The organism is Streptomyces sp. R33 (assembly GCF_041200175.1).
Taxonomy (GTDB): Bacteria; Actinomycetota; Actinomycetes; order Streptomycetales; family Streptomycetaceae; genus Streptomyces; species Streptomyces katrae_B.
The window spans coordinates 227,571-285,241 of the sequence record NZ_CP165728.1 but is presented as its reverse complement, the minus strand read 5'-3'; the positions used below and the strand labels follow the sequence as shown (position 1 = coordinate 285,241).

The following is a 57,671-nucleotide window of genomic DNA, read 5'->3' as shown; positions in this document are numbered from 1 at the left end:
TTCCTCGGTGGCCCGCGCCAGGTCATCGACCGCCTGACAGGCGGCGTCCAGCTGCAGCAGCAGGGCCAGTGCCTGCTTGCCCATAGCGTCCTCGACGAGGGGCAGCTGCCGCGGGGCCTCCTCGCGGAAGAGCTGCTGGATTCGTTCGGCGTCCGTTTCGATGCCCCGCCGGCGGCCGGCCCGCCGGAGCATGGCGGTCAGCCTCCACATCTGGAGCTTGGCGGCCAGAGCAGGTGTGGGCGCAACGGCCAGGATGCGGCGGGCATCGGGGCGGGTCAGGGTTCCCGGCTTGTCCCTGAACGCCTCGATCATCGCCGGGAAGTACTCCCTCAGCAGGGACCGCAGCGGATTGGCGGCCTCCTGCCGGTTCCAGACCGCGTCCTGCTGTGCGCGGGCCAGGACGGCGACGGCCTGGGCCAGGTCGGTGTCGGCGGGCAGCGGGCGGTGCACCGGCGCGTCGGTGCGGATGATGTTCGTGAGCACCAGGGCGTCGCCCGGGTCCGACTTCTTGCGGCTGACTCCGTGCCGGTCGCGGTAGCGGGAGGCAGCCATCGGGTTGACCGCGTATATCTGCCGGGGCCCTGCCGCAGCGTGGCGACCAGCAGGCCGCGGCTGGTCTCGATGGCCACCGGGATCGGCGTCTCCGCAGTGTCGCCGTGCTCAGCCAGAAGAACCAGCAGCACCCGGTAGCCATCCAGGTCATCGTTGATCCGGCACTTGGCCAGCAGCCAGCCCGTGTCATCGACGAGCGCGACGTCGTGGTGTCCCTCCGCCCAGTCGATCCCGCAGAACACGTCCATGGATCCCGCCCCTTCTCCGGTGCCGTTCTCGAAGACGAGCACGCGGGGCCGCACGGCGCACTAATTCCAGGGCTCCAAGGCCCGCCACCTCGTCAGCCGTGCGCGGCACCGCAAGGCCGCACGGGCGCACGCCGTGTCCAGAGCTCGAAGCTCGTGAGGAAAAACGCGTCACCGTGCGGTAGCTCATCCAACGAGGATCCCGAACCCGACGAGCCCGCGGGGGCAGACCGTGCGAGCGCCCAGCCCCCGGTCCACCCCTGCGTCGGCAGGGCCGCCAGGCGTGGAATCGGGAGCACACGTTCAGTTCTCAAGGAGCCGTGCAGGACCGTGCTCCGCTAAGGCCGGCGCGAGAGTGACGACGACACAAGGGCATTCCCCAGCAGCAGAGGGCCGGGGCGTCAAAGTGCGATGTGGGTGTCGCGCCACGTCAACCTCGGCGGCTCCATGTGCACTGGGTGTCCGGTTCGCAGATGCGGATTACCCGTCAGAGTGGCCCCGTAGTATGACTGTTCGGTTGTTTGATCAGATTTGACCACGGGGGTGGGGTATGTCGGTTACGGTGCCCGACTGGGCGGACACACTGCTTGACTTGATCGGTGTGGCCTGGCCCAACGTCGATGAGGACGCCTACCGTGAGATGGCCGACGCGCTCCGTGAGTTCGCAGACGACCTCCTGGACGACGGCCAGCTCGCCAACAACCACGTCGAACGCCTGCTGTCCGCCAGCAAGGGCGAGTCGATCGAGGCTCTGAACCGGCACTGGAACAAGGTCAAGGGCAAGCACTTCAAGGACATTGCCGGCGCGGCCCGCACCATCGCCGGGGCGATGGAACTGGCGGCCGACGCCGTTGTCGCCATGAAGGGCGCGGCCCTGGTCCAACTGGGATATCTGGCTTCCGAGGCTGGCATCGCCCTCTCCCTCATACCGGTCACCGGTGGTCTGTCGATGCTGATCGGCGCAGGCGCCATGCGCGCTACGCAGGAAGTCGTCAAGCGCCTCATCAAAGAATGCGCCGAGGAAGCCGTTGGTTACATCGTCTCCGCCATGACCGAACCGGCTGTCGCCGCCCTGGAGGGTATGGCTGCGGACCTCGTCGTCCAGCTTGGCTCCATGGCCCTGGGCATCCAGGACGGCGTCGACCTCGATCAGACGAAGAAGGCAGGCAAGGACGGCTTCAGCGACGGCGTCCAGTCGGGCAAGGAGTCGCTCCACCTGGCATCCGCCGATGGCGCAACCACGGGCAGCACCGGCACCGGTCTGATCGACCTGCACATCGAACACGACGAACACCACCGCGCGGGCAACAACCTCACCCACGTCAGCACCGGCATCCACGGCAAGACCACCTCGAAGCTGACCAAAGCCAAGCACCACCATGGCCGCACTCGCGGCCGCGACTCCATCGCGCAGGCCATCGATCCCGTCGCCGACAAGGCCATGGCAGCCCTCAGCAAAGCCACCAAGGCGATGGGCGACCACGTCGGAAAGACCCTCCCGAAGGCCGTCAAGCAGATATCCACCGATCACAAGAAGAACGACCAAGCCCTCCACGACGACTTCAACCGCATCAAGAAGAAAGGTTCCGGCGGAGGTGGCGAGGGCAAGAGCGGCGCAGGTGGAGGTGTAAACCACCGCAAGAACGGTGCGGACGTCCGTACGAAGCCGGACTCGCTGCATGGCGCAAAGGACGATCCCCGGCGCAACAGCATCCCGCTGAATGGCAAGACCTGCAAGAACGACCCGGTCGACGTAGCCACGGGCGAGATGACGCTGCCCCAGACCGACCTCGCCCTCCCCGGCACCCTGCCGCTCACCCTTGGCCGGACCCACCTCTCCGGGTACCGCTACGGGCAGTGGTTCGGCCGCAGCTGGGCATCCACGCTGGACGAACGCCTGGAAGCCGACCCGCTCGGTGGCGGTGTGATCTGGGCGCGCGAGGACGGCTCACTCCTCGTCTACCCCCGTTTCCCGGAGGAAGGCGGCGATCCCGTCCTGCCGCTCGAAGGGCCCAGGCTGCCTCTCTCGTACAGCGAGGAGGCCGACGCGCAGACGACCTATCGAATATCGGACCCGCACAGCGGTACAACGCGCTCTTTCACGGGCAGCCCGTACAACACTTCGCCGGCGTACTGGCTCACCGGGATCGAGGACCGCCACGGCAACGGCATCACGTTCACCCGCCGAAGCGATGGAGCGCCCACGACGGTCAGTCACCACGGCGGCTACCGGGTTCAGATCGTGGTCAGCCACGGACGTATCGACTCGCTTCTGCTGCGTACCCAGGCGGGCCCGGTCACCGTCATGACGTACGGCTACGACGAACGCGGCAGTCTCAACGCGGTGACCAATTCGTCCGGCCTGCCGCTCCGCTTCTCCTACGACGACAGCGATCACATCACCTCATGGACCGACCGCAACGGTTCGACCTTCCGGTATGTGTACGACAGCGCCGGCCGCGTCGTACAGACCGTAGGGCCCGACGGCTACCTGTCGTCCTCCTTCGCTTACGACACCGAGAACCGCGTTACTCGCTACACCGATTCCACCGGCGCCACCAGCATCTTCCTGCTCAACCACCTCCTCCAGGTCGTCGCCGAGACCGACCCCCTGGGCAACACGGTCAGCCAGGTCTGGGACCGCTACGACCGGCTCCTGAGCCGCACTGACAGCCAGGGCCGTACCGTCAGCTACACCTGGGACGAGCACGGCAACCTCACTTCCGTACGCGAACCGGATGGCTCCTTCGCCACCACGCAGTACGACGATCGGGGTCTGCCCACCGTTGTGACCGCTGCCGACGGAAGCGTGTGGCGCCGCACCTATGACGACCGCGGCAACAACACCACCCTCACTACCCCGGACGGGGCCACCACCCGGTACGCGTACGACGCGAACGGCGCCCTGGCCGCCGTCACCGACCCGCTGGGCATCTGCCAGACCTACCGTTCGGACGACGCCGGTATGGTCCTGTCCCACACCGACGCCCAAGGCAGAACGACCACCCTGGCCCGCGACGCCTTCGGCCGGCCCGTCTCGGTCACGGACGCCGACGGCGACGTCACCACATGCACGTGGAGCGTTGAGGGACACCTCACCTCACACACCCGTCCCGACGGCGCCACCCAGCGATGGACCTACGACGGGGAGGGCAACTGCCTCACCGAGACCGATGCCAACGGCGGTGTCACCCGCTATGAGTACACCCACTTCGACCAGCCGTCCTCCCGCACCACGCCTGACGGAGCGCGCTACGAGTTCCGCTACGACACCGAACTGCGCCTCACTGAGGTGCACAACGCTGCCGGGCTCACCTGGAGCTACGCGTACGACGCCGTCGGGCGCCTGGTCTCCGAAACCGACTTCGACGGCCGCACCCTGCGCTACGCCTACGACCCCTCAGGCCGTGCGCGCTCCCGCACCAACCCGCTGGGTCAGAAGGTCACCACCTACCTGGACGACGCCGGCCGGGTCACCGCCCGTGACGTCGACGGCGCCGTCACCACGTACGTCTACGACCGGTCCGGGCGCCTCACCGAGGCACACTCCGCCGGCTCCAGGCTCGCCCTGGAGTGGGACGCCATGGGCCGCACCGTCGCCGAGACCGTCGACGGGCGCACCAGCCGGTACAGCTATGACGCCCTCTCCCGCCGGACCCGCCGCGTCACCCCCAGCGGGGCCACCACCCACCTCACCCACGACGAAGCGGGCAACCGCACGCACCTCGCCCTCCACGGATACGGCATCACGTTCGCCCACGACGCCGCAGGCCGCGAAGTGGCCCGGTCCTTCGGCAGCCCCGAGCGGCCCGTGGTCCTGGGCACCTCCTACGACACCGCGGGCCGGGTCCGGGAGCACCGTCTCACCGCTCAGGGCCGGACCCTCAGCTCCCGCCTCTACGCGTACCGTGCCGACGACCGGCTCGAAACCGTCACCGACGGGCTGACAGGCAGCAGCAGGCACTACGAACTCGACCCGGCGGGACGCCCACTGCGCATCTCGGCCCACCACTGGACGGAGACCTACGCCTACGACAGCGAGGGCAACCAGACGTCCGCGCACTGGCCCGACCAGGCCCCGCACCCCGAGTCCCGCGGGCCGCGCGCGTACAGCGGAAACCGGCTGACATCCGCCGGAGGACTCCACTACACCTACGATGCGGCCGGCCGCATCGTCGAGCGGCGCAAGAAGCGAATATCCCGCAAGCCGGACGTCTGGCGCTACGAGTGGGACGCCGCAGACCGGCTGACCGCGTGCACCACACCCGACGGCACCCGGTGGACGTACCGTTACGACCCGCTCGGCCGCCGCACCGCCAAGCGGCAGCACGCCCCCGACGGGACCGTCGTCGCCGAGACCCTGTTCAGCTGGGACGGCAGTCGCCTGGCGGAACAGACCGACTCGGCCACCGGCACCACCCTGACCTGGGAGTACGACGATCACCGCCCGATCGCCCAGGCCGAGCACCGTACAACGCACAACGCCGCCGAAGGCCAGGAGTCCGTCGACTCCCGCTTCTTCGCAATCGTCACCGACCTCGTCGGCACACCGACCGAACTCGTCGACCACACAGGCGCCACCGCCTGGCACAGCCGGGCCACGCAGTGGGGCGCCACCGCCTGGAACCGGGACGCCACCGCCCACACCCCTCTGCGTTTCCCGGGCCAGTACGCCGACCCCGAAACCGGTCTGCACTACAACTTCTTCCGCCACTACGACCCGGAGACCGGCCGCTACGTCAGCCCCGACCCCCTCGGCCTGGACCCCGCCCCCAACCCCGCCGGCTACGTCACCAACCCCGCCACAGAGGCCGACCCCCTCGGCCTGGCGCCCTGTATGCAGGGCCTGGAAGACATGGCCCACAAGATCTCCCAGGTCCTGCCCAACAAGCGGCAACGGGAGGGGCAGACCGTCGCGATCATCGCCACACGCCACAAGGGCAAGGACGTCCTCATCGTCGCCGGAACCAGCAAGAGTAAACTGACTCCCGCCCAGCGGAAGCTGGCCCAGGAGATGGGCCTGTACCCACTCCCGAACGACCAGTACCTCCCCCCGACACCGCCCAAAGTCCCAGGCGGGCATGCGGAGCAGAACATCCTCCACTACCTCAGCCGCCTGCACAGCAAGGGCTCGGATGACTGGCTGCCCACCCACGGCGCGGCCATGCGCAGCGTCTGTCCCGATTTCTGTGCTCCCATCATCCGCATCGAGGGCATGCTCGCGGGGCCGACGTATGGTGACGACAAACCCACCCACCGGCGGCAGTTCTACTGGCCGAGCCGCTATACCCCGGACCCGAACTAGGACGAGCACATGAACCATCCCCGCGTACCCGTACGGCTGCTCGCCCATGAATCCCTGCCCGGTATCGCCGAGGCGCTCGGGAACATGGACGGCTGGCTCCTGCGCGACGGCGCGCACCGGCTCGTGACCCGGCACGAGGGCACGATCACCGTCGGCAGGGTCGGCACCGACCCGTCCCGGGTGCTCGCCGACCGCGCCGTGTGGGCCGACCCGGCTCCCGACGACCCCAGCCCGTACTGCTCGCCGCTGCCCGACGGAGGCCTGGCCATCAGCACCCGCCAGGCCGTCACCGTCCACGAGCCCGACGGCACCGTCCGCTGGGAGCACCGTCACCGGGACTGGCAGCAATCGCCCGAGGCCGCTGGCGCGTGCACCCCCGACCCCGCCGGCCGAGTCCTCCTGGCGACCATGGCCGGTCCCGTCGGACCCGATGGGCTCTCCGCGGGCGACATCTGCCGCGCCCTCGACCTGGCCACCGGCGAAGTGCTCAGCGAGCACGTCCTGCCGACCTTCTCGGCGACCTACGCCTTCCAGCAGTTCCCGGACGCACGCTCCGAGGTCCTGCTGACCGCCTCCATGGGCCAGGACGGCGCCCGTTGCCTCCTGGTCACCTACGCGGCCGGCGGGCTCGGCGTCCGGGCGGCGGGCACTGCTGAAGAACCCTACGTCGGACTCGGTGCGGACGGGGTGCTGGTCAGCCAGGACGTCGGCGGGGGATACCTCTGCCGCACGCAGGACGGCGCTGACGACGTCATCGTCGAAGCCCGCAACGTACTGCCCGATGAGTGGGTCTTCGTCGGCTACACCCCGGGCTTCGTCGACGACAACCGGATCCTGGTCGTGGCGGCCGAGGAGCAGTGGGCGGAGGAGGGCATCCACCTCCTCCTCGACGCACGCACACTCGAGCCCGTCGCCGAACTGGACTACCCCCAGGCTCCGGGAGTTGCAGCCGTGCCCCTCGGCGACGGCACCTGGCTCACCCACGACCAAGAGACGGTGCAACGCTGGACGACCACCTGACGGGCCCACCCGAAGCTACGGCGGCTCCCCGAACAGGCCGCGAGCGGCTCCGCCCTCGCCGGATCGGAGCGGGGACGGCACCACTGAGTCGCCGTGTCGAGAGTCTGCCGACTCCCGCAACGCTGACACGGACCACGCCCCTGCCCGAGATGGCACGGCAGCCCGGTCGGCGGCTGCGGTCGGTGCCCCGACGGAGGACACGGTCTTCGTGTCGGAGCAGTGCCCGGCCACCGAAGTGGCGGTGGCCGGTGACCTCGCCGAGCGGCGCCAGCCTGTCGGCGACAGGCTCGGCGAGACTGCGGGATCCGCTTACGCGGGGAGGAAGAACCCGGTGATGTCAGCGAGCCGGCCGTCGCGGTGGAGTGCGGTGCTCACGCCCGCCATGGCGGGTTCGTCCTGCTCGCCGAGCTGGGTCCACCGTGCGAGCGACCGGTCGTGGTGCTCGACTACCTCGTCGATACGGAATCGGTGACCGGGGAAGGCTCCGGCGAATCCGGCCATGTAGGCGGCCAGCTCGGTCAGCCCGCCGACCTCCGTGCCCGGGTCCCGATAGGCGACGTCTTCGACCGCGACCGCGCCGAGTGCGGCAAGCCGCTCGCCGGGGTCGGCCGACCAGCACGCGGCGTAGTTCGTCCAGAGCTGCTGCGAGTCGCTCATCGCTGTCCTTCTTTGTCGGAGCCGATCGACGCCATTGCGCCCTCGGTGATGGTGTGCAGTTTCGTGACGGGGGCGCCGGCCCGGACCAGCACCAGCAGGCCCTGATAGAGCGCCAGCAGCCGGGCTGCCGACACCTCGACGTCCAGATCCGCCGACAGCAGGCCCAGAGCGCGGGCGCGCGTCAGCGCGTCGGCGAAGCCGGACTCGATCGTCTCCAGCCCTCGGTGCACTCCCGCGGCGGCCTGCGGAACGGTGAAGGACTCCACCGCGGTGTTGGTGAGCAGACATCCCGGATCGGGATCGAGGCCGGTCTCGAACGTCGAGGTGAAGAACGACCGGATGCCCGCCACAGGGTCCGACGGTTCCAGGAGATGGGCGTGGACGCGGCCCTGCACCACCTGGTCGTTGTAGGCGTCCAGTGCGGCGCAGAACAGGCCCTCCTTGCTCTGAAAGACCCGGTAGAGGCTGCCCGGATGCAGTCCGGTCGCCTCCTCGATGTCCCGCAGCGAGGCCCCGAGGTAGCCGCGGCGGCGGAACAGTCGCATGGCGCGGGACAGTACGTCCGCCTGATCCCAGAGCTGCTTGCGGCCCACCGGTACCCCCATAGTTGAACGATCGCTCACAAAAATAGCACGCCGGCACGGCTGGTCCGTCCCGCCGCTCCCCCAGATCGGTCAGGGTTCGAGGAGACTCTCGTGACCGCCGTGCCGGCCGGTCGGCGCAAGCACCCAGAGCGGTGAAGCGTCCGGCAGCCGTCATCGAAGTCGGGGACCGGATCCGGTTCGAAGCCCGTCGAGCGGGCCGCCGACGAGCTCGGCGTACGTGCGCCCGGGCCGTGGGCCCGGGTTCGGGTCGTCGTGGACCGCCGGTTCCGTCGCGCAGCCGGGCTCAGCGTCGCTTGAGCCACCTGTTGGCGAGAACAATCAGGCCGATCACCACCGCGACAGAGATAACCGCCGTGATCTTCATTCCGGTGTCCATCATTCCAATCATCTACTTCTCCTCTATTTTCTGCGAGTGGGATGGTTAGCTGCGCCGCCCTTTGCCGAACGAGCGATATTGTGCGGCTCGACGGTGGTTATCCAGCCTGGACATCACTGCGCACCGGGCCGTAGCTGAGCAGGTCGCCCGGCTGGCAGCCGAGCACTCGGCAGATGCTCGTGAGGGTTGTGAAGCGGATCGCTTTTGCGCGATTGTTCTTGAGGATGGACAGATTGACATTGGTCACGCCTACGCGAGCGGCGAGTTCCGCCAGCGTCATGTCCCGTTCGGCGAGGAGACGGTCGAGATGCACGTGGATTTCGTGGGTCTCGGTTTCCTCGTCGGACATCAGACAGTCCCTTCGAGGTCCTCGCGCATGCCGGCCCCCACACGCATGATCCGTGCGAACGTGAGCACCCCTAGGGCGGTCAGGACTGTGAGGTAGGGGAATGCCGATGTGTGAAGTACCGCTTCGGCCGAGAATGTGACGTTGTCGGTCAGCGTCGCAAGCAGGGCTGCGCGGGCGCCGGCTTCGACGACTTCCGCAAACACGCTGCCGAGCAGCAGCCACCAGCCCAGCAGGTGCAGCCTGGAGACGGTTTGTGTGGTGTAGACGCCGTCTCGGGCGGCCGACTGCAGCAGGCGGTTGAGCAGGATGAGGCCGCCGATCAACAGAGCGAGCGCCGGTACGCCACCGAGCACTCTCAGCAGATGCTGGTAGTTACTGGGGTGTTCGGCGCAGTACTGCGGGACTGCTGAGACGTGCGCCCCGTTTCGAGCGCTGAACATGGCGTCGGCAGCGCTCGAGCTGCCTGAGATCCAGTCAGCGGTGACACAGTTGCCCGGTCCGCTCCAGAATGCGGTGTCGCTGTTGAAGAGGCTCAGGACAACACTGATCGCGAGGACGCCGACCAGCAGGCGAAGTACGCCCGAGACCACTGTGGACAGGGGCTCAAGGAGCTTCCGGTCCTCACTCACCGCCGTCACCTCCGTTATCGTTTATCGATGTTATCGATAAACGATACCTGCGGGGTGGGGGAAGGGAAACCCCGTCCTCAACCCGGGTCGCCGCAGCGGAGCAGTGCAGCCCGGGGGGAAGCAGGCGAAAGCACGGCAGGCACGGCCAGGGCCCGCCCCCGTGGGCGTCATCACTCCACGGGGGCAAACATCTGGTTCCGCGCCTGCCGAACTGCGAGCTTGGTCAGCTCAGGGCCTACCAGCCGGCGGCTTGGTCAGGACCACCGATCCAAGTGCATCAGACCCTCTTGAGGTAACCGTCCTTGAAGCCGTCCTGGTCAGCCCACATGCGGTGACGGCAGGACCAGGTGCCGTACATGGCGAACTTGCCCGTCCACACGGTCTCCGAGTGGGCATTGTTCCCCGGATCGGCAGAGATCCAGTTCTTGATCGGCTCGTGGTCGAACGCCAGGGCCGGCACCCAGTTGGTGTGGCTGGCCCAGCCGCTGAGGACGGCCGTGACCCTGCTGCCCGAGACCCGGTAGTTGACGCCGAGCTTCACCGTCGTGACCTTGACGCCGACGATCGTGTCGGAAACGCTGTGCCAGGCGCTCATGTCACCGGCCACCGCGCTCGGAGAGTTCGACGAGTTCGACTCCTCCTTGTTGATGACGATGTCGCCGCCGGCCAGCACGCGCTGCTTGGCGGTGGGGCTCTGCGCGACGTCCATGAACGCCTTGAAGTGGTCCGGCTTGTTCAGGTAGCCGAGGAACTTCTCCTGCTTCTCCTGGGGCAGGGCCTTGAACTGAGCGATCGTCTCAGCCGCGGCCGGGTCCTGCTTGGCCTCCAGCCATGCGACGTACGCCTGCGGAGTGGAGGGCAGCGGCGCTTCTACAGCACTGGCCTGCGCGGGCAGAGCCGCCGCCAGCGTTAATGCTCCGACGGTCGCGGCCATCGCGCCGACGAATCCTCGGCGAGTGGTGTTACCCATTTCAACTTCCCCCAAAAATTGATCCTGCGTGACGGAATGCAGGAGGCACCGAAGTGAAGACGGGAAGACGCAGGAAATGATTTCCCCCCAGGTGCCAACCCCCTGCGCGTGAAGCGCTGTTGGTCATCAAGCGCTTCACGCAAGACACTCACACACGCCTTGCCGCTCCTGCAACCCACATTTTGATCTCCTGAGCTTCACTTGAGGGTTCCCGCCCGCGCTGCATTTTGAAGGGAAATCGTTCAGGACATATCCCGGGTTTTTTCGGCCATAGTCGAAGAGCGAAATGCCGCACTCCGCTACAGGGGTGACTGGAGCGCTCAGACACTCCTGCGCTGGAGCTGATTGAGTCGAACCGTCACCGGCGACACGGGACCGTCGGCATCAGTGAGACGGCTTCCGGCGGCGCCGGAAAAAGGCGTAGCCAGCCACTCCCACCGCGGCCAGAGCGGCGGCGCCAAGCAGCCAGGGAGCGTTCTGCCTGTTCGCGCCGGCCTGGTGCGTGACTGCCGGGTCCTGGCAGCCTGGGGCGGCTGCGGTCACCCGGTAGCGGGCCCAGATCTTTGCCGGCTTGCCCTCCTCATTCCAGTGCACGGTGTAGAGGCCGGGCTGCGCATCACACCGGATCCGGACCGTGGCGGTCACCTTCTTGTCTCCGTGCATCACCACCGGCTGCGTAAAGCCTGGGGACGACAGTTTGACCATCCCGTCGCTTCCCACTTCCAGCCCATCCTCGGCCTTCAGCTGCCCCCCGGCTGGAACGGTTCGCACGTCCCAAGGCGATGCCGGCCACGCCGTTCCCAGGGGATATCGCTCTTCCTGGGATTCCGGTTGCCGCTGAGCCACCTGCCGCTCGCACTCCGCCCGCTCCGCTGCAGCGGCCGGCTCCACTCGGACGCTGCCCCACAGCCGGTCGATCTTGGAAGCATTCTCATTGCCGAATGGCGAGCCGAACCGCACCTCGTAGGAACCCGGTTCCGCCTTGCAGGAGACCGTTGCCACCGCCACGAGGGCGTTGTCGTCCATCCGCAAAGTGCCGTCGGCAGCGAAGGCCGGAGAGGTCACCCGCACGCCGCTGAACGCGTCCCCCGAAACCAGAGCCTCGGTCGTGACGCTGACCCGTTCGCCGGGGCGGACAGCCGACTCCGCGCCGCTGGGCAGAGGCCGGGGCGGATCCGTGTCAGGAGCCGCTAACGCGCTGCCCGTCCCTCCCGACAGGAGCAACATCAGCGCTGCGGCAGTACGTATCCTCATCGATTTTGTAGCCATTTGAACCCATTTCTTTTCCATTGACGATCTCTAGGTCGCTGCATAGCCTGCCTGCTCGTCGAACTGACGCACCATTACGGCTCTTGACGTTGCGTCATCATCCCGCTTAGGAAGCAGTCCTTTGACCAGATGGTTAGTCCCCCTCGCACTCGGCGCCAGCGCCGTCTTACTCGCCAGCCCCACCGCCATGGCCGCAGGCACTCCAAGCCCAGCCGCTTCTGTGCCCGCCTCCGTATCCCCCCCTCCCACCCCTTCCGCACCCGGACCAGCAACCACGCTCCCACCGCGCACGACGCCCTTGCCTTCGGCGCCTGCGGCGACACCGCCGCTGCCCGTCCCCTCGCGGCCAGCCCCATCCGCTACCGCCTCGTCTTCCGTAGCACTCTCTGCGGAGACTGAGTACTGGACCGCCGAGCGGATGGCGGAGGCAATACCTATCGACGCCGAACGCGGCGCGGGGCTCCCTCCTGCCGCTTCCGCTGCCGGAGCGCAAGCCATGGCCGCCGCCCCTCCGGGCATCCCCACAGGGGTCCACTTCGACGGACTTCCGATGGTCGGTACGTTCTTCTTCGACGGCAAACCGGTCGGAGGCAATTCGACGTACTGCACCGGCAGTGTGGTGCGCAGCCAGGGCAAGAATCTGGTCCTCACCGCTGGCCACTGTGCGAACGGTCTGCTCGACGCGAGTCACCGAATCTTCGTACCGCAGTACCACCAGGGCCGGTCTGCTGCCAACCAACCGGCTGGGATCTTCCCCGTCGCAGCCATCTACAGAGACCCCCGGTACCCTCGCAACGAGACCACGAAGAGCTACCTGTCTGACCTGGACTTTTCCTTCGTCACCCTTACCCCGAATGACAGGGGATCTGCCGAGAATCTCACGGGAGCCCTCACCTTCACCCCCACGCCGACGTACGAGAACAACGTGAGGGTGGTCGGCTACCCGTCCAGCAACTCGGTCAACCCCAAGCACCAGGCCATCACGTGTGACGTGCCCACGAGCCGTCTATACCCGTTCCGTCAGATGAAGATGGAGTGTGGCGGATACTACGGCGGCGTTTCCGGCAGTCCTTGGATCAAGGATTACGACGCAAAAACTCGCACCGGTCAGGTGATCGGGAACGTCGGCGGCTACAACGGCGGCGGCAACGACGCCGAAGCCCACTGGGTCTCGTACTCGCCGATCTACGGCAAGGACGCCCAAGACCTCTACAACGACGCCAACAACGGCGTCGACCCGTCTGCGGTCAAGCGACCGAACCCTTACCAGGCCCCGACGGACGGCCCCGTCCTGCCGGGCAGCGGCGAAACCTGGAAACATGCCAAGCAGATTTCCGCCGGAAACTTCTCCGGTACAGGTCACAGCGATCTGCTCGTCATCTGGACCGACGGAGAAGTCACGCTCTACCCCGGTGACGGCAACGGCGGCTTCCGCCCCGAACGGCAGCTGCTGGCGCCCAACGCAGGCTGGAAGCCGGTCGCCACCATCACCGCCGGCGACTTCACCGGCTCCAACCAGTTCGACCTCATGGTCCGCTGGGACGACGGCAGAATGACCCTGCACGGCGACGTCGGCTCCAACGGCCTTGGCGCCGGCGTCGAAATGGCTCCCCCAGGGTCCATCTGGAGCCACGCCACCCAGATAGCCGCCGGACGCTTCAACGCCGCCACCTACGTCACCGATCTGATGGTGCGCTGGTCCGACGGCGAGCTCAGCCTGTTCACCAACGTGGGCGCCGGCACCCTGGGCCAGGAATACAAGCTCAAGGACCCCAACAGCACGTGGAAGGAAGCCACACTGCTGACCTCCGGGCAGTTCTCCGGCAATCAGAAGTGGGACCTCATGGTCCGCTGGGACAGCGGCGCGCTCAACAACTACGTCGGCACCACAACCGGCGGCCTGGGCAGCGAGCAGCCCATCCACGGCCCCAACAAGACCTGGACCCACAGCGTCATCATGACCACCGGACAGTTCACCAGTGACGGTCTCACCAACGATCTCATGATCCGCTGGACTGACGGCGAAACCACCCTGTACCAGGACACCCGGATGAACAGCCTCGGCACCGAGCGGATGATCTCCCCGCCAGCCTGAACCTGCAGAGGCCGGCGCGTGCACACGGGCCCGCGTCAGATCACTCGCGCACAACTGCCTTCACCCATCTCGCGGAGTCCCATCCCACCCACCCGCGTCGCATTCCACCTCGCCAGAACATGGGCGCCGGACCCAGACATCAAGTGACCGGCGACGCCCTGGCTTCGCTGCGCTTCTTAGACATCGTTTCATTTGGTGAGGCGGCGGTGGCAGATCAGGGCAGCGGCTATGCCAACAAAGGCGAGGAAGTGTTCGGCCTTGCGCTCGTATCGGCGGTGGAGCCGACGGCAGCCGGCGAGCCAGGACACGGTTCTCTCAACGACCCAGCGGTGTCGGCCGAGCCGCTTTGAGGACTCGATCCCCTTGCGCGCGATGCGATGGCGGATGCCGCGTTTGCGTAGCCATCGACGCAGATGGGGATAGTCGTACCCCTTGTCGGCGTGCAACTTCGCCGGCCTTCGTCGCCGTGGGCCGCGGCGGGACCGGATGGGCGGGATCCCGCGCACGAGCGGTTCAAGGCCGAGACTGTCGTGCATGTTGGCGCTCGAGATCCCCAGCGAGATCGGCAGTCCATTCCGGTCGGTGATCAGGTGGATTTTCGATCCCGGCTTGCCGCGGTCGGTCGGATTCGGTCCTGTCAGTGGCCCCCTTTTGCGGCCCTGAGACTGACGGAGTCGATCGCGCACCGAGACCAGTCCAGATCGCCTCGAGCTCCGAGTTCGTCGAGGATCACTCGGTGGAGCCGAGCCCAGACACGGGCCCTGCTCCACTGGGCGAAGCGTCGGTAGACCGTCTGCCAGCTCGGGCCGAACACCGGCGGGAGCTGCCGCCACGTGCAGCCCGACGTCGCCACGAAGATGATTGCCGCCAGCGCCTCGCGGTCACCCGCCCGCCGTCGGCCCCCGCCCTGCGGGCGTATCACCTCAGTCGGCGGCACCACCCGCCGAAACAGGACCCACAACTCATCCGGCACCAGCCGCTCAACCAAGTCCGTCATGCACGGTTCAACGAACGATCACGCCATAAGAAACGACGTCTTACTCGATGCCACTTGGGCGCGAGGTCAACCGGACGCTGGAGCGAGACCTCGCGCTGATGTCCCAGGTCATCACTGCGAAGCGGTTCGGACGGGCTGCGCTCGACGGTGACTTGGCTGTCCGCCAGGCACCTGTCTGATCTCTACCGCCGCTTACCGTGCTTCGGCCGATGTCGGGACCACAGTCTCCCCCGGGGTCCCCCAAAGAGGTATCAGGGCCTGCCACGACAGCTTCGCTCCGGTTGCCCTGGCAGGACGTTGCCCCCACAGTTGCGCGGTTCGATGAACTGCGATCCGGTTCGAGGAGTGACGGAGCCTCGCGGGTGGCCACCCGCCGCTGAAGGTGCGGAGGCATTCCGGCCAGGCCAGCGCTACTAGCCGGCAAGACACTTCAGGGTCTGACGACCATGCAGCTGTACAGACGACGCGCTGGTTGGCCAGCCGCCGTCTCGTATCGGGCCCCTGCGGGCCCTTCAATTGGAGAGGAATCCATTCATGAACCGCATCGCCAAAGTGGCTGTTCTCGTGACAGCCGCCGTCGCTTTAAGCGCCCCCGTCGCAAACGCCGACAGGTCCTACATCTACAACAGCTACAGCGATGACGTCACGGACTGGCATACCGGTGTCAGCTGGGGTGGTGCCCTAGCGTGCGACATGGACCAGGACGGGAACTCTGTGAAGGCCCACTTCACGCGGGACGACAACTCCGCACACGAGGCATGGGCGCAGGCGGGAAACGGCACCTGCAACGGCGGATTCGACCTCAGCAGCACCAACCGGGTCAAGAAGCACCGCTCACAGCAGATTCGTGACTGGGCAACCGACCCCTACGGCCCCTGGAAGTACCGGCCCTGATCCAACACATGTTCATCGCGCGGAGCCGGAATGTTCAGTACACCCGGCTCCGCGCTGCCCGGCTGACAACGAGGAAGCATGAGAACCGACCTGCACGATCAAAAGACGGCCGCAGTAGAAGTGAAAGATCTGCACTACAGCATCGGTGATCGCCGTCTTCTGAACGGGCTGTCCCTCAGTGTTGCTGCCGGGTCATCCGTGGCGGTGACCGGCCCCAGCGGCTCGGGGAAGACGACTCTCCTCTGCAGCCTCAGCGGTCTGATCCCCGCCTCGTCCGGTGTCATCCGCATCGCCGGCGTCGACATCTCCCAGGCATCTGCAGGCGAGCGAGCCGCAATGCGACTGCGCACCGTGGGCACCGTCTATCAGTTCGGTGAGCTGATACCCGAACTGTCGCCCCTGGAGAATGCCGCACTACCGGTCCTGCTCGCCGGCGGCAACGCGAAGAAGGCATACGCGGACGCACAGAGCCTGCTGGACGAACTCGGCGTACTGGAATCCTCATCCAAGAACACCGCATCACTGTCGGGCGGAGAGCGTCAGCGTGTCGCCGTCGCCCGCGCACTCATCGGCAGGCCTTCTGTGGTTTTGGCGGACGAACCCACTGGCTCCCTCGACCAGCGGACGGGCGACGTCGTCGCTGATCTGCTGTTCGACCTGCCCACCCGCTTTCAGTGTGCGCTGATCGTGGTCACCCACAATCCCCAGATTGCAGCCCGTGCCGACCGGACGCTTGAACTCACCGAAGGACGCCTCCTTACGGACTCGGAGGGCCGCAGGTGAGAAGGCACGTGGCCATGGTCCGGCTCGGTCACCGGGTAGGAACGTCGAGCGGCGTATCCGCCCTGGTTCACCGCTTCGGACTGTTCGCGGCATCCTTCCTCGTACTGTGGGTGGCCTGGAGCCTCCTGGCCGTGGATGCCAGTCTGGCCGCTCGTCAGGAACGGCAGGACGCCCGTTCCCCGGTCATGGCTGAGCAGAGCCAAGAAGCAGTGGCCCTGTGGCTGGAGCGCCCGGACTACGTCGATGGTCAGGCCATATCGGTCATCTTCCTGGAGCCACTCCAGCCGGATGCCAGTCCGCCGCCAGGCCTTGAGAGGTGGCCTGAGAAGGGTGAGGCCTTTCTTTCACCTCAGGCTGCGAAGCATGCGGCAGGAACTCTCGTCTCCCGCTACGGCACGATGGGTGGGACCATCGGGCGAACGGGCCTCACCGAACCCAATGAGCTGCTCGTGTACACCCGGTCCCCCATCGAAGGAATCTTCGGCGAGACGAGTCACAGAACACGCATAACAGGCTTCGGGCATCCGAACTCTCAGTTCATCGACTACTTCACCGTGAGCCACCAGTTCGAACGCCCCTCCGGCGACCTCTGGATACTCCTCCTGCTGTTCACCGTGCTGCCGGCCGCTGCCTCCCTCATGGTCGTGGTGCGCGGCGGCGCGGAGCTGAGAGACCGCCGAATCTCGATGCTCGAGGCCCTGGGAGCTTCACCTGCAGCGCGCCTGCTGGTGGTCACCGGTGAAGCTGCGGCCCCTGTGCTAGCGGGCTCGCTCCTGGCAGCAGCCGCTGCGTGGGCCACGACCCTGTGGGACACCGCCCTTCCCTTCACCAGATACACCGTCTCAGCCGGTGATGTGGCTTCACTGCGCATATGGATGCCCCTGCTGATCCTTGCCGCGGCCACCCTCGTCCTGGGGATCAGCGCGCTGCGCTACGCGATTCCCCCCAAGCGAACCACCACCCGCCCACAGCAGACCAGAGCCACGCCCGGACGGACGGTATCGGTGCTGTCCGCGATCGGGTCCTCCCTGTGCCTGTACGGAACGTGGCGGGCAGACGGCCCGGGACGGGTCGTCTTCTTCTTCGGAGTCATCCTCGTACTCGCAGTCCTCCCCGTCCTTGCCGGACGTCTGTCAGGCTCTCTCGGGGCGGCGATCGCCTCGCATTCCCTCCGCAGAGGCGACGCGGCAGGACTCATCGCCGGCCGGTGGCTCGCCGCCAGACCCGTCGTCCTCGCCGTACTCAGTGCGGCAATGATTGTGGGGCTCGGCCTCACGACCCTGGGCCAAGTCGTCACCAGCCAGCTCGAAGGCCCGGAAATCGTCGCCAAGCGCCTGGCCGGCGTAAACAACCGCAACGCCGTCCTGATCAAGGCATCAGGCGATCCATCCCGCTTCGACCAGCTCCGCCAGCAGCTCCCAGGCCATCCCACAGCCCTCATCTATCGCGAGGGCGGCCGCACAACCCTGTCTGCCGACTGCAACTCACTGGCATTCTTTGGAACACTCACCACCTGCCCCACGGCTGTCACAGAGCTGACTGGCGCAATACCGACCGTTGAGACCACGCCCCGCACAGCACTGGCAGTACTCGGCCTCTCACCGGACATGGTGAGCATCACCACCCAACGCCCAAACATCACCGACCCCGCAAACGTCTCCCTCGTGGTCTTCAACACCTCAGGCGCAATCGGAGCCGATCAAATCTGGGATGCCGCCTACCGGACGCTGGGCTTCCCCATGCTTGACGTGCCGGTGGAGTCCGGGATGCTAGGCGCGCAAGCCCGAAGCGACTACGTCAAGTGGGTCCTGGACGCCGCACTGATCGGCTTGCTTGCCTTAGTCCTCGCGGGAATCGTGGGTGCAGCCTCCGTATTCGACGACCAGGCGCGAAGCCTCGGCCCCGTGGCCTCGTTCCGAAGCGACAGAAACTTCTACCTCAGGGTGGCCCTCTGGAACCTCTCCGTTCCCCTCGCTGTCGTGGGAGCAGGCGCAGGAGTGGCTACGTACCTACTCGGCCAGATGCTGCTCTCCATCGGCGACGGAGGCGAACTCTCCGCCGGACTCGTGGCCGCCGGCTCCCTCAGTATCGCCATCGGCGGTGTCATCATCGCCGTCATATGCGCTGAGATCGCGACACGCCGAAGCCGAATCTGGCGCCCGACAAACGACTGACGCAACAACTCTTCACCACCTGTCCGTGCATCCCGACATTCCTCCGACAGCGGGAGCATGCCCTGAGTCGCTTTGGGCTTGCCCACACTGTCAGCGGGAGGCTTGCCCAGCTCTCAGGGAGCTTGCCCGGGGCGGAAGCGGGAGCGCCAGCCGCGTGCCTTCTCGGCGGTCGCGGCGGCCTCCGCCTCCAGGCGGTCGCGTTCGGCCTGGTCCGCGGCCGCGACGGTCTTGGCCTCGCACGGCTCGCACAGCGTCGGGTCCCACCGGTAGCCCGGCGCCGGAGAGAGGCGGGTGGTCTGCCATCGGTCGTTGTCGAACTTCGTCCCGCAGCCGGCGCAGGCAGGGCGGGCGGCCTCGCGCTCGGCCCTCTTCTGCTCGGCCGCGCGGCGCAGCTGCTCCTTGTACTCCGCCTGCTGTGCTCGCGCCCGCTCCGCTCTGCGGGCGAGGGCGGCGTCGCGGCGGGGGTTGCCGATCGCGTCGCGCAGGGGCTGCATGTGGGTGCGGCCGAAGCGGAGGAAGACAGGTCCGTTGGGGCCGTGCTCGCGCAGGTTGCGCAGGCCTGTCGCGATGATCGGGATCTTCCGGTCGTAGCTGCTGAACCCGTCGGCCGGCTCGCCCGCCCACAGCGGCCGGGTCAGCTCCTGCAGCCGCGGGACGGTGCGGTTGGGGTCGCGGGCGCCGATGTGGTTGAAGACGATCAGCACGGGCGGGTGCGGGGCCTCCCCTCGCTCCGCGACGCGGGCCATCCAGCGGGTGCGCCACATCGGCTTGTCCTTGCCGTCGGTGTCCTTAATCTGCCGCTTGAAGAACCTGGAGTACTTCAACAGCTTTGCCGCGATCTCCTCGGCGGTCTCGTGGCAGTTGTCGACCTCGATGAACAACAGCGGGATCCCGTCCTGCGGGGCGGTGAGCACGATGTCGGCCTGGACGCCGCCCTTGCCCGGCGCACCCCACGTGCCGGTGGCGGGCAGCGGGACCTCCGTCGCGTACGAGGCGATCGTGCCAATACCGGCCGGGGCGTTGACGGCGGCCTGCGCGGCCGCCTTGGCCTCCGCCGGCTCCCGGGTCAGCAGCCGGAGGTCGGGCTTCGGGCGGAGCATCGCGATGACCGTCTCGTTGACGGCCATGGGGTGGGTGGCCCCGCTGGAGCCCGCACCACGGGCGGTGGAGCCCATCTCCGTGAGCGGGCGCCCGAGCTCGTAGGAGGCGGCCTCCAGGCCCTTGGTGGTCAGGTTGCGCAGCGACTCCCCGCCCGGGTGGTGCCGCCGTTCTCGGCGAGGCCGTGCTTGCGCAGATCGGAAAGCGCACCCGCGTGCGAGGCGGTACGGGCAGTCTTCCGCTCGGAGGCGGTCGCCTTCGTCGTGTGCCGGTAGGTCAGATGAGGTGAAGCGATTCGCTGGATCTGGTCGGCCGTCGCCACCTTCAACACCCCGAGCACGCGCAGCACATCACCCCGCAGATCGTTCGAAGACCCCGCCGGATTCGTCAGCCGCCTGCCTGCCATCAGCTCCACCCCTTCGTCACACGCGTCCATCTGCCAGCCGCAAGCCGGGCCAGTCCAGTCGTGGAGGGCGCCGTGCCCCCCTGGAACCCGATGATCTCCTCCCATACGGACAACAAGAGGGGTGAAGAGGGGCGTGACGGCGCGGTTTTCACGCCGTCACGCATGCTGACCAGCACGTTTACCTCCACCCTCGGCGTCGGGCACCCAAGTGGGTTCCGAAGGAGGGTCCGAAGTGCTCCCTCAAGGAGCCCACTTCGGCTTGCCCAGCCGGCGCAGGGCTTGCCCACGCCCAGCTCGACGCGTGGCCCTGCCAGCGCGGGGCTTGAAGCGGCTGTTTCCGTGATCCGGGTCTACCTCCCACTGGCTGAGACGCTCCTGGCAAACCGCTGTGGCCAGCTCCGTCAGAGCAGGCAGTGGGTACCTCGAATTGGTAAAAGGCAATCCCTGGCGGTCGCTCAACGCGGAAGTCAGAGCGTCGATGGTGGCCGCGAAGCCGCCGACGGGCACCGTCCCGCCGGAGTGGACGTGAGGTCGAGGCAAGGATGATCACATCCGGCGGAGTCTCCCTGTACGCGGACCTGTGTCGCGGAGCGCTGTATTGGTCGGGAACGAATCGGGGATCAATACTGGGAACCGCCGTCGGCTCGTCCGCTGACTGGAACAGCAACTGCAGGAGCCGACGGTCGGCGGTGTCATTCCTGCCATCCACACGGACCTTGACAGTGCCCCTGTACAGCAGGGGCCGCGGGGCCTGGTCGGGGTCGATGCAGACGACCAAGCGCGTCGCCCCCGTCGATCTCAACTGGGATGACGTCCGGGCACCATCCAAACGGGTCGAACACTGTGACCGTCTTGGTGACGAGCTTGTCCTTGTCGGACGGCCGCACGCCGCTCAGTGGGCCTGGAAGGTTCTGGTTCTTCGGACCGTTGTCGACACCGACCAGCACGATCCCGCCGTAGCTGTTGGCCATCGCGGCGACCGTTTCGGTGACCGCATCGACGTTCCGCTTGTAGTCGATCGTGAAGCTCTCCCCAATCCGCAGGTCGAGGAAACTACGAACCATGTCTGCGTCGATGGCCGAAACGGGCGCTGTGAACAGTTGATGCGGGTACGAAGGCATGACGCACAGAATGACGGCCTGTCGCGACGACCGCACCCGGGTTCGCGATCCGCCCACTCACCGGCCGCCTGTCAATCCGCGGTACTGGCCCGGCTGCTGGGGGCGGTGCGCCTGCCGGCTGAGCGTGAACGCTAGTGGCCGGCCCCGCCCGTCGCAGGCGAGGTGGATCTTCGTGCTCAGTCCGCCGCGGGAGCGTCCGAGCGCCTCGCCGGTCCAGGGCCCCCTTTTCGGGCTCCGGCCGCGTGCTGGCGGGCCCGCACGGTGGTGGAGTCGACGCACACGATCGTCCAGTCCACCTCGCCGACCGCGTCTGAGTGCTGCTGGACGTGGGCCAGGAGCCGGTCCCACGTGTCGTCTGCCGACCAGCGGCGGAACCCTTCGTAGACGGTCTTCCACGGCCCATACCGCTCGGACAGGTCCCTCCAGGCCGCCCCCGTGGACAGCTTCCACACAATCCCGTTGAGAACCTGCCGCCGGTCCCGCACCGGACGACCCATCCGGGGCGGAGCCAGTAAAGGTCCGATGACTTCCCAGGCCTGATCAGTCACTTCATGACGACGCACCACGAACAGAGCAACGACCAACCGACATTGCGGACATGGCCTAGGGGTTCTGTCCCGGGAGGTTGTGGACGGGTGATGCAGGTCTCGGCCGAGGGATCTTGAACGGGTGAGGGCCTTCCGGGTTCGGTGTGGATTGCGACGTCTACACCAACCAGCAGAAGGCCCTCATGCCCCACCGTAATGCACCCCTGACCGAGACCGGCCGTCTGCGGCTGGCCCGCTGCGTGGTCGAGGACGGCTGGCCCAGGGCCGGGCAGCGGAACGTTTCCAGGTCTCACCCACCACGGCACAACGGTGGGCGGCCCGCTACCGGGCCCTGGGCCAGGCCGGCATGGCCGACCACTCCTCCCGCCCGCACCACAGCCCCCGGCGGACAGCGAGCCGCACCGAGCGACGGATCATCAAGGTCCGGATCCTGCGGCGGTGGGGTCCGGCCCGCATCGCAGGACTGCTGAACGTGGCCGCCTCCACCGTGCACCGCGTGCTGACCCGCTTCGGCCTGGCCCGCCTCGCACACCTGGACCGCGCCACCGGGACCGCCATACGCCGCTACGAGCGCGACCGTCCCGGCGAACTCGTCCACGTCGACATCAAGAAACTCGGCAACATCCCCGACCGCGGCGGCCACAAGACCCTCGGCCGCCAGGCCGGCCGCAAGAACCGCTCCAGCGCCGGCTACAGCTATATCCACACCGCCGTCGACGACCACTCCCGCCTCGCCTGCAGCGAGATCCTGGCCGATGAGAAGAAGGACACCGTCACCGCGTTCTGGACCCGGGCGCACGCCTACTTCACCAGCGCCGGGATCACCGTCGAACGCGTCCTGACCGACAACGGCGCCTGCTACAAGTCCCACACCTGGCGCGACGCGCTCGCGGCGGCCGGGATCACCCACAAGCGAACCCGGCCCTACCGGCCTCAGACCAACGGCAAGGTCGAACGGCTCAACCGCACCCTGCTGGACGAGTGGGCCTACGCCCGCCCCTACCGCTCAGAGCACGAACGACGTGACGCGTTCCCCGGCTGGCTGCACTCCTACAATCAGCACCGCGGACACACCGCGCTCGCAGGCAAACCACCCGCCAGCCGCGTCCCCAACCTCACTGGGCAATACACATAGGGCTGTCGCTGTCAGAGGGACAGGGTGACCACCCAGTAGTCGTATTCCTCCGCGGTGACGCCGCAGATGTGGCCGCCGGATGAGGAGCGGGCGATGAATTCGATTCGGCCCTGGTCGTCGAGGAGGCGGGATACATCGGCTGTTTCCGTCAGGCGCACGCGGACCCAGCCGACCGCAGCACTGCCGGTCACTACCGCCGTGAGGAGGAACGTCCCGTCTTCGCCGATGACACCGGCCCGACGGGCGTGGTCGAGCCACAGCTGGTGGACCTCTCCGAGCTCGCCCTTCAGGGGAAGGGTTGCACTGGGCTCCACGCCGAAGCCCGCCATCGCGCGCCAGGCGGCGTCGACCGACGGACCGAGGTCATTGCCCTCGACGGCGTCCACCTCGAGGCCACTGCTCCGAATGAGCTCGATGAGGTTGTGCTCGCTTGTGGGCACTCATTTCTCCTCGTAAAAGAAGTGGTGGTCTCCACCGGGCTTGTCGATGGCTCGGTAGCGCTCCATTGTCCCGTAGCCGTCGACCGTGTTGTCCCAGCCGAAATTCACTCCGGAGCGCGACTGGTCCTCGATCGTGCTGCCCTTCGGGCCGCCCGCGTGGAAGTGCGGTCCGGCGGGATCATCGGTGTGCTCGACGACGACGCGGGAGCCGTTCGGCGTTTCGAACTGCCGGAAGTTGCCCCAGTGAGTGGGATCGCTTGAGTAGACGTGTCCGGGCATGTTCTTCAGAGTCTTGTCACCCATGACGATCCATTCGGCATCAGGAGTGGTCCCGAAAGGGACTCCTGCGGCGTCGAACGCCGCACGCTCGGCGTCGGACCGCAGCTTGAACGGGTTGCTCTTCTCGCCCTTGGGCGGGCACGGGCTGAGGCCCAGCGGATCGGACCAGGTGTGCGGGTTGGAGACGTAGGCGACCGGATTGGGCGCGGGGCCGAGGCCGAGGGGGTCGACCGACAGGTAGCGGGCGGTCTCGGGGTCGTAGTACCGCAAGCAGTTGTAATGCAGACCCGATTCAGGGTCGAAGTACTGCCCGGGGAAGCGGAGCGGCGTGTAGGCGTTCGCGTCCGCGTTCCAGGTCGTTGTTCCCCACAGGGCGCTACGCGTGCGCCACGCGATCCCACCCGCTTCGTCGACGAGTTCCGTCGGCGTGCCAACCAGGTCGGTGACGATCCCGAAGAAGCGGCTGTCGATCTCCCGTCCGTCCGCATCGGCCAGTCTCTCGGTCTGGGCGAGCGGCTGGAGGCCGTCGTGGTCCCAGGTCAAGGTGACCGTGTGCGGCAGGTCCGCCGAGGTCGTCGTCTGCTCGCACAGAGTCATCCCGTCCCAGACGAAGGTGACCTCCTCGGCCACGGTGACACCGTCCGCGGCCATGCGGCGCTTGGCACTGCGCCGGCCGAGGGCGTCGTAGGCGTAGCGCCACAGCGTGCCGTCGGGGGTGGTGACCGCCTTGAGCCGGTCTTCTGCGTCCCAGTCGTAGCGCCAGGTGTCGGGCTTGCGCGAGAGCCGGGTGCGCTGGCGGAGCGTGATCCTGCCCATGGCGTCGTACTCGTACCGGACGCGGCCCGCGCCGGTGAGCCGGGTGCCCTCGTACGTGCGCGGCCCGGTGGCGTCGGGGCCGCCCGGGTGAGCGGCCGGCCAGACGGCTTCCGTCTGGTTGCCTGCGGCGTCGTAGGCGTATCGCTCGCTCCAGTCGTGGGCGCTCACCGCGGTGACCCTGCCGACCGGGTCCAGCGCGTACGTCCGGGCGCCCGACAGTTCGTCCTCCACGCCCACCAGGTACCCGTCGGCCCGGTACGCGTAGCCGCGCCGCTGGAGCAGGATGCCGTCGGCGCCGGTCAGCTGCTGTTCCGTCAAGCGGCCGAGCTCGTCACGCTGAAGGCCCAGGGCCGCCGCGTCGCCGATGCGGCGGCCCGTTTCGCGGCCCAGCGCATCCCGTTCGAAGGTGATCCGGCGTCCGGAGGAGGTCAGCCCGCTTCGCCGGCCGGCTGCGTCATACGTCCATTCAGCCCTTGCTCCGGAAGGCGTGGTCCGGGAGGTCACGCGGCTCAGCTCGTCGTAGGTGCGCAGGAGCGTCCGGCCGTCGGCGGTCTCCTCGCGGGTACGTCCGAAGCGGTCGCGGAGGTACGTCAGGGTCCCCTCGGCGCCGGTGATCGCCGCAACGCGATCGGAGTAGTCGTACTCGTACCGGGTGACGGCGCCGTCGACGTCCTTCAGGATGCGGTTGTCGAGGAGGTCGTATTCCACGCGGACTGCTTGGCCCGCCGCATTGACCCGGGTGACCAATCGCCCGGCCGCATCGTGGACGTACCGCACGGTGCGGCCGTCGAAGTCGGTCTCCGACTCCGGCATTCCGGCGGCGTCGTACGTGTATCGCCAGCTGAGTCCGTGCGGGTTGATCACCTCGGACAGACGCAGTCGTGCGTCGTGGACGAAGGTGTGGCGGGCGCCGTCCGGACCGGTACGGGCTTTCACGACGTCGAACTCGCCGTACTCGACGACTGTTGTCCCGCCGAGCGCGTCGGTGTGGCGGATGCAGTTGCCCTCGCCGTCGTACGTCCAGGACTGGGAGGAACCATCGGGGTCGGTGCGCCGCGCGATCCGGCCCTCCGTCGTCCACTCCAGCACGGTGGTCTTGCCGAGCGCGTCCGTGATCCGCACCGGCCGCCCCAGCTCGTCCCGTTCGTAGCGGGTGACCGCCCCGACCGGGTCGGTGATCTGGACGGGCAGGCCGGCGCGGTCGCAGCGAACGCGGGTCGTGGCTCCGAGCGCATCGGTCACGGACGAAATGCCGCCCGAGGCGTCGTACGTGTAGCGAATCGTGGCCCCGACCGGGCTGGTGCGGGAGGTGCGGTTGCCGCGCTCGTCGTAGGTGAACCGCCACGAGGTGCGGTCGGCCTCGGTCTGGAGCACGGGGCGCCCCGCCTCGTCGTACTCGGTGATGAGCTCCCGGCCGTCCGGGCGCACGACGGTGACCAGCCTGCCTTCGTCGTCACGGCCGAAGACGGTGGTCCGCTGCAGCGGATCGGTGAGGGCGACCAGCCGACCTCGGGCGTCGTAGGTGGAACGGGTCACCGAGCCCAGTGGATCGCGGCTCTCTACGATGCGGTACGCCTTGTCCACCACGTAGCGGCGCACATTCCCGTCGGGTGTGGTCGTGGTGGTGGTGCGCATGCCGGTCCGCGGGTCGGGCTCACCGTAAGCGAACGCCAGCGTATAAGTGCTGGGCACATATCTGAGGAGCAGACCCCCAGGCCGAACTCGACGACACTGGCGAGGCGGCCAAGTCCCCAGCCCCAAACCCTCCCTGCCACCGGCTCTGGCCAACTCCCCGATACGGCACACTGGCCGGAACTCGCCTGCCCCGTCACCCTCCGTCGCCCGGGCGGGCAACATCGAGCGGCCCCGCCGTCGCCTGCCGCCGGAGCCGCCACCGGTTCAGAGTTCGCCCCTCAGGCGGCGCTCTTTGTCCATGAGCTTGAGGTACACGGGTTGGTGCCACACGTCTCGAAGCGGCTCTTCACCCAGCCCTTGCGGGTGTTCGCCTCCGGATGGGTGGCGCACTCGGTACGCAGGTCCTTCTCTTCCCGACTGACTGCGACCGTGGCGTTCGGACCGGCTTGCGGAATCGTTTCCGCGTTTGCCGGACCGGCTGTTCCGAGGCCGGCTGCGAGCATGAGCACGGTAGACAGGACCATCGTCGCGGTTCGGCGCCGGCGGGTTCGGCCTGGCAGGGGCCGGCGGCTGTCAGGCACGGAAGGCTCCTCGGCTATGGGCGGGGCGGTCACGGCTGCGTTCAGGAGCGGCAGAGCTGCCCCCAGCAGGCATCCAGGAGCTGGCCGGTGGTCGCCGAGTACGCACCCTTGGTCGCCGCCCAAGTGTCGCGACCCGTTGCGTCCTCGTAGCCGCCGTTTCTGCTCCCCCAGCCAAGGCTGGCGACGGCGCTTGCAGCCAGCCTGGTTCGCCCTCCCAGAAGGCCTTTGGAGCGACGGCTTGCCGGTGCCGCAGCTTCACGACCTTCATGCAGGTCACTGCATAGTGCTTTGGCGGGCCGGCCCGTGACCTGACGTAGGGTGATCAGCGCAGCAGTACCGCACGACGAACAGCGCCAAGGGACGGGACGGACCACCACGATGAAGCTCGGCGAAGCCCTGGCGAAGCGCGCCGAAGCGGCCCGCCGTGTCGAACAGCTGCGGGCCCGCATCGTGGCCAACGCCCGCCACCAAGAGGGCGAGACCCCCGCTGAAGACCCGGCCGTGCTGCTCGCCGAGGTCACCGAGACCCTCGACACGCTCGAGTCCCTGATCCGGAGCATCAACCGGACCAACGCCGCCGTCGACATGGGCGCCGACGGCACCCTCACCGACGCCCTCGCCCGCCGCGACACCCTGCGCCTGCGTCACTCCGTGCTCACCTCGGCTGCCGACGCCGCCGCCGGCAGCGGGGAACGAGGCTACGGCCGCCAGCTGCGCTCCGAGCTGATCGTGCTCCCCGCGCTGCCCGTCGCCGAACTGCGCGCTCGCGCCGACGACGCCGCCCGCGAGATCCGTGAAATCGACGTACGCATCCAGCGCACCAACTGGGAGGCCGACCTCCTGGACTGAGACCCGCGATGTGGAGCAGGTAGTCACTCCGGAGGCGTGCACAACCGAGGGCCGGCGGTTACCGGCCCGGCTGGCGCGCGGAGAGCAGCGCATCGGGTTCGACTCCCGAGACGACAGTGCAGCTCAGCAGCGTGACGAGTCACAGCGCATCGCGCACACTTCATCACCACGTGCAGATCCGATCGTGACGAGGGCGGGTTCGGGGCAACCGCATCGCAGGACGGCGCCCGGACCGGGAGGTCACCCTCCCGGTCCGGGCGCCGTGTCGTGCGCGGCCAGCGTGTCGAGCGAGCCTGGCTCAGGGCGGTCTGCGCGCCATGGGGTCGCTGTTGCGGCACGTCGCGCCGTTGTCGGCGTGCCACAATGATGCTGGTCTCTTGGGCGTTGCGGACGCCCAAGAGACAGCCGCAGTGTGGCTAGTGCTCGCATTAGTCCCTGATGGGGCTCCCATCAGGCGATGGCTGCGGACGGCTTCCGATCTGGCTAGGCCAGGGGAGCCGTATGCCCAAATGCGGCACTGCCGATCGGTGGCGGTGCTAGCGTGCGGTGGGTGTCCAACGGCAGGAGGTTCTCGCGGATCTACCGTGAGTTCGGTGTCGTCCAGTTCCCGATCGCTGACCTCCGCGTGCTCGCCGAGGGACCTACCGGGCGGTTGCGCAGGCCGAGTTGGCCGGACCCCATCGCGGGTGCCGAGTTCGTGCGGGGGACCGGCATGGTGCGGGATCGGCCGGGGGGCGCGATCCGCGACTGGTCAGGGGAGCGTGCCTTTTGTGATGCGGCCGGACTGCTGCGCTTCCCTGCGCCGCATTTCCGGCAAGCTACCCGCCCAGGTTTCCATCCTCAGCGGGAAGAGCACGCGATCACGATGATCCCGTGTTACCGGCGGCTGTACAGCGATCGGATGTCGACGCGGGTCGATGTCGCGTTCACCTCGCGCTGGCCCGATCAGACCTGGACGTCCGCGTGGCGCACGGACCTCGATTACCTGTCTGTCCCGGTCGGTCTGCCCTGGCGGGACGACGGCCCGGTGCCGCTCGGGTCTGTTGGCCGCCAGTTGGCGCGGCGATTTGCCGAGACCACCACTCGACACGGCAGCGAGGTGCGGTACGACCTGGTCGAGGCGGGCACGCCGATGGTTCTCACCGAATGGCACACCGACAAAGGGCTCCCGCCGAGCGCCATGCGGCGGGACGGCGTCCATTTCCGCTGCCGACCAGTGCAATTCGGGGGTCAGCGGATGCCGTCTTGGAGGGTCACGTTCTTCCCGCATTGTGACGGCAACCGCGCGCGGCAGGTCCGGGGAAACCTGTGGCGGCTGCACACCGAGCGCGAGTCGCTGCGCGCCGCGATCCGGGCGTGGCGACGGGGCGACGCGGCGCTGGACCGTCAGCGCCTGCGGGATTATCTTGCGGAGCGGCTGAAGATCCTCAACCGCGAGCACAGGGCGGGTGTCGAGCAGATCCCGCTGCTGGACATGGCGCAGCGCATCGAGTCGCTCGCCCCGCCGGACGTGATCGACGACCTACGCAGGGAATTGCGCCGCGAGAGCCTGGGCCTCCTCCGATCGCTCGACCGCGTCATCGAGAAGACGATCGGCCACGACTATGCAGTGCCGGCCGAGCCGAGCCTGCACATCCACGTCGAGCACGGAGGGCACATCACTATGAGCACAGGCGACACCTACAATGTCCACGGTGGGGCTTACGGAAGCGCATTTGGCCCTCACGCCCAGGCGCACAACCGAGACTTCGCTATCAAGCCCATCAGCCGCGAAGAGCTTCGTGACCTGTCCGGCCACGTCTCCGAACTGTCCGGCCTGCTCTCGGAAGAGCAGCGGCAAGAGCTGGCCCAGGCCCATGAGGACGTCGAACAGGCCGCTCGCACCGACGACCAAAACCCCGGCAGGGTCCGCGCGGCCGCTGAACGACTCAGGCGCATCGCGGAGGCTGTGGGCGCTGTCGGCGCCCCACTGCTGGAGGCGGTCACCAAGCTGCTCCAGGCTTCCGGCCTGACCTGAGGGACTCGAGAGCGCGTGCCCGCTGGCCAGATGCTGCGAGCGTGCAGTCGCCGGCCCGAGCGTTGGCGCTGGCGTCGTTGGTGCTGGCCCGCGTCGTGCGGTCAGGTATCGAAGAGTCGCCGGGACAGTTCGGCGGTGTAACCGGAGCGGGTGTTGCCCGCGATTTCGTTCCAGGCTGTTGCGGTCCCGGTGCAGGTTGAGCAGGTCGGGGCGAGCTTCAGGAACGCCTCGTGGATGTCGTCGCGGATCTCCCAGCGGATCCGCAGCCGTCGGAAGCCGTGGACCCACGCGTTCGTCCGCTCGACTACCCAGCAAGACCGAGCCCAGGCCGGAGCCGTGCGGAACTCCGCGTCGGGCGATGACCGGCTTGATGCCGCGCTTCACCGGCCAAGACCGAGCCCAGGCCGGAGCCGTGCGGAACTCCGCGTCGGGCGATGACCGGCTTGATGCCGCGCTTCCACATAAGCCGACGGTACTTGTCGAAGTCGTAGCCCCGGTCGGCGAACAACTGCCGCGGCCGGTGACGGGGGCGACCGGTCACTCCGCGGATCCGCGGGATCGCGTCGAGCAGGGGCAGCAGCTGGGTGATGTCGTGGCGGTTGCAACCGGTCAGGGTGATGGCGAGCGGGGTGCCGCCTGCGTCGGTGATGACGTGGCGCTTCGAGCCGGGCCGGGCACGGTCGACCGGGCTCGGCCCGGTTTTGGGCCACCCCGACGGGCCTGGTGGTGGGAGCCGTCGATCACCGCCCGGGACCAGTCCAGCTTCCTGGCACGGTGCAGCTCGGTCAGCAGCACCTGGTGCAGCCGGTCCCACACCCCGGCCTCGTGCCAGTCCCGCAGCCGGCGCCAGCATGTCATCCCGGACCCGAAGCCGAGCTCCTGCGGCAGCCACTCCCATCGCAGCTGACGGCCTGGAAAATAGGGTGCAGTCGGCTGAGCTGGGGTGATAGGTAAGCGATGTGACAGAGAGTCTTGAGTTTTCCACCCTGCTGCAACTGATCGACGAGCGGTCGGCCGCGTTCCGGAGTGCGGTTGCCGCCGCGCCCAGCCTTGAGGCGCCGGTGCCGTCCTGCCCCGAATGGACGTTGTTCGATCTGGTGCAGCACCTGGGTACGGGCCAGCGCTGGTGGGCCGCAATCGTCGCCGCGGGCCCGGCAGAGGCTCCACCGGCCAAGGATGCCGCGGAGGCGCCGCGCGAGCTCGAGGCGCTGCTGGCCTGGTACGCCGAGTCGAACGAGCTGCTGCTGAGTGCGCTGCGCGAGGCCGGCCCGGAGCGCGAGTGCTGGACGTGGTGGGCCGCCGGCGTATCGCCGGCGAATGCCCGGGGCGTTGCCCGGCGCCGGGTGCACGAGGTGTTGGTGCACACCTACGACGCCCAGCTCGCCGCAGGCGCCGTGCAGCCGATGCCGGCGGACGTCGCGATCGACGGCGTGGCCGAGTTCCTCGACACCTGCAACTCCACCCCGGCGGCCTGGCCGCACGAGACCGCCACCATCCACTACCACGCCACCGAGGGCCGCTCCTGGCTCCTCGCGTTGGACGGCACCGGCGCCTGGCCCGCACCCCTCACGGACGACGCCGCGCCCGCCTCCGCTTCGGCCACGGGCACGGCCGAGCAGCTGCTCCTCTTCGTCTGGGGCCGCCTCACCCTGAGCGACCTGAAGATCGAGGGCGACCAGCAGGTGTTCGAGCAGCTGATCGCCTGGGAGCCCGAGGAGTAGCCAGTCCATACCGCCAGCGGACGGCCTTGATGACGTCCGCCCCGGTGAACACCGCGAACAGCTCCGCGTCCGCGCGAGGGATGTACCCGCTGGCACAGGACGTCGTAGTCTCAGCCGCCGATCTTTCCACGTACGCCCATCAGGGCGTCGTCGAGGGTTTCCGCAATGTCCTCGTGCCCGGTGAATCCGTCATCGGTTCCCGGGTCAACGGTCCAGCCCCATCCGCTGCTGTCGTCGCCGTCGATGGTGGCCGTGTGGTCTCCGCTGTGCACGCTGATGGAAAGGTTTCCGCCGGGGAAGGCGGTCACGTCGGCGTGGACACTGTCCCCCAGGACGCGGCGTACGGCGTCACGGGCAATCTGCTCGGTGGTGGTCACGATGGTGCTCTCTCCTTGGACGGCCAGGACGACGGTTCCCATCAGACAGGGCCGACGGCAAGCTGCGAAGCGGCGCGCCGAAGACACACATGGGACCCGGCTGCCAGCTGAAGCACCGGCGGGATCGTTTCCCCGGTGAAATGAGTCACCTGCCCGGGTGAGAACCATCAGATGGCGAGACCCCCGGCAGCACCTGTCGGGGGTCTCGCCATGCCCGAGAGGGCCGCGCAGTTCATCACGGACTGCGTCACCGAACTCATCACCGAGGACTGCATCCCCGCGCCGGCCGCGTACGACGCGGTACGCCGCGCCGTCCTCGAGAGCGACCCGTTCGTCCTGGCCGAGACAGGCCAGGCCTGGGCCCTGCGCCCCGGCACCCATGACGACAACGGCTCGGACGGTCCACGAGAGCACGAGGATGCGGACGTTCACGGAACCGCTGCACATGGCCCGGCGTGACCTGCTTCGTGGTCGGCGCCGGACGGGTGGCGGTCGACGACGTGGCGGCGGCCCCTCACTGTTCTTTACTCCGCAGCACTCTGCAGGAGTAGATCGTCACTGCGGAGCGGTAGCTCGGCAGTGAGTCAGAGGACCTCGCCATCGACTTCGTCCAGGAACTCGTTGAGAGCCCGCTGCAAGTCTTTCAGGTCTTCGGTGATCTCGATGATGAACTTCTTCAGGTCTGGCACCGGTTTCCCGTAGGCATCGCTGACCTTGTAGGTCACGCCGCGCCACCCTTGTTCAACGTCGGTGAAGAGAGTCCGGCTTCTGTCACTGCCCACCAGGCGGACGGTCATGCCCGCCCGGTTCATTCTGTCGACGACGGGGATGAACCCTTCCCGAAACTCGCGCCGTCTTTCGTTCTGGTCGGAGTCGGCACCGACCATCGGCGCGAGCCTGATGATCGCGGTCTCAAAGGCGTGACAGCTGGCTGCGTACTCGACGTATGCGGTTCGTCTGATGTCAACTCGTCGCGCGCTTGCGGTGGCGTTCTGCGTCTTCTCTCCCTGAACGTAGCCGAGCCCGCTTCCCAGCAGCCCGGACAGGGCTCCGATCAGAGCTCCCCCAAGGGCAGCAAGGGCAGTAGACCGATGCACGGACCGTTCAGCGTCGCCACGGCCAGCCGACTCCGTCTCTTGTTCCATTCCCTAGGCGTACCTCGAAATGACGGCGTCGTACCGCGGCTGGCTTCGCCTGCTGGGGCGGGGACATAGGTGCGTGGCTCAGGGCTTGCGGTGCCGTCCGCTTCCCTTGCCGAGGCGTGGCGTATGGCCGGGCAGCTGGGCTGCTTCTGCTTGGGCTGAGGGGTTGAGGACCTGGCAGGCCGCCGCGTAGTTCTCCACCGTCGTCAGCGGCTGCCAGGCGAAGCCGTCCCATTCAAGGATCAGGCGCAGGGCGTCGGGGTCGAGGTGGGCGGCGCGCTGCGGGCCGCTGCTGAGAGTGACGGCTTTCAGTTCGCCCGGCTTGCGCAGGCGGCCTTCGCGGCGGGCGGCCCACCGGTCGAGGGGTTCGTCTTCCACGGTCGTGCCCTTCCCGGAGCAGGGGCAGCACCCTACCGAAAAGGAACAGCCCCCCGCCCCCTACTCGTGATTGCGGAGGAGGGGGCGATGGTATTTGCGGGTCAAGTGCCGTCGGGAGGCTTCCAACCTGCGCGGGGAGCAGGCTTCTTGACCTGGGACTGTATGCCGTCGACGAGCCGTTCTCGAGCACTTTCACCGAAACCGACATGCAACCCATATCGCGGGCACTGTCGACGCGGGCAGGCGAGAATCCTCAGGCCGACCTCAGGCGGAATCGGCCCGGCCGTGGATTCCCGTTCCGCAGGGGGTTGCCGAACAAGGTGTTCCCGCCGTGGGGCGACACCACCCGTCCTGCCGAATCGCCGTAATTGCCGCTGATACCAGCTGTCCGCAGAACTGCTCGGCGGGCCGGCAGCGGTGGGGCCGGCTTGTCGCGTGCGGCTTCGAACGGGGCTGCTGGCAACAGCTACTACCGTCGTCCGTATGACAGCCGTGAATCCGACCGTCGAGGCGCTGCTCGCCGGCATACCCGCCCTTGCCGCGCACGCCCGCAAGGCCGTGCTGCTGCGTCCCAGGGCGGGTGAGCCGTCACCGGACGCCAGTCATATCGGTGGTCCGATGCTGTGGCCCGGCGACGAGGAGTGGCCCCGGTGTCAGGGCCCTCACATGGTCGAGGTGCGGGAAAAGCTCTCCGATGCGGATCGGGAGACTTTGCAGCGGATCGACCGGGACTGGCGAGCCCGGCGGGCTGGGAAGGTCCACGATGCGTACGAGGTCATTCGGGAGGAAGCCGAAATCCGTTCGCGGATCATGGACGGTGCCGGGGTGCTCGACAAGGTCACGTGGGAGCGGGTCCGGCGAGTGCCGGTGTCCAGCGTCCCCGGCGTACCGCTGATCGGGGTCCTGCAGCTCCTCAAGCAGGACGTACCCGTGGCCGATTGGCCGGAGGGCATGGACGTGCTGCAGGTTCTGTGGTGCCCGAAGGAGCATTCCGAACTGCCGGGGCAGGCGCACTACTGGGGACCCGCCGTCGAGGTGCACTACCGTTCGGCCGCTTCGCTTGCCGCCGTACGGGATGTCCCCGTGCCGGTCGACGCCGTGGCCTCGTACGTGCCCCGGCCCTGCCTGCTCGATCCGGTCGAGGTGACGGACCTCCCGGCCCAGGACGAACTGCCCGGGGAGCTCTTCGGCGAAGCAGAGGCCTGGGCCGAGGAGCACGGTATCGAGTACCACCGCACTCTGGCCTGCCTGGAGGGATGGAAGGCCGGAGGCTGGCCGAGCTGGCACCTCACGGACCTGGTCCCGATCGACTGTGCCTGCGGTGCGAAGGCCCGTCTGTTCCTCACGGTCGACAGCGGCCGTGATCCGGATCTCAATGTCGGCCGGTTCGGTGAACTGCGCATCTTCACGTGTCCCGTGGACGCCTCCCACCCGCTCCGCCTGAACATCCAGTAGGACGCCCCTCGCATGTCGTGGGCGCCTTCTACTGAAGGGCCGCCGACCGGGCCTGAACGCGCGACAGCCCGATGCGGCGGTTCTCCGGGTCGACGTCGATGATCTTGACGGTGAGGATGTCGCCGACCTGGATTCCCTCCTCGGGCCCGTCCACCGACGTCCCGGCCGACTCGGTGTGGTGCAGCAGTCCCTCCAAGCCGTGCTCCCGGTCCTCGATGCGGACGAAGGCGCCGAACGGTGTGAGCCGGGTGACCGGTCCCCTGACGATCCGGCCGATCTGCTGAGCAAGCACCGGCAACGGGTCTTCCTCCAGCGCCTTGAGCGACATCGGCACCCGCTGCCGGACGAGGTCGATGTCAAGGATCTCGGCGGTGACCCCTTGGCCCACCGTCAGCACGTCGGAGGGGTGGTCGATGGGGCGCCAGGACACCTCGGGCAGATTGATCATCGCGGTGAAGCCGCCGATGTCGACGAAGATGACGCCGAAATCGGGCATGGCGACGACGGTGCCGGTGCAGATCTGTCCTCGGTGGAGGGTGGTGAGGAACGCCCAGTGGCGGTCGTCGGAGGTCGCCTCGGTCCTCCAGCGCGCCCGCAGGACGCCGTCCTCGTCGGGCAGGACCGCCGTCATGAGCGGTTGCCTTCCGTCGATGCAGAGGGACAGGGCCGATGCGGCACGGGCGCCGCAGACTTGTATCGCCAGTTCCGCGAACTGGCTCTCATCGGCGACGATGCTCGCGATCCGGCCGTCCTCGTCCTCCCAGACGAATTCGATCAGGCCTTCCTCCGGCAGATCTGCGAGGACGGCGCCCACGTCGGGGGAAAGGTCGGGCCAGACGGCCAAACGGGAGCGAGGAACCAGCCGGGCGCGAACCGCGTCCAGGGAGTCGGCGTCGAGTCGATGCCAGCGAGCGGCGTTGCCAACGTGGTTCTCCTCGAGAAGCGCCGCCTGGCGCGTCGCGACGCACCAGCGCACGCGGGCCCAGAAGACGTCATCGGCGGGCCGCTGTGCCCCCGGCCCGTCGACCTCGACATCGTAGGGAGAGGCGTCCAGACGCTCAGGGAACAGTCCCAGTGCGCGGGTACGTGCCACCGCCGCCGGGCAGGGATCACTACTGCCGACGTAGACGTACTGGTCCCATCCGACGTGGATCGTGAACCTGCCCTCCACTTCCAGCCGGCACCAGGCGCCACTGCCGCGCAGCATCGCCCGGCCCAGTTCCAGGGCGACGCTGAGCGAGACCTGCGCGCCATCGTGGTAGCCCCCATGGCCGGGCGGGAAGAGGCCGCCCAGGCCGTGGCCCTCGACAGCCGATTCCGCGCCGAAGCCGGCGAAGCCCGCCGCTACCTGCGGTTCGCGTACGACAAGGCTGTCGATTCCGGTCTCCGCCGCGAAGGCGGCGACTGCCTCCAGATAGGCAGCTTCGACCGGCCCCTGGTCGCTGTGCACCTCTTCGGTACCTGTGTAGTGACCGTGCTGATCGCGATCGGCAGGATCGTACTTGGTGATGCGATAAACGTGGGGCAGCACGTCACTGCCTGCCGACGGACGCGTAAGGATGGTGCATGTCCGCATCATGTCGCTCGCGGACGGCCGCCCGCCACCAGCTGGGGCCTCCCCCTGAGTGGTGGACACGCTGATACTGGATCTGCTTGATCCGGAGGAAGCGAGAAGACCGCCGATGGCGATGAAGGACTACTCGGACGAGTTCAGGGCCGATGCCGTGGCCCTGTACGAGTCCACTCCCGGGGCGACCTACAAGAGCATCGCCGCCGACCTGGGCATCAACCGGGCCACCCTGCGGGAGTGGGTGCTGAGGAACCGGGAATGCCGAGGCGCCGGCCCGGTCGCCGCCCGGGCTGGGCAGACGTCGGCCCGGGCCGGGCAGGCGACGCCGTCCGCGGATCCGGACGAGCGGATCCGGCAGCTGGAGGCAAGGGTGGCCGAGCTCGAGGCGAATGAACGCAAACTCGCGACCGAGCGCGACATACTCCGCAAGGCAGCCAAGTATTTCGCCGGAGAGACGAACTGGTGAGGAGCCGCTTCCAGTTCGTCGACGATCACCGGGACGCCTTCGAGGTGAAGCAGCTCTGCCAGGTCCTGGACGTGAACAGATCCAGCTACTACAAGTGGCTGGCCGGCGCCGAGGCCCGGCAGGTCCGGCAGCGGGCCGACCAGCGCCTGGCTACGAGGATCCGCGAGGTCCACGCGGAGTCCGGCGGCGCCTACGGCTCCCCTCGGGTGACCGCCGAGCTGAAGGAGACCGGCCTGCACGTCAATGAGAAGCGCGTCGCCCGGGTGATGCGAAGGTTCTCCATCACCGGCATCCGCCTGCGCAGACGCGTCCGCACCACTGTCGCGGACCCTGCAGCCGCGCTGGTCCCTGACCTGTTCCAGAGGGACTTCACCGCCACCGAGCCGGGCCTGAAATACATGGGCGACATCACTTACCTGCCCCTCGGGAACGGCGAGTTCCTCTACCTGGCCACGGTGCTGGACTGTTTCAGCCGCCGGGTGGTCGGCTGGTCAATCGCCGACCACATGCGCACGGACCTGGTCGCCGACGCCCTGCTGATGGCCGCCCGCACCCGCGGCAGCCTGGAGGGTTCCGCCTTTCACTCCGATCACGGGGCGCAATACGGCTCTCGGGCCTTCGCAGGTCTCTGCGACCAGTTGAAGGTCACCCGGTCGATGGGCGCGGTCGGGTCCAGCGCCGACAACGCGGCCTGCGAAAGCTTCCACGCTTCCCTCAAACGCGAGACCCTCCAGGGCAGCCGAGACTACGGCGACGCCAGCATCTGCCGCAGAACCGTTTTCGCCTGGCTGACCCGCTACAACACCCGCCGCCGGCACTCCGCCAACGGCCACCTCAGCCCCAACGAATACGAACGCCGACACCACGCAGCTAAGCTCACGCTCGCCGCGTGATCAACGAAGCGTGTCTACCACCACGGGGGAAGGCCCGCTTTCGAAAGCCGTGCCCCACGGCAGTCAGCTGGACCACCGCGCAGAGGACCGGCGCGCCGCGGACGGCAGGCAGACACCACCCGGTACGCCTTCTACGTCGCCAACTGCAGTTCAGGTCTGCAAGGCGTACGTGCCAGGTCTGCGAGCGCAGACCAGCGCGCCGCCGCGGCTCTCAGGTTTGCCGACGTACCGGCTCACGCACCAACCCTTGACGAATCCGGAGCGCCCGCACCGCATCCGCGGGCCGGAAGTGGATGTCGCGCAGATGCCTCAGGGCGGGGTTCTGCCTGGGGATGGTGTCGAGCCGGGCCGGGCATCTCGAGCACGCGCGGCAGGTGGACGTGCAGGTGCTCGACTTTGACCTCGCGGCCGGGGGCCTTTCCCATCACGGAGCTCAGGAGCCCGAACGGAGCGGGTACCTGAGCGCTGCGCGCTCAGGAGAGAACCGCCTCGCTGCGCTCAGCGAGGCTCGGCTTCACCCGGCCAAGGCCGGCCCTTCGGGCCGGACAGGTTCGGATTCCGCTTCGCTGCATCCGGACGACCGTAGCCGCCCGGCAATATCGGTACCAAATAGAGGTCACAAAGCTGGCATGCGGACACCGAGCAGCAGTCCGACACGACACCCGCTGAACTGGGTAGCAGAAGCTGTACCGCCCCGAACTCCTCGGGATCCATGTCGCTGCTGAAGCGGAAGCGTCGCTCAGGAAGGCCGTGGGGCGACTGAGCGGGATCGGGCGGGCGGCGGCAGCAAGGCCCGCCCAGGAGGTCAACCAGGCGCTGCACGAGGGTGCTGGAAAGGCGTGGGCCATAAGAGGTCCTCGGCGAGCTGCAGGCCGTTGCGACCGACCGGGACTGACGGCGTCCGGGCTTGTCGCCTGGCCGCCCGGGCGAGGGCACGAGGCGAGAGCAGATCCCGGTGATGCGGCAATTCGGCGTGGGAACAGGGCTGTCGGTGGAGTATGAAGGGATGGCCAACTCCTTGTTCGCCGCTTCCGCAGCGGATCTGACGATCGAGCGCATCCGTGCCCTCGCCGCGCGGCCGGACCAGGTGGAGAGCCTGACGCTGGAGTTCAAGCCCGAGTACTCGTCCAGCCTTGTGAAGACCATCGCGGCGATGGCCAACACCTACGGCGGCCTGATCATGGTGGGTGTTGCCGACAAGGTCGAGTCGGGCTCCGAGCGCGTTGTCGCTTGCCAGCCGGGGGATGCAGCAGAGGCAGCGCGGACTGGGGGTCCGAGTAGGAACGGGCCGCGCCGGCATGGCGACGAACTAATCCGAGGCGCGCGACCAAGCTGTGGGAACTGGCGGCGGGGCGACACCGGTCCGAGGCCAGGAGGATGAGGCTCCTTGGTTCGGGATGCCAAGCACATTGAGGGCGTGCCCGAGTTGGGCCCCGGCCAGGAGGGCAGGGAGAGGGCCCCTCGCCCGGGGGGTGCTTCGCGGAACTCCTGACGAGGCGCCCCGCGGCCGACTGGTAGCCCCTGCCCCGCGCGTTGCCTGCCGTTTCCACCTATCGCGGCAGACACATTGATATTCCGTTAGAGAATCCTTTCTTCTTCCATGATGCGAATTCGTATCACGGAAGGGGATTGCCTCTGTTCGGAACCATGCGGCAGGCTCGAAGGATGACGGCGCCATATTGCCGTATGAGCGGCCGTGTGGGCGCCTCCCGGAAGGCTGGGGCCGCTGGTCATCAAGTTCGTTCCTCCTCAAGGTCTTCGCCAAGACCTTCATCGCCGCAGCAGAGGATCAACGGTGGGAAATTTCGAGGAAGACAAGGAAGAATACCTGCGCAATCTGCGCAAGGCCCGTACGGACAAGCAGTACCTCGACTATGTCGAAACCCTCGTGGCAGCGGCACCGGACGTGGCCGTGGGCTGCGTCGTCGGCCCCGCCGTGGCAGGGGCGGTAACTGCCGGCGGGGGCATCGCGGGGTTCCTGATCGCCGGCCCGACGGGCATGGTCGTCGGTCTCACCGCGGGCGCTGTAGGCGGCGTCTGTGCGGGAGTGAAAGCCGAGGAGGCGTACCAGTCGGCATCCACGGAAGACCGGGCGCGCATGCGCGCACTCGGCCAGAAGGCAGTGGAGGGCGGCATGGCAGCCCGCAGAGCGTGGAAAGCCGGCCGCACCGTCTTGAAGTTGTTGAAGTAAGGGCGCGCGAAAAACAGCGGAGTGGCGGGCATACCGGGTTCAACGTGCCCGGGCCTCTACTTTGGTCGTGCACATGACCGCGATCGTGCGCGGGGAACTGACAGGAGGAAGATCAGCGCGCGGCTGCTCACGGCGCTCGACGTAGTCGTCGACGCCCCGCCGCAGCCGACCGTATGCTGGCCGCCCGGCAGCACGCCGCCGACCAGTCCGGCCTGCGAGCCACCGGGTGCGAGGGTACCGGGGCCGGACACTGTCGTCGGCCGCCGGCGCGCTGGCCCCGGCAAGCACGGCAATCCGCTCGCGGGTATGCGTGAGGAGCACGGACAAGAGGTGGGCCCCGACGATCCCGGGCCGCACCTCATTCTCCACGACCTGCTACGCGAGCCCCAGCACTGGTGAGGTCAGAACAGGGTGTCCTGGTCGGGCTCCTGACGAGGTAACTCGGCCACGTCTTCGCCGTTCCACTTCGCTTCGAGGTACTTGCGCCAGCCGGACGGCGGAGGCCACGGCACTCCCCATTCGGCCAGCTGCCTCTTGGTCCAGCCGCCGTTGGATGTCTGCGCGGCGGATACCTCATCGGGCGAAGGCACGTAGCTCGTCATGAACGGATGATTCCCAGCAGGCCCCGTCCTCAACAGCCGCGTCGCCACCCGACGGGAGCCGACCTTCTTCCCACGTCGCGCCCACAGCTGGCCACCTGCTACCCGACGCTGGGACCTCGCTCCAGGGCGAGGGCCGCCGCTTTCCAGTGGAAACGACTGCGGCCTTGTGTCTCAGGCTTGCCGCTTGGGCTGGGTGAGCCCGGCCGGGTCGATCTCGAAGAGGAACGGCATCTCGATACGGGTCGTGACGCCCGGGAGGGCGATCGTCTTCTCGACGTACCGGCCGCCGGCAAGCTCACTGGCGATCAGGCGCGGGGCCGGGTCGAACTCGAGGCGCCAGTAGTGCTCGATGCCCGCCTCGGCGTACAGCATCGGCTTGAATGTGCGGTCCATGGTTTTGTTGCCGGGCGAGACCAGCTCGACGATCAGCTGCACCGCTTCGGCGTCGATGCTGACGCCGAACCGGGAGCTGCGCCGCCGCCAGGACAAGATGATCGCCGACTTGCATGAGGGCCGAACTGTCCCACCCGCAAGCACCTGATGGGAGATTCGGCGAGCCCATCACCACCCGATACAAATCGACCGCCGCTACCTACCTCGCCTCTCGGCTCGCCGGTGGTGTGCTGGGCGATCAGCGAACTCCTCGAGAGCGGCCACCCCTTCCGCACCGCCTGACGGCGCGCCGCCAGGCGAGCGGGGATGGCTGGTGCTGTCTGCTGCGGTTGCGTGGGGCAAACGGGTTCACAGCCGACCGGACAGGGCGCCGCACTGGGAACAGGCCGGGATACCGGCCGGGGCACCAGTCGTCTCCGGTGCTGCCCCCGCCGGCCCTCCGTGCCGGTCCTGCAATGCGTCCACGTGCCGGGACAGGACGTCCTTGAAGTGTTGTGCGCGTTGTAGTTCTCGGCTGTCCGTGTGGTGCATACGGCCAACCCCTGATGACGTCCAAGCGGTGATTCCCGTACCCAGTGCAGCGCAGATCAGCACGATCCACGGGAGGGCGTCTGTCACAGCGGTTCCTTTCCGTGAGTGAGGCGACAGTGGCGCCTGTGGCCGGGGTCCGGCAACACCTCGACATAACGCAGAGGCATATTACGAGTTGCGTTTTGTCAGCCGATTGCAGTCATGCGCAGCATTGTGCCGGTCTTCGGCAGTTCACATGCTTTACCTACAAGCAGTCGGGTCGGGACGGGGGCGCGTGGCGGAACGTGAGCGCCGTGTCAGCGGCCGAGTGCGCTTCGCCGGCCGGCCCGGCGGCCGTGCGCCCACAGGAGGTCACGCATGCCGAGGCACCCCCGCCCTACGGCAAGACTTGGTGCCGACGGGAAGAACTGCAGCTCGCACGGGGTGTGGATGCGGACTTCGCATGTGCATAACCGATAAGAGACCTCTGTCAACCCGCGCCTGCCTCGCCACCCTCACCTGCTTGGAGCACACCTTCCCCGGGTTCCGAAGCGTTGGGTGGACTATGACAACAGCAAACCACTCGGCAATCTTTCCGCAGAGCTCAGAGGGCGATGGACGCAGTGTTCGCGCCAAGGCCACAAGGGTGGGGAAATGGACCTACACGCCGGTCTCAACAGACTGGGCGCCGAACGAGAGCGCGACGTTGCACCGCGAGGGAAGGGAAGTCGATCTCCACTACTCGTCGTCGGTCTTCGAGGACTTCCTCGAGGCGATGAGCGCGATCGAGAACGACTTCGGCCGACGCCTTCAAGAGGCTGCTTCGGTCGAGCCGTCCGTCGGCGAGCACTCCGGGCGGAACTCCCTTGTATGAATACGGTCTTCACGACGCGAGTAGTTTCTACGGCCAGCCGGAAGGCCCGGTGTCCTGGCCGGGGACGGAACCCGTGCAGCACACAGCGCCCGCGCAGCCGCCCCTCGGGCTGAGCGAGGTGCAATCCGGGTGGGATCCGGCGGAGGAGCTGGCCTACCTTCTGCAGGAATCGAGGGGAGTGAGACACGCAGAGCCGCTCGACTGGATCGGATTCGATGAAACCGCTGACACGGTCAGCACCGCCGACCTTGCCGCCGGGCTGCCTCAGGGCACCCACGACGGGCCGCGCGCAGAGGCCTCCCACGGGCACCGCCGGGTTCCGCCGAAGGCGCCGATGCTGACCCTTTTCCGAACGGGCAGCCTCTTCTCGGCGTTGCTGGTCGCGGTCATCGCCGCCGTGGTGAGCATCTTCAGCGGTCTGGCCATCTCCGAGGCCCTGCGCCGAAGCGCCGGACCGAGCACCGCGCACGACATCGTCAGCTGGTGGCCCCTGCTGCTCTACGGACCCTGGATGGTCGCTTCCCTGTCCATCCTCCGGGCAGCCCTACATCAACGTCGCGCCATCCATTCGTGGTCCATCGTCCTGTTGTTCTCCACCCTCGCCACCCTTCTGTGCGTGGCCCAGGCGCCCAGAACGTTCGCCGCGCAGGCTGCGGCCACGCTTCCTCCCATCGCGGCACTGGCCTGCTTCCAGCAACTCGTCCGCCAGATCACACTCACACGACCACCCCGTCACCCCGTCCCGCGCCACCGCAACCGGACGGCCTCCCAGCTTCGGCCGCCGGCCGCGCCGAGCAGCCCAGGTACGCCGGTTTCCGAATACCCGGTGGTGGATCACCGGCCTGCGGGGCATTCCGCCCCCGGCTACAGATTCCGCTACGGGTCATGAGGGGGTCGCCCGTCCAGCGCGCGCGACAGCCTGGTACCCCAGCCGCGCGGGGAGAGCGGTCGGCGCGACCACGGCGGATCAGCCCGTCGTCGCAGGGGGTCCCGCTGCAGGTCGATGTGCGTCCTTTACCGGGGTCGGTGTCGAAGGAGGCCGGAGCGAGGGTTCCACGGAGCGTGGCGCCGTGGGGACGCGGCGCACAACGGCCGAGTGTCGCTGACGTGTCGGACAACTCGATCCTTCCCGGCTTCGTGCGCTCGTGATCACTTCCATCTTAGGAACGAAGATCGAAACCGATAGGTCACGGGCTGGACACGGTCTCAGTCCTACGGGTCTACCGCACCGAACAGCCACGACCTGGGCATCCACTCCGCACGAGGAATCTGCATGCCGTGAAGTGCGCATGCGGGCCTCCTTGTGCTCCCGGGCGCCAGGCCGCCTGAACCGTCCGCATGGGCAACGCGCTTGAGCGCCCCGTTTCCCGTCCATCGAGAGAAGACAGCATCATGATCCACGACCTCGCCCGCACGGAGCGAATCCGTTACGAGCGGCGCCAGGACGCCGCGTACCGGGCCGGCCAGCTAGCCGTCACCAACCTCCAGGCCGCACTGGCCCTCGCCGGCCTGGTCCTTCCCTCGCTCAGCAACGACGGCCCTGTGGGCTGCCGTGGTCTGGTCCGGCTCGGGGGGTGCAGCACGGACCTTGCCAACCGGCTCGCCGAGGTCATCGCGGCCGGGGCCCACGCCCTGCAAGACCGGTGACTCCGGGCCGTGACCGATCGGGAGACACCCGGCCGGCGGCCTGAACCACCTCGTGCCTGCAGGCACACCGCAGCTTCCTCGCCACCCGTGACACACTTGCGGAGGTTCTTGCATGAATGCGTCGCAGCCTTCATCCCACCTTCCGAAGGCGCCCCGAACGACACTCGACCCCTACCGGTTCCCGGGCATACGGGGCTTGGCGGACGCCGAGGAATTAAGCGCCCCGTGCCCCCGGGGGCCCCTCCCCGCTTCCGGTCATCCTCCGGGCGGCCTGAGTCCCGCAGACCGCCGACGCCTTGATCTGCACGCCTGCCTGACCGCCGCGGGTGTTCCGCCGCTCGACGGCGACCTCCACGCCATCGAAGTACTCACCACGGTCGACGACGCCACCAACGCAGCCGTCCGACGGTGGATCTCCAGCGCATTCTGACGCCGTCCCCCGGCACCTGCCCCGCAACACGGCGGCGGTCCAGTGCAGAGCGTCAGCAGGTACCCGCCGCCACCGACTGCCGCATTATAGGAACAGCGCGACCGTCATCCTGCCGTCTTAGTCCGAACAGGTGGTGCTCGTCGTGCAGATGCATGGAGCGCCGGGCCGGGTATGCAGAATGCGGTTTGCCGGTGTCGGCCGTGGGGCGAGGGAGCCTGCGCGAGGTTCTTGAGCTGGAGGTGCACCGCCTGTGACGGCGAGCGGAAGTCCCACGGTCAGAAGGCGCCGCCTCGGCGCGGAGCTTCGCCAGCTTCGCCGCGCGGCGGGAATGACGTCCGTGCAGGTCGCGAAGCACCTGCTCGTGTCACAGCCCAAGATCAGCCTCATCGAGACGGGGCGCCGCCCCATCAATCCGCGTGATGTGCGCGATCTGTGCCGCCTCTACGGAGTCACCGAACAGGGCGTCGTCGACTCGCTGATGCGCATGGCGAAGGAATCGGCTCGGCAGGGCTGGTGGGTCGCCTGCGGCGATGTCCCTTACGGCGTGTACATCGGGCTGGAGACGGAGGCCGCCGCCATCCACTCCTACGAGCCGCTGGTGGTCCCCGGCCTGCTGCAGACCCGCGCCTACGCAGCTGCGATCATCGCGGAAACGATCCCTTGCCCCCCGGTCGAACAGGCCGCAGTCCGTCTCGACGTGCGGTTACGGCGCCAGCACCGCGCACATCACCCCGCTCGGCCACTCCGCTTATGGACGATCCTGGACGAATCCGTACTGCATCGCACCATCGGCAACCGAGAGGTCATGCGGGAACAGCTCGAGCACCTGAACGCTCTCGGTGAACAGCCGCACATCACCGTGCAGGTCCTCCCCCATAGCGCCGGAGCCCACCCCGGGGTCACAGGGCAGTTCTCCACCCTCACGTTTCCCGACGCCGACGCGGGAGTCGTCTATCTGGAGCGCTTCACCGGCGATCTCTACGTGGAGAAGCACTCCGACCGGCGCATGTACCACATCATGTACGACCACCTTCAGGCGCAAGCCCTCAACCCTTGCGACACACGGCACTTCATCAACGACATGATCAAGGCGTACAGCGGAGCGCCAGTGACCCGGGAGAGTGCAACGAACGCGCGTACGCCTGCTCGGGAGGCCGCGCGCGGCAACCTCGTGAACCGTTTCTGCTGACGCCTTCGATACGAAATCGCCGCCGCCTCTGACAAGGCGCCGGCTGATGCTGTCCACCAGCGGCCGCTGCGCATGGCCCGGCGCCCGCTATCGGCCGTCGCTCCTCTCCCGCACCACAGCCGCAAGGTCCGTAGCCGCCGTTTCGGAATCCCAAATTCCGGGGACGGTGTCCCGGCATCGCCGTGTATGTCCCACGCGCCACGACGGCGCCTGACGCGACAGCTGAGGAAGACCATGGGTTGGAAAGGCACACGTCGGACGGCCACGTCCGCCGCTCTTGCCGGAGTGGTCGCCCTCGTCCTGGCGGCTCCGCCCCCGGTCGCCGCCGAGGCCCGGACCGGGACCGCGCTGTCGTTCGGGACCGTGGCCGCACGGCAGGACGTGCAGGACGTCTCCCCGACGCCGCCCCCGCCCCGCCTCCCCCGCAACTTCCGCGGCAAGGGCAAGTGGATCGTCCAGGACCTGGGCATCACGGTGCCGTTCACCTGGGAGGGCAGGGACGGCGACAGCCAGATGACCGCGGGGGCCCGCAGTACCCGATCTGGTTCACCAACCTGATCTACCGCGACACCCTCTACACACTGACGTACAAATGGCCGGGTCTGATGTGACCGCGGCCCCGCCACGGACCGACGGCACTGGTCGGACTCGGCAGCCGCGGCGCATCGTCGCAGCAGCAGCTGCTCATCGCCGGTCATTCCGATCAGGTCTCCGCCCCTGGACGGCCCCCAGCGGCACGACGTCGGGAGACAGCGCCTACGCCGCGAGCACGGGGTAGTCGGTGTAGCCTTCCGGCCCCTGTACGTGCATCAGGAACTCCGGACGGATCTCGTTGAGGGGCGCACCCGTGCGCAGCCGCTCGACGAAGTCGGGGTTGGCGAGGAAGCCCCGGCCCAGTGCCACGAGATCGGCGCCCTCGGACAGCAGGCGTTCTCCCCGGCGCTTACCGCCATCGGCCGCGACCTCCTCGCGGGAGAGCGCCGGGTTGGCGATCAGGGTGCCGGGCCAGTCCCGGCGGATCTGCGCAAAGGCGGGCCGGTCGGGGTCGGCGTGGACCTGGTGCAGGTAGATCGGCGCCAGGTCGGCCAAGGCCTTGACCAGCGCCGGGTAGATCTCCTCGGTGTCGCCCTCCTCGATCCCGTTGACGGCCAGTCCGGGCGAGATGCGTACTCCGACCCGCTCCGGGCCGATGGCCCCGGCGACGGCCCGGACCACCTCGACGGTGAACCGGATGCGGTTCTCGACGGAGCCGCCCCACGCGTCGGTACGGCGATTGGTGTTGCCGGAAAGGAACTGGTGCAGGAGGTGGCCGTTGGCGGAGTGCACCTCCACCCCGGCGAAGCCCGCCTCGACGGCGCCCCGGGCCGCGCTCGCGAAGTCGGCCACCGTGGACCTTATGTCCTCGGTCGTCATCGCGCGCGGTACGACAGCGTCCCGGAGGCCGCCGGGGGTGTGCAGCTGCTCGGGGAACGGCACCGCGGACGGGGCGAGCGGCACGTACCCGCTGGTCTCCGGGTGGCCGACCCGGCCGCCGTGCTGGAGCTGGAGAAACATCTCCCCTCCACCGGCGGCCCGCACGGCCTCGGTGACCCGGCGCCAGCCGGCGACCTGCGCCGGGGTGTGGATGCCGGGGATGTGCGGGTAGGTCTGCCCGACGGCGTTCGGGGTGCTGGCCTCGGCGATGATCAGGCCGGCCGAGGCGCGCTGTGCGTAGTACGTGGCCATGAGCTCGCCGGGGACTCCGTCGGCCCCGGCGCGGTTGCGGGTCAGCGGGGCCATCACCAGCCGGTTGGGCAGTTCCAGGCTGCCCAGGCGGGCAGATTCGAAGAGACGGGAAGCGGCGGGTCCGTGCTGTGTCTGCGTCATGCCGGTACCGTAAAAGCTCACATTGATGTCAGATTCAAGAGCTGGGGTGGGGCATGCGGATCGGTGAACTGGCTGCGCGTACCGGGGTCGGCGAACGTTCGCTGCGCTACTACGAGGAGCAGGGCCTGCTGGCTTCGAACCGAACACCCGGCGGCCACCGGGACTTCCCCGAGCGGGCAGTCGACCGGGTCATCCGGATCCAGGAGCTCTACGCGGCCGGCCTGCACAGCGCGAAGATCGCGCAGATCCTGCCTTGCATGCGGGACGAGGACGGCGGCCCGTCGGTGCGCGCCACCCCTGCACTGGTGGCCGAACTGGCCACGGAGCGGGACCGGATCGACCGGATGATCGGCGACCTGATCCGCTCCCGCGAGGTGCTGGACGAGGTGATCGAGGCGGCGGCGGGCCGCACGACGGCTGCCTAGTGCTGCGACTAACGGCCGACGCCGCGGCGCCACGCGTCCTGTCAGATCCACCTACAAGATCCAGTTAGGCTGTTCTCCGGTATTTACGGGGGATTTCATGGACATAGACATAAAGACGCACTATGTACGGCAAGGCGCGGGAGGGGCCCGCTCGGCCGCCGAAGGGGCGCTGGAGAACCTTCGCCGGTCGCTCGACTCGAGCGACACGGCAGCCGACGGCCACCACGGCTGGGCCTCGGCCGCGGCGTTGAAGCGGTGCGCGACCGCCTGGGAGGACCACATGGTCGACCTGGGGAAGCAGATGAACACCATGGCCGACAATCTCCACACCACGGCCAACGCCTACGACACCACGGACGCCCAGGCGAGGGACGCCTTCAACCGGCTCCAGCACGGCCTCGCCGACTTCGGGAGGAACTGACCCGTGGTCTCGTATCACGACCTGTACGACTGCCGCGTGGACCAGTGGCAGAAGGCCGCGGACGACTGGGTCGACCTCGCCCGGCGCTCCTCCTCCGCCTGCGAGGACATCCGCGCGCAGGGCAAGAAGCCGCTCGACGACCACTGGGCCGACGCCACCGGCAAAACGGCCGGCAAGCGCCTGGAGGACCTCGCCGACCGCCTGGAGTCCGGCGGCGACATCATGAAGGGCGTCGCCATGGTCCTCGACGCCCTGTCCCATTCCATGGGCTACGCCCAGCGCACCCTCTCCCACGCCATCGAGCTGGCGAACGAGCACGGGCTGAGCATCCAGGACGGCCGCGCCGTCGGCGTCTACACGGGTGCCGTGCCCACCGGCCCGAACGTCCCGCAGAACGTGCGCGACGCCTACACCAAGGAGCAGGGGCACATATCCACGGTCAACGGGCTGATAGACGAAGCCCTGCGCGAGGCCTCGCAGGCAGACGCGAAGGCCTCGGCCGAACTGGACAAGCTCGCGACGACCATCAACGTCTCCGACACCTCGCAGGCGCACAATGTGCTCCTCGTCGAGGCGTCCCACGTCGAATTCGAGATGCTCAGGGCGGACATCCCGGTCGGGAAGGACCCGCAGCTCGTCCACGCCTGGTGGGACGGCCTGACGCCGCAGCAGCAGAAGGACCTCATGCGGGCCGATCCCGTGACCCTCGCCGACCTCAGGGGCCTGCCGCCCGAAGTCGGGCGCGAGCTCCGCGGTCCCGACGGGAAGATCGACCGGGTCGAGATGGTGCGGTACGCACTCGACCACTGGGACAAGAAGGACGACCTCGACTACGGGGCCGGCGGCAACTGCACCAACTTCGTGTCGTCCAGCCTGGAAGCGGGCGGCATGAAGAAGAAGCTCTCCCCGTGGACGGGGCTGATGGGCGACGACACCTGGGGCCGCCAGAGCGGGACCGGGTGGGACTGGCTCGACCAGAACGCGTACCACTCCGAGTCCTGGGCGCGGGCCGAGGGGCTGCAGAACTTCCTGCTGCGCCACGGCAGCAAGGAGGTCCCGAGGGCGGACGCGCGGCCCGGTGACATCATCTTCTACGAGCAGGTGGCGCCCGGCACGGAAACGGCCCCGGGCGAGACCCACCATGCCGCCGTCGTCACCTCGGTCACCCCTGACGGGGACATCAAGCTGACCCAGCACACGAGCTCCTTCCAGAACGTGAGCCTGGACAGCCGGGAACACATCGCGAACAGGAACGGGGGCGAGCAGCGCATCCGCATCGTCCGCCCGGAACCGGATTGGTACTGATGGCCGCCACCACACCCTCCCCCGCCATGAGCGACGGCACCGCGCGCCCGCGTGCCGTCACGTTCGGCACCGTGACGGCGGCACTGATGGTGCCGCTGCTGATCGTGGCGGGTGTGGCGACCTCCCTGCACACGCAGGAGATCCAGCACGAGTGGGCCGACCGGCAGCGGGAAGCCTGCCGGCACTTGCCCTTCCCGATGGCGGAGTACGCCGCCGGGTGGGCCGGTGTGGTCCTCGGTGTGGCGGCGGTGGCGTTGTGCGTGCTGCTCGCGCGGCGGCTGCGCGGCCGGTACGGCCTCCGGCTCGGGGAGTCCTGGCCGGGTCTGCTCGCCGGCACGACCGTGTGGTTCAGCGTCCTGGCGATTCCGATGGAGCTGATCCAGCTGTACGTCGTGTACTCGGCCGCCGCGTCGGGGATCAACCTCGGCGACGGGTGTTAGCCGCCCGCGCCGGGCGCCCGCCGCTCCGCCGGGGGTCTGCTGTACCGAGCCGTGGCCGAATGGGGCGCCCGGCGCAGTGGTCGGCGGCGGCTTCGCCGCCAGAGGAGGCTGGCCGCAGAGCCCGGCACCGGGCGTAGCCCGGATGGGCCGGGCGCAGGATGCCTGGGGTATCCGCCGGGGCGGTGTGTCGCGTCTGCGGTACCGGAGCCGGGCGGGACACGGGATAATCAGGTCCATGGTCAGGCCCTCCTCCAGCAGCACGGCGCCCTCCGCGGCCGAGGTGCTCCACGCCCGGTACGCAAGCCGGCTGCCCGCCTCCCTGGAAAAACTCGCAGGTCCGCGGCACGGCGTGGTCGAGCTGCCGCTGCACGTGGCCTGGTCCGGACTGCGCTGCTACGACCTGGACCGCCCGCGCCTGCGCATGGGCCTGTACCGCACCGTCCTGGCCGAGGGCCGGCACGAGGACCTCGTGACCCTGCTGGACCGCGACCTCCTCCTAGAGCAGTGGCCCGTCCTGCGCACCCTGGTCAGCCGGCACATCTGCCAGGTCTGGGAGGAAGCGTTCCCCCAGCTCGCGACCGCGAGGTCCGCTGCCGCGTGAAGCTGAGCGACCTGCACCGCCGGCTCCTCGCCGCGGTGATCGACATCGGCGCCCCGTACCCCCTCGTGCTCACCGGCGGGTACGCTGTCCAGGCCCATGGCCTCGTCGAGCGCCTGAGCCAGGACCTCGACGTCGCCACCGAGAACCCCGCCCCCATGGCAGAGATCGTCACCAGCCTCGAGCAGGGCCTGGCCGAGCGGGGCTGGCAGGTCCGCGTGATCGACGTCGACGCACTCTCGGCCCGGCTGATGGCCGTCGACCCGGACACCGGCGAGGAGTGCGAGGTCGACGTCCTCAAGGAGCACTTCTGGACGCCGCCCGCCCAAACCGAGTACGGGCCGGTCCTCGCCTTCGACTCCGTAATCGGCACCAAGGTCCGCGCCCTGGCCGACCGCGGCGCCGTACGCGACCTCATCGACGTCCATGCCGCCTCCCACTACCGCACCACCAACGAACTCGAACGCCTCGGCGAGCGCCACGGCCGCGACGAGTTCCGCCTGCACGACCTCCGCGACCGCCTCGCCGGAGCCGACTGGGCCGACGACGCCGAGTTCGCCGCGTACGGTCTCACCGAGCACGAAACGGCCGAACTGCGAGCCTGGGCCCTGGACTGGGTCGGCGACCTGGACGAGCGTCTGCACGAGCATCCCGAGGACTCGAACTACGACGAGGACGCAGACGAGGCCTGAGCCCCCGTTCGACATCTCGATCGAGGGTCGGAGGAGCTGGAATTCGGCTTCGCCGAGCATCTGCCCTTCGAACGAGCCGGGGTCAGTCCTCCGCCTCCGCCAGGGACTCGTCCGGGTCGGCGGCCATGGCCAGCTGGGTGATGTCGCAGCCGTCCGGGGTGCGGACGTCGATGCGGTACAGGCCCGGGGTCGGGGCGGTCGCCGTTGCGGTGGCCACGCCGTCTTCCCAGGTCAGGGTGAGCGGGATCGGGCGGGTGGGGTTCTCGAGGTCCGTGAGGCGGCAGGTCAGGCCCGAGAGGGTGTCGACGTCGCTGAGGCGGAGCTTCCAGGGCCGGCCCGCCGGGACCAGGTCGGGGGCGCTCAGGCCGCAGCCGGCCTCGCCCTGGGGCGGGCCGGGGTTGATGTCGTCGCGGATGATCTCGGTGACGGCTTCGAGGGCGGTCCGCGCCTTGGCGACGTCGCCGTGCTGGAGCGGCAGGTGGGTGATGATGTCGGTGAGGACCGCCGACTCCTTGTAGACGGTGCCGTCGCCGTACACCTGGAAGTACCTGACGCGGTCGTGCCGGTCGAGGATGAACGTCCCGTCGGAGTTCTGCCGGGCGCCGTCGAAGTGTGCCTCGACCGTGCCGCCGGTGATCGTCAGGTTCTGCCAGGTGGGCTGGTTGACGCCGACGACCGAGCGGTGGCCGGGCAGGGTGATGCTCTTCTGGCCGTGGTGGAACCGGGCCGCGTTGCGCGTCAGTTCCGCGTTGCCGCCGATCGCCGCGACATCGCTCGGGGTGAGGTGGCGTACGTCGTCCCCCGCGCGCAGGCTCCGGTACTGCGGCAGCAGGTCGTGCAGGCCCGGCATGGTGGCGCACATGGCCCGGAGCTTGCGGTGCGGCAGCCGTACGGGGGTGCCGCGGCCGGTGGCGAGGATGACGGCCGCCTTGACCGAGCCCTGGAAGGGCGTGCCGAGTGTGATGACGCCCCGGGTGTCGGCCTGGAGATCGCCGTCGTAGCGGGGGTCGAGGGCCGCGCGGGTGACGAGCCCGCCCATGGAGTGGGCGACGAAGACGAGCCGCCCCTCCCGCTGGTCGGCGCGGTGCCGGCGGGCCTCGGCGTGGGCGGGGTGGCGGCGCCAGCCGGTCAGGTGGAGGCGCGCGGCGTCGGCCAGGAGACGGCCGTTGGCGGCGACGGGCAGACGCCAGTCGTAGGCGAACTCCAGGATCGCGGCGTCGTCGGCGACGCTGGTGCGGATCGTGTCGACCAAGTCGGTGTACGGCTCGCTGCCGGCGAGGTACGGGGTCCAGGCGGAGTGCTTCAGCAGGCCGGTCGCCTTGATGCGGCCGGTCTTGCCCGCCAGCTCGTCCTCGGTCATGGTCAGGGACTTCAGGCCGGAGGGCGTGGTCCATGCCTTCAGCAGCCAGGAGATCCCGCCGATGCCCCATACGTCCTTGCCGGTGGTCGTGTCGTGCAGGGTGCTGCCCATGATCCCCGGTACGACGACCACCGCGTCCTGGGTGACGTGGTCGGGTAACCCGTCGGTGCGGTCCTGCTGCCGGCGCTGGTGCGGGTGCTCGTTCATGGCAGTGAAGAATAGGGACCGTGGACGGGGAGCGGGGCGAGATCGGCTTAGCCGATGCCGTGGAGGGGGCCGAGTTGCCGCAGACGGCGGCATCGCCGGCCGCCGGCACGCTGTACGTCCTGCCCATGGAGGACGGGACCGAGCCACTGCGGCAGGCCCTCGGCGCACAGCTCGAGGCGGTGTCCCTCTGGTGGGAGCGGCCGCTGCCCGCCGGGCCGGGCTTCGTGAAGGTGGCGCCCGGCGGGCCGGTGACCAGCCGTCACGACGTGGAGCGCTTCCTGGAGACGTCCGGGATCCGGGAGGCGGAGGCGGACGTCCCCGTGGTGCTGTACGTGTCGGGCCACGGCCTCACCTCGGGCGCGGCCAAGCACTTCGCGGTCCTGCGGGACACCGATGCGCAGCGGCTCCTGGCGACGGGGCTGCGTACGACGGAGATCGTGATCGCCGCGCTCGACTCGCACGCCCGGGACGTCCTGGTGATCGTGAACATGTGCGAGTCCGCCGACGTGGGAGGGGAGTTGCTGGAACTCGCACGGAGCCTGGACACCGCGCGCACCACGCGTGCCACGCTCAACGTCCTGACCACCGCGGCGCCCAAGATGCAGGTGAGGGGCGGGGAGTTCGCGCTCGTCCTGCGCCGGGCCCACGAGTGGCTGCGCACGGCCGGCGGGATCGCCCGCCCGTACCTGACGATGGACGAGTTCAGCCGGGCCCTGTATCAGGCGGCACAGGCGGTCGGCGCGGAGCTCGGCCGGAGCCTGTCCCTCGACTGCCGTCCGCTGATGGGCGGCAAGCTGCACGTGGCGACCGCCGCGCTGCCGAACCCGGGCTACCGGCCGGAGCAGGCCGCGGTGGAGGAGAGCCGGCAGGAGGTGGCGGCGAGCCTGGAGGACCTGGACTACTGGCTGGAGAAGGCCAGCGGCCGCACCGGCGCCGACGACACCGGCTGGTACTTCTCGGGCCGCAAGCGCCTGAACGCCTCGGTGGTCTCCTTCCTGAAGGGCGCGCCGGGGGTGCTCGTCGTCACGGGCATCACCGCGAGCGGGAAGTCGGCGATCCTGGGCCGCGCGGTGACCTTGAGCGACGCGACGTTCAGGACGTCGGATCTGTTCGCGGCCGCCGTCGGCCACTGCCCGCAGGACACCGTCCCGGACGAGGGCGCGGTCACCATCGCGGTCACCGCGCACAACCGGGAGCCACTGGGGCTGTTGACGGTCATCGCGAAGAAACTGGGGGCCGAAGCGGACCCCTCGGGCAGGGACCAGCTGAGCCGCTGGCAGTTGGGGCTGCGCAGGTTCCTCGGCTCGCCCGGCCCCATGGTGACGGTCGTCGTCGACGCGCTGGACGAGGCGACCGACCCCGCGGCGGTGGTGCACCAGGTCCTGGTACCGCTGGCCGGACACCTGTCCGGCGCCGCGCCGTCGACGCCCGTACGGCGCGGGGTACGGCTGGTCGTCGCCGTCCGCAGCAGCGACGGCGCCGACCGCCTTGTCCCGGACGGTGATGGTGGCGGTGGCGGTAGTGGTAGTGGCGGCGGGCAGGAACTGCTGGGCCGACTGCGGGAGGCGTTCTCCGGGGCGGCCGTGGTGCGTACCGACGACGAGGACATGGGCAAGGACGTCGAGGGGTACGTACGCGCTCTCCTGGACGGGGAGGCCAACTGGGCGGGTCACGACCTGACCGGGGTCGCGCGGACGGTGGCCGAGGCGGTGGGGCGGTCCTTCCTCGACGCCCGCGTGGCGGCGCACCAGCTGCGCACCGAGGGACCGCGGCTGCAGGCCGACGCCGACTGGCTCGCGCGGCTGGGCGAGGGCACGACGGGACTGCTGAAGGACGACCTGGCGAGGTCCGCGGAGGACGGCCTGGGGGCGGACGAGGCGCTGGCGCTGCTGCGCGCGGCGGCGTTCGCGCAGGGGCGCGGCATCGCCTGGGGCGAGGTGTGGCCCGCTGTCGCGTCCGCCGTCCACGGGAAGCCCCTCCGGGATGCCGATGCCAAGATCCGGGTGCTGCTGGAAGGCCGCCTGGCTGGGTATCTCACCCGTGACGTGGAAGAGGACCAGCGGGTGTACCGGCCGGCACACGAACGGCTGGCCGCTGTCCTGCGCGCCTGGCCCGTGGGCGGCGCGGCATCTCGTGGGGGGATGGGAATGACGGATGGTCAGGATGAGCCTGCCGATAAACCTGATGAGCGCGATACGCCTGATGCGCCTGATGCGGCCGGCGGGGCTGATGGGGTGACGGGGACCGGCGCGACGGGGGACGCGTACGAGGACGGGGGCGGGGGCGGATGCGGGGACGATGCCGCCGTGCACGCCTCCATCGTGCGGGCGCTCGCCGATCTGGCCGCGCCGCACATCGCCGGCCGCGCCTCCGGCACCGCCCCGCACCCGTACGTACGGCGGTACCTCGCACGCCACGCCCGCCTGGGCGGGGTCCTGGACGACGCGCACGTGCCGGCCGAGGTGCTGCCGTGGCTGACCGGCAGCCCGATCCGCGGGCTGCTGGGCCCGGGCCGGGGGCAGGAGGGACGGCTCTGGCTGGAGGCCTGGGCCGTGGTCGAGCCGTACCTGCACCGGGCGGACCGGGAGGACCACCCGTCCCGCCTGGCCAGCCTGCACCTGGCGTACACGGCGCTGCGCCATCCCGGCCGGCCGCGCCCGCGCACCCCCGAAGAGGCGGCGGGGCCGCTGGCGGTGCTGTGGTCCCGGTGGACGCCGCCCGTGAACGTCCTGGCCACCCTCGGCGCCACCGTGCGTTCCCTGACGGCGGTACCGGCCCCCGACGGGCGCCCCGCCCTCGCGGCGGGCGACGACGACGGGGGCATCGAACTGATCGACGCGGTCGAGGGAACCGCGGTCCGCGGACGAATCGGCGCCCACGAGGGATCCGTACGGCACCTGCTCCTCGCGCCGCGCCCCGCGCAGTCGCCGCTGCTCGTGTCCGGCAGTACGGACGGCACAGTCCGCCTCTGGGACCCCGCGACCGGCCGCCTCGTCGACCAGATCCACCGGCCCGGCGGGATGTGGATCGCCGACGTGTGCGCCTACCACGACAGCGGACACGAGCTGGCGGTGTTCTGCGTCAACGGGGACGGGGTGGTGGTCTGGTGGAACGAGCGGATGGGCCCGCTGGACCTGCTGACCCTGCCGGGGGACACACCGCGTACGGCGACCACCGCACTGGCGGCGGTGCAGGAGGAGGCGCCCCGCCGGCCGCTGCTGGCGATCGCCGACGGCGCGTTCCTGGCGTTCCGGGACACGGCGGCCGAGGTGGAAGTGGCGCGCTTCGAATTCCCGGCCGACGTACGCGTACTCGCTCCGACCACACGGCCGGGGACGGTCGCGGCCGGCCATGCCGACGGGAGCGTCACCGTCTGGGGCGCCGGCGGACCCCTCGCCACCCTCACCGGCGCCGGCGAGCCGGTGAACAGCCTGGCCGGCCTCGTCCTGGGCGAACGCCACCTCCTCGCGGCCGGGACGGGCAGCCGCATCGCCGTGTGGGACGTCTCCCGGTGGGACACCGCCGCCCAGGAGCCGCCGGGGCTGCTCAGCGGGCACACCGCCGCAGTGACCGCGCTCAGCCCCGTCGCCGCGCCGGATTCCGGGATCCTCGCGTCGTCCTCCTGCGACGGCACGCTGCGCCTGTGGAACCGGGAGGTCCTGGAGCGGGCGCTGACCGCCGCCCGTACACCGGCCGAGCCGACGCCTACGCCTACGCCTACGGGCGGGGTGCTGCTGCTGCCGGAGCCGGGGGACTTGGGCCTTCCGTCCTGGTTCGCGCTCACCGCCGACCGCCCCGGCATCGACGTCCGGGACATCGTCACGGGGGACGCGGTCGCCCGGATCGACACCGGCCGGCCGCCGTCCGCGATGGTCTGGGCGCACCGGCGGGAGGGGCGCGTACTGGTATCGGCCGGATGCGAGGACCACGGCATCCGTCTGTGGGACACGGGTACCCGGCGGGCGCTGCCGGACGTCCTGAAGGGTCATTTCCTCCCCGTCCGCGCCCTTGCCGCGTGCACCACCGCCGACGGCCGGCATCTGCTGCTGAGCGGCGGGGACGACGAGACGGTCCGGTTGTGGGATCTGGACGGCCTGGCCCCGCTGCGGGAGTGGACCGGTCACGGCCTGCGGGTCCGGGCGGTGGCTGCGGCGTCGTGCGTGGGGGGCGAGGACTGGTTCGCCTCGGCCAGCTCCGACGGCACCGTACGGCTGTGGGGCGCGGAACGCGGTGGTGCGCCGGGCGGGACCCTGCGCTGCGACCAGGGGCTCCTGCACGCCGTCGCCATCAATCCCGGCCCGCTGGGCGGCCTTGCGCCGCATCTGGCCAGCGGCGGCGACACGGGCACGGTGCGGCTGTGGGACCTGCGCGAGCGCCGCCCCCTGGGCGAGCCGCTGACCGGTCACACTGCGGCCGTGCACGCCCTGGCCCTGTTCGACGCGGAGGGCCACGGAAGCTTCGTCGCCTCCGGCGCTGCCGACGGGACCATCCGCGTCTGGGACGCCGCCACCGGGCAGTGCCGGCTGCTGCTCGCGGTGGGGAGCCCCGTACGCAGCCTCGCCGCGCACCCGTCGGCGGCCGGCGGGCGCGTCGTGCTCTCCTTCGCCGGGGACGCCGGGGCCGCCGCGGTGGAGATCGACCTCGCCGAATGCCGGGCGGGCGGATCCTGATCAC

46 protein-coding genes and 4 pseudogenes (1 of these 50 only partly in view) are annotated in these 57,671 nt (G+C 68.8%); 27 read left to right on the top strand and 23 right to left on the bottom strand.

Annotated elements, in window-relative coordinates:
• Positions 1-800 (bottom strand): annotated as a pseudogene (locus AB5J51_RS41465) (transposase) (its annotated part extends 141 nt beyond the left edge of the window); the annotation flags it as partial.
• A 547-nt stretch (positions 801-1,347) separates the two neighbouring features.
• Here AB5J51_RS41465 and AB5J51_RS41460 point away from each other — a divergent pair.
• Both AB5J51_RS41460 and AB5J51_RS41455 read left to right on the top strand, forming a co-directional pair.
• Positions 1,348-6,102 (top strand): DUF6531 domain-containing protein, encoded by a 4,755-nt coding sequence (locus AB5J51_RS41460; protein ID WP_369780577.1) that lies wholly within the window; start codon positions 1,348-1,350, stop codon positions 6,100-6,102.
• Between the two features lie 9 nt (positions 6,103-6,111).
• Positions 6,112-7,122: a hypothetical protein gene (locus tag AB5J51_RS41455; protein ID WP_030301083.1), complete on the top strand. Its 1,011-nt coding sequence runs from the start codon at positions 6,112-6,114 to the stop codon at positions 7,120-7,122.
• 309 nt (positions 7,123-7,431) lie between these two features.
• Here AB5J51_RS41455 and AB5J51_RS41450 read toward each other — a convergent pair whose 3' ends face one another.
• The 6 genes from AB5J51_RS41450 to AB5J51_RS41425 all read right to left on the bottom strand — a co-directional run bounded on the left by AB5J51_RS41450 (position 7,432) and on the right by AB5J51_RS41425 (position 11,998).
• Positions 7,432-7,779, bottom strand: a complete 348-nt coding sequence (locus AB5J51_RS41450) for a nuclear transport factor 2 family protein (protein ID WP_030301082.1) — start codon at positions 7,777-7,779, stop codon at positions 7,432-7,434.
• A complete protein-coding gene (locus tag AB5J51_RS41445; protein ID WP_240805659.1) occupies positions 7,776-8,384 on the bottom strand; it encodes a TetR/AcrR family transcriptional regulator in 609 nt (202 codons plus the stop codon). The genes AB5J51_RS41450 and AB5J51_RS41445 overlap by 4 nt, the downstream gene beginning before the upstream one ends.
• 473 nt (positions 8,385-8,857) lie before the next feature.
• Positions 8,858-9,109: a helix-turn-helix domain-containing protein gene (locus AB5J51_RS41440; protein ID WP_369780576.1), complete on the bottom strand. Its 252-nt coding sequence runs from the start codon at positions 9,107-9,109 to the stop codon at positions 8,858-8,860.
• Complete coding sequence (locus AB5J51_RS41435; protein ID WP_369780575.1) at positions 9,109-9,738, bottom strand: DUF2975 domain-containing protein; 630 nt, start codon at positions 9,736-9,738, stop codon at positions 9,109-9,111. Before AB5J51_RS41435 ends, AB5J51_RS41440 begins: the two co-directional genes overlap by 1 nt.
• A 277-nt stretch (positions 9,739-10,015) precedes the next feature.
• On the bottom strand, positions 10,016-10,708 hold the full coding sequence (locus AB5J51_RS41430; protein ID WP_133900056.1) for a hypothetical protein: 693 nt from the start codon (positions 10,706-10,708) through the stop codon (positions 10,016-10,018).
• Positions 10,709-11,092: 384 nt separating this feature from the next.
• On the bottom strand, positions 11,093-11,998 hold the full coding sequence (locus AB5J51_RS41425) for a hypothetical protein (RefSeq protein WP_369780574.1): 906 nt from the start codon (positions 11,996-11,998) through the stop codon (positions 11,093-11,095).
• A gap of 475 nt (positions 11,999-12,473) precedes the next feature.
• Between AB5J51_RS41425 and AB5J51_RS41420 the strand changes: the two genes are divergently transcribed.
• Positions 12,474-14,072 (top strand): serine protease, encoded by a 1,599-nt coding sequence (locus AB5J51_RS41420; RefSeq protein WP_369780572.1) that lies wholly within the window; start codon positions 12,474-12,476, stop codon positions 14,070-14,072.
• Between the two features lie 188 nt (positions 14,073-14,260).
• Here the strand turns inward: AB5J51_RS41420 and AB5J51_RS41415 are convergent.
• A protein-coding gene (locus AB5J51_RS41415; protein ID WP_369780571.1) for an IS5 family transposase occupies positions 14,261-15,069 on the bottom strand; the annotation gives its coding sequence in 2 pieces (ribosomal slippage) (positions 14,261-14,715 and positions 14,715-15,069; 810 coding nt in all).
• Positions 15,070-15,603: 534 nt separating this feature from the next.
• On the opposite strand from AB5J51_RS41415, the gene AB5J51_RS41410 reads away from it, so the two are divergent.
• From AB5J51_RS41410 to AB5J51_RS41400, 3 genes are all read left to right on the top strand, one after another.
• A complete protein-coding gene (locus AB5J51_RS41410) occupies positions 15,604-15,963 on the top strand; it encodes a hypothetical protein (RefSeq protein WP_369780570.1) in 360 nt (119 codons plus the stop codon).
• A 78-nt stretch (positions 15,964-16,041) separates the two neighbouring features.
• The gene (locus AB5J51_RS41405; RefSeq protein WP_369780568.1) at positions 16,042-16,746 is read left to right on the top strand and encodes an ABC transporter ATP-binding protein; all 705 of its coding nucleotides are present in this window, start codon (positions 16,042-16,044) and stop codon (positions 16,744-16,746) included.
• Positions 16,747-16,931: 185 nt separating this feature from the next.
• Positions 16,932-18,920 (top strand): FtsX-like permease family protein, encoded by a 1,989-nt coding sequence (locus AB5J51_RS41400; RefSeq protein ID WP_369780567.1) that lies wholly within the window; start codon positions 16,932-16,934, stop codon positions 18,918-18,920.
• 113 nt (positions 18,921-19,033) lie between these two features.
• Here AB5J51_RS41400 and AB5J51_RS41395 read toward each other — a convergent pair whose 3' ends face one another.
• The 4 genes and pseudogenes from AB5J51_RS41395 to AB5J51_RS41380 all read right to left on the bottom strand — a co-directional run.
• A complete protein-coding gene (locus AB5J51_RS41395) occupies positions 19,034-20,152 on the bottom strand; it encodes a replication-relaxation family protein (RefSeq protein WP_369780714.1) in 1,119 nt (372 codons plus the stop codon).
• Positions 20,149-20,424 (bottom strand): hypothetical protein, encoded by a 276-nt coding sequence (locus AB5J51_RS41390; protein WP_369780566.1) that lies wholly within the window; start codon positions 20,422-20,424, stop codon positions 20,149-20,151. Before AB5J51_RS41390 ends, AB5J51_RS41395 begins: the two co-directional genes overlap by 4 nt.
• Positions 20,425-21,116: 692 nt before the next feature.
• A complete protein-coding gene (locus tag AB5J51_RS41385; protein WP_369780565.1) occupies positions 21,117-21,545 on the bottom strand; it encodes a helix-turn-helix domain-containing protein in 429 nt (142 codons plus the stop codon).
• 117 nt (positions 21,546-21,662) lie between these two features.
• Positions 21,663-22,129: pseudogene (locus AB5J51_RS41380) on the bottom strand (IS5 family transposase); the annotation flags it as partial.
• A 146-nt stretch (positions 22,130-22,275) separates the two neighbouring features.
• On the opposite strand from AB5J51_RS41380, the pseudogene AB5J51_RS41375 reads away from it, so the two are divergent.
• Positions 22,276-23,228, top strand: a pseudogene (locus AB5J51_RS41375) (IS481 family transposase).
• 11 nt (positions 23,229-23,239) lie between these two features.
• Here AB5J51_RS41375 and AB5J51_RS41370 read toward each other — a convergent pair.
• The gene (locus AB5J51_RS41370; RefSeq protein WP_053784989.1) at positions 23,240-23,668 is read right to left on the bottom strand and encodes a hypothetical protein; all 429 of its coding nucleotides are present in this window, start codon (positions 23,666-23,668) and stop codon (positions 23,240-23,242) included.
• A complete protein-coding gene (locus AB5J51_RS41365) occupies positions 23,669-26,455 on the bottom strand; it encodes an RHS repeat-associated core domain-containing protein (protein WP_369780564.1) in 2,787 nt (928 codons plus the stop codon).
• A 902-nt stretch (positions 26,456-27,357) separates the two neighbouring features.
• Here AB5J51_RS41365 and AB5J51_RS41360 point away from each other — a divergent pair.
• Positions 27,358-27,828 carry a DIP1984 family protein gene (locus AB5J51_RS41360; RefSeq protein ID WP_369780713.1) on the top strand — a complete coding sequence of 157 codons (471 nt, stop codon included), beginning with the start codon at positions 27,358-27,360 and terminating at the stop codon, positions 27,826-27,828.
• A 550-nt stretch (positions 27,829-28,378) separates the two neighbouring features.
• Positions 28,379-29,845 (top strand): hypothetical protein, encoded by a 1,467-nt coding sequence (locus tag AB5J51_RS41355; RefSeq protein ID WP_369780563.1) that lies wholly within the window; start codon positions 28,379-28,381, stop codon positions 29,843-29,845.
• A 101-nt stretch (positions 29,846-29,946) separates the two neighbouring features.
• On the opposite strand, the pseudogene AB5J51_RS41350 reads toward AB5J51_RS41355, so the two are convergent.
• A pseudogene (locus AB5J51_RS41350) lies at positions 29,947-30,748 on the bottom strand (IS5 family transposase); the annotation flags it as partial.
• Between the two features lie 56 nt (positions 30,749-30,804).
• Between AB5J51_RS41350 and AB5J51_RS41345 the strand changes: the two are divergent.
• Positions 30,805-31,566, top strand: a complete 762-nt coding sequence (locus AB5J51_RS41345) for a maleylpyruvate isomerase family mycothiol-dependent enzyme (RefSeq protein WP_369780562.1) — start codon at positions 30,805-30,807, stop codon at positions 31,564-31,566.
• 110 nt (positions 31,567-31,676) lie between these two features.
• On the opposite strand, the gene AB5J51_RS41340 is transcribed toward AB5J51_RS41345, so the two are convergent.
• Entirely contained in the window at positions 31,677-31,943 is a 267-nt protein-coding gene (locus tag AB5J51_RS41340; protein ID WP_053791172.1) for a hypothetical protein, read from the bottom strand.
• 210 nt (positions 31,944-32,153) lie between these two features.
• Here AB5J51_RS41340 and AB5J51_RS41335 point away from each other — a divergent pair, with 210 nt between their 5' ends.
• Positions 32,154-32,402 carry a hypothetical protein gene (locus tag AB5J51_RS41335; protein WP_369780560.1) on the top strand — a complete coding sequence of 83 codons (249 nt, stop codon included), beginning with the start codon at positions 32,154-32,156 and terminating at the stop codon, positions 32,400-32,402.
• 125 nt (positions 32,403-32,527) lie between these two features.
• On the opposite strand, the gene AB5J51_RS41330 is transcribed toward AB5J51_RS41335, so the two are convergent.
• Positions 32,528-33,088 carry a hypothetical protein gene (locus tag AB5J51_RS41330; RefSeq protein ID WP_369780559.1) on the bottom strand — a complete coding sequence of 187 codons (561 nt, stop codon included), beginning with the start codon at positions 33,086-33,088 and terminating at the stop codon, positions 32,528-32,530.
• Between the two features lie 78 nt (positions 33,089-33,166).
• The gene (locus AB5J51_RS41325) at positions 33,167-33,463 is read right to left on the bottom strand and encodes a DUF6087 family protein (protein ID WP_369780557.1); all 297 of its coding nucleotides are present in this window, start codon (positions 33,461-33,463) and stop codon (positions 33,167-33,169) included.
• A gap of 483 nt (positions 33,464-33,946) precedes the next feature.
• Here AB5J51_RS41325 and AB5J51_RS41320 point away from each other — a divergent pair, with 483 nt between their 5' ends.
• Positions 33,947-34,918 carry a hypothetical protein gene (locus AB5J51_RS41320; RefSeq protein WP_369780556.1) on the top strand — a complete coding sequence of 324 codons (972 nt, stop codon included), beginning with the start codon at positions 33,947-33,949 and terminating at the stop codon, positions 34,916-34,918.
• 28 nt (positions 34,919-34,946) lie between these two features.
• On the opposite strand, the gene AB5J51_RS41315 is transcribed toward AB5J51_RS41320, so the two are convergent.
• The gene (locus AB5J51_RS41315) at positions 34,947-36,368 is read right to left on the bottom strand and encodes a S1 RNA-binding domain-containing protein (protein WP_369780554.1); all 1,422 of its coding nucleotides are present in this window, start codon (positions 36,366-36,368) and stop codon (positions 34,947-34,949) included.
• A 232-nt stretch (positions 36,369-36,600) separates the two neighbouring features.
• On the opposite strand from AB5J51_RS41315, the gene AB5J51_RS41310 reads away from it, so the two are divergent.
• The 3 genes from AB5J51_RS41310 (at position 36,601) to AB5J51_RS41300 (ending at position 40,038) form a co-directional block, all read left to right on the top strand.
• Positions 36,601-37,847, top strand: a protein-coding gene (locus AB5J51_RS41310) for an IS3 family transposase (RefSeq protein ID WP_369780553.1) whose coding sequence is annotated in 2 segments (ribosomal slippage) — positions 36,601-36,940 and positions 36,940-37,847 — 1,248 coding nt in all. Because the reading frame shifts where the segments join, the coding sequence is not laid out codon by codon here.
• A gap of 1,006 nt (positions 37,848-38,853) precedes the next feature.
• Positions 38,854-39,228, top strand: a complete 375-nt coding sequence (locus AB5J51_RS41305; protein WP_369780552.1) for a helix-turn-helix domain-containing protein — start codon at positions 38,854-38,856, stop codon at positions 39,226-39,228.
• 414 nt (positions 39,229-39,642) lie between these two features.
• Complete coding sequence (locus AB5J51_RS41300) at positions 39,643-40,038, top strand: hypothetical protein (protein WP_369780550.1); 396 nt, start codon at positions 39,643-39,645, stop codon at positions 40,036-40,038.
• A gap of 401 nt (positions 40,039-40,439) precedes the next feature.
• Here AB5J51_RS41300 and AB5J51_RS41295 read toward each other — a convergent pair whose 3' ends face one another.
• The gene (locus tag AB5J51_RS41295) at positions 40,440-40,640 is read right to left on the bottom strand and encodes a hypothetical protein (RefSeq protein WP_136227534.1); all 201 of its coding nucleotides are present in this window, start codon (positions 40,638-40,640) and stop codon (positions 40,440-40,442) included.
• Positions 40,641-40,811: 171 nt separating this feature from the next.
• Entirely contained in the window at positions 40,812-41,129 is a 318-nt protein-coding gene (locus AB5J51_RS41290; RefSeq protein ID WP_369780549.1) for a Uma2 family endonuclease, read from the bottom strand.
• A 937-nt stretch (positions 41,130-42,066) separates the two neighbouring features.
• Here AB5J51_RS41290 and AB5J51_RS41285 point away from each other — a divergent pair.
• From AB5J51_RS41285 to AB5J51_RS41265, 5 genes are all read left to right on the top strand, one after another.
• Positions 42,067-42,417, top strand: coding sequence for a hypothetical protein (locus tag AB5J51_RS41285; RefSeq protein ID WP_136227536.1), 351 nt, complete (start codon positions 42,067-42,069; stop codon positions 42,415-42,417).
• A gap of 73 nt (positions 42,418-42,490) precedes the next feature.
• Positions 42,491-43,306 (top strand): hypothetical protein, encoded by an 816-nt coding sequence (locus tag AB5J51_RS41280; RefSeq protein WP_369780548.1) that lies wholly within the window; start codon positions 42,491-42,493, stop codon positions 43,304-43,306.
• A 503-nt stretch (positions 43,307-43,809) separates the two neighbouring features.
• On the top strand, positions 43,810-44,064 hold the full coding sequence (locus AB5J51_RS41275) for a hypothetical protein (RefSeq protein ID WP_206310858.1): 255 nt from the start codon (positions 43,810-43,812) through the stop codon (positions 44,062-44,064).
• 680 nt (positions 44,065-44,744) lie between these two features.
• Positions 44,745-45,683, top strand: a complete 939-nt coding sequence (locus AB5J51_RS41270) for a helix-turn-helix domain-containing protein (protein WP_369780545.1) — start codon at positions 44,745-44,747, stop codon at positions 45,681-45,683.
• 234 nt (positions 45,684-45,917) lie between these two features.
• A complete protein-coding gene (locus AB5J51_RS41265) occupies positions 45,918-46,241 on the top strand; it encodes a hypothetical protein (protein ID WP_369780543.1) in 324 nt (107 codons plus the stop codon).
• A 198-nt stretch (positions 46,242-46,439) separates the two neighbouring features.
• Here the strand turns inward: AB5J51_RS41265 and AB5J51_RS41260 are convergent, their stop codons facing one another.
• Positions 46,440-47,549: an alkene reductase gene (locus AB5J51_RS41260; RefSeq protein WP_053791144.1), complete on the bottom strand. Its 1,110-nt coding sequence runs from the start codon at positions 47,547-47,549 to the stop codon at positions 46,440-46,442.
• A 53-nt stretch (positions 47,550-47,602) separates the two neighbouring features.
• Between AB5J51_RS41260 and AB5J51_RS41255 the strand changes: the two genes are divergently transcribed.
• From AB5J51_RS41255 to AB5J51_RS41230, 6 genes are all read left to right on the top strand, one after another.
• Complete coding sequence (locus AB5J51_RS41255) at positions 47,603-47,974, top strand: MerR family transcriptional regulator (RefSeq protein ID WP_053791145.1); 372 nt, start codon at positions 47,603-47,605, stop codon at positions 47,972-47,974.
• Between the two features lie 97 nt (positions 47,975-48,071).
• A complete protein-coding gene (locus AB5J51_RS41250; protein WP_053791146.1) occupies positions 48,072-48,395 on the top strand; it encodes a type VII secretion target in 324 nt (107 codons plus the stop codon).
• A gap of 3 nt (positions 48,396-48,398) precedes the next feature.
• A complete protein-coding gene (locus AB5J51_RS41245; protein WP_136227539.1) occupies positions 48,399-49,700 on the top strand; it encodes an amidase domain-containing protein in 1,302 nt (433 codons plus the stop codon).
• Between the two features lie 26 nt (positions 49,701-49,726).
• Entirely contained in the window at positions 49,727-50,140 is a 414-nt protein-coding gene (locus AB5J51_RS41240; protein WP_159047424.1) for a hypothetical protein, read from the top strand.
• Between the two features lie 235 nt (positions 50,141-50,375).
• Positions 50,376-50,741 (top strand): hypothetical protein, encoded by a 366-nt coding sequence (locus tag AB5J51_RS41235; RefSeq protein WP_369780542.1) that lies wholly within the window; start codon positions 50,376-50,378, stop codon positions 50,739-50,741.
• On the top strand, positions 50,738-51,430 hold the full coding sequence (locus tag AB5J51_RS41230; protein ID WP_369780541.1) for a nucleotidyl transferase AbiEii/AbiGii toxin family protein: 693 nt from the start codon (positions 50,738-50,740) through the stop codon (positions 51,428-51,430). Before AB5J51_RS41235 ends, AB5J51_RS41230 begins: the two co-directional genes overlap by 4 nt.
• A gap of 82 nt (positions 51,431-51,512) precedes the next feature.
• Here the strand turns inward: AB5J51_RS41230 and AB5J51_RS41225 are convergent, their stop codons facing one another.
• Positions 51,513-52,997: a hypothetical protein gene (locus AB5J51_RS41225; RefSeq protein WP_369780539.1), complete on the bottom strand. Its 1,485-nt coding sequence runs from the start codon at positions 52,995-52,997 to the stop codon at positions 51,513-51,515.
• 20 nt (positions 52,998-53,017) lie between these two features.
• On the opposite strand from AB5J51_RS41225, the gene AB5J51_RS41220 reads away from it, so the two are divergent.
• The gene (locus AB5J51_RS41220) at positions 53,018-57,667 is read left to right on the top strand and encodes a hypothetical protein (protein WP_369780538.1); all 4,650 of its coding nucleotides are present in this window, start codon (positions 53,018-53,020) and stop codon (positions 57,665-57,667) included.
• The last annotated feature ends 4 nt before the right edge of the window (positions 57,668-57,671 follow it).

Coding starts and splice junctions, on each gene's coding strand:
- AB5J51_RS41460 (WP_369780577.1), top strand. CDS start 1,348: ATGTCGGTTACGGTGCCCGACTGGGCGGACACACTGCTTGACTTGATC.
- AB5J51_RS41455 (WP_030301083.1), top strand. CDS start 6,112: ATGAACCATCCCCGCGTACCCGTACGGCTGCTCGCCCATGAATCCCTG.
- AB5J51_RS41450 (WP_030301082.1), bottom strand. CDS start 7,779: ATGAGCGACTCGCAGCAGCTCTGGACGAACTACGCCGCGTGCTGGTCG.
- AB5J51_RS41445 (WP_240805659.1), bottom strand. CDS start 8,384: ATGGGGGTACCGGTGGGCCGCAAGCAGCTCTGGGATCAGGCGGACGTA.
- AB5J51_RS41440 (WP_369780576.1), bottom strand. CDS start 9,109: ATGTCCGACGAGGAAACCGAGACCCACGAAATCCACGTGCATCTCGAC.
- AB5J51_RS41430 (WP_133900056.1), bottom strand. CDS start 10,708: ATGGGTAACACCACTCGCCGAGGATTCGTCGGCGCGATGGCCGCGACC.
- AB5J51_RS41425 (WP_369780574.1), bottom strand. CDS start 11,998: ATGGAAAAGAAATGGGTTCAAATGGCTACAAAATCGATGAGGATACGT.
- AB5J51_RS41420 (WP_369780572.1), top strand. CDS start 12,474: ATGGCCGCCGCCCCTCCGGGCATCCCCACAGGGGTCCACTTCGACGGA.
- AB5J51_RS41410 (WP_369780570.1), top strand. CDS start 15,604: ATGAACCGCATCGCCAAAGTGGCTGTTCTCGTGACAGCCGCCGTCGCT.
- AB5J51_RS41405 (WP_369780568.1), top strand. CDS start 16,042: ATGAGAACCGACCTGCACGATCAAAAGACGGCCGCAGTAGAAGTGAAA.
- AB5J51_RS41400 (WP_369780567.1), top strand. CDS start 16,932: ATGGCTGAGCAGAGCCAAGAAGCAGTGGCCCTGTGGCTGGAGCGCCCG.
- AB5J51_RS41390 (WP_369780566.1), bottom strand. CDS start 20,424: ATGGCAGGCAGGCGGCTGACGAATCCGGCGGGGTCTTCGAACGATCTG.
- AB5J51_RS41385 (WP_369780565.1), bottom strand. CDS start 21,545: ATGCCTTCGTACCCGCATCAACTGTTCACAGCGCCCGTTTCGGCCATC.
- AB5J51_RS41360 (WP_369780713.1), top strand. CDS start 27,358: ATGAAGCTCGGCGAAGCCCTGGCGAAGCGCGCCGAAGCGGCCCGCCGT.
- AB5J51_RS41335 (WP_369780560.1), top strand. CDS start 32,154: ATGCCCGAGAGGGCCGCGCAGTTCATCACGGACTGCGTCACCGAACTC.
- AB5J51_RS41330 (WP_369780559.1), bottom strand. CDS start 33,088: ATGGAACAAGAGACGGAGTCGGCTGGCCGTGGCGACGCTGAACGGTCC.
- AB5J51_RS41320 (WP_369780556.1), top strand. CDS start 33,947: ATGACAGCCGTGAATCCGACCGTCGAGGCGCTGCTCGCCGGCATACCC.
- AB5J51_RS41305 (WP_369780552.1), top strand. CDS start 38,854: ATGGCCAACTCCTTGTTCGCCGCTTCCGCAGCGGATCTGACGATCGAG.
- AB5J51_RS41295 (WP_136227534.1), bottom strand. CDS start 40,640: ATGACGAGCTACGTGCCTTCGCCCGATGAGGTATCCGCCGCGCAGACA.
- AB5J51_RS41275 (WP_206310858.1), top strand. CDS start 43,810: ATGATCCACGACCTCGCCCGCACGGAGCGAATCCGTTACGAGCGGCGC.
- AB5J51_RS41265 (WP_369780543.1), top strand. CDS start 45,918: ATGGGTTGGAAAGGCACACGTCGGACGGCCACGTCCGCCGCTCTTGCC.
- AB5J51_RS41260 (WP_053791144.1), bottom strand. CDS start 47,549: ATGACGCAGACACAGCACGGACCCGCCGCTTCCCGTCTCTTCGAATCT.
- AB5J51_RS41255 (WP_053791145.1), top strand. CDS start 47,603: ATGCGGATCGGTGAACTGGCTGCGCGTACCGGGGTCGGCGAACGTTCG.
- AB5J51_RS41250 (WP_053791146.1), top strand. CDS start 48,072: ATGGACATAGACATAAAGACGCACTATGTACGGCAAGGCGCGGGAGGG.
- AB5J51_RS41240 (WP_159047424.1), top strand. CDS start 49,727: ATGAGCGACGGCACCGCGCGCCCGCGTGCCGTCACGTTCGGCACCGTG.
- AB5J51_RS41235 (WP_369780542.1), top strand. CDS start 50,376: ATGGTCAGGCCCTCCTCCAGCAGCACGGCGCCCTCCGCGGCCGAGGTG.
- AB5J51_RS41225 (WP_369780539.1), bottom strand. CDS start 52,997: ATGAACGAGCACCCGCACCAGCGCCGGCAGCAGGACCGCACCGACGGG.